This is a genomic window from Pseudofrankia sp. DC12 (assembly GCF_000966285.1).
GTDB lineage: Bacteria > Actinomycetota > Actinomycetes > Frankiales > Frankiaceae > Pseudofrankia.
Genome location: NZ_KQ031391.1, coordinates 2,212,582 through 2,270,252, shown reverse-complemented (window position 1 = coordinate 2,270,252; position 57,671 = coordinate 2,212,582). Strand labels below are relative to the sequence as shown.

Sequence of the window (57,671 nt, the reverse complement as noted above, 5' to 3'; positions counted from 1 at the left end):
ACGACGGTTCGCGTCAAGGACATTGGGCGGCCGTCACAAGTGTGGGCCGAGAACGGACCGGACCACTACGCTTCTGCCGTGGCACATGAGAGCGCGGCCGTCCCCGAACCGCTTGCCGTCCAGGGCCAGGCGCCCGACCGCAACCTGGCGCTCGAGCTGGTCCGCGTCACCGAGGCCGCCGCGCTCGCGGCCGCCCGCTGGGTGGGCCGCGGCGACAAGAACGGGGCGGACGGTGCCGCCGTCGACGCGATGCGCCGGCTGGTCGGCACCGTGTCGATGCGCGGCGTCGTCGTCATCGGCGAGGGCGAGAAGGACGAAGCCCCGATGCTGTTCAACGGCGAGGAGGTCGGCTCCGGCGAAGGCCCGGAGTGCGACGTCGCCGTCGACCCGGTGGACGGCACCACACTGACGTCCAAGGGCATGAACAACGCCGTCTCGGTGATGGCCGTCAGCGAGCGCGGCACGATGTACGACGCGAGCGTCTGCTTCTACATGGACAAGCTCGTCACCGGCCCCGAGGCAGCCTCCGTCGTGGACATCACGGCCTCCGTCGAGGACAACGTCCGCGCGGTCGCGAAGGCCAAGGGCATCCACCCGCGCGACGTCACCGTCGTCGTGCTCGACCGTCCGCGCCATGCCGGCCTGGTCGACGAGATCCGGGCCACCGGCGCCCGCGTCAAGCTGATCTCCGACGGAGACGTCGCCGGCGCCGTCATGGCCGCCTCCGACGACACCGGTGTCGATCTGCTGCTCGGGGTCGGCGGCACCCCGGAGGGCATCATCACGGCCTGTGCCGTCACCTGCCTCGGGGGTGTCATCCAGGGCCGGCTGTGGCCCCGGGACGACGTCGAGCGGGCGAAGGTCATCGCCGCCGGCCTCGACGTCAACCGGGTGCTGTCCACCCGGGACCTCGTCAACAGCGACAACGTCTTCTTCGTCGCGACGGGCATCACCGACGGTGAGCTGCTCGCGGGCGTCCGCTACCGCCCCGGCGGCGCGAGCACATCCTCGCTGGTGATGCGCTCACGGAGCGGAACCATCCGCCGCGTCGACAGCCAGCACCAGCTCACCAAGCTGCAGGCCTACTCGACCGTCCCGTTCTAGGAGACGCTCCCGGGCACGCCGGCTTCGGCCGGCCTGCCGGGTCTCTCCCGCCGGCAGGCCGGATTCGCCTGCCGCGTGGCCGCGGTCAGGCCGGACGACGGTAGGACTCGGTGGCCGGCTGCTGCTCCTCGGCGGCGAGCCGGCGGCGCAGCTGAGCGCGCCCGTACGCGGCTTCCAGGAGCACCCCTCTGGGCAGCGGACGGAACGCCTCGACGAAAATAGTCCGTAGTACGCGCATGCCGTCCGAGAATGCATTGAGGTTGGTAACGCCCATCAACCGCGGGTGTTCGTAGCTGGGCACCTCGATGATGTTCAGCCCGCCGCGGGCCGCCCGGATGTTGATAAGGGTCTCGACCTCGAAGCCGTCACCCCACTGCGGTTCCCCGCCCTCCTCACCGGGGCGGAGGTCCAGCACGGGCAGGCAGTACGACCAGAACGCGTTGTAGCCGTAGCAGAGATCGGTGAACCGGTGCCGCAGCAGGAAGTTGACCAGGGCGCTCAGCCCGAGGTTGCCCCTGGACCGCAGCCGGGTGATGTCGCTGCTGCCGCCACCCTTGATGAACCTGGACCCCTTCGCGAAGTCGGCGCCGTCGACGAGGACCTGGACGAAGTCCTTGATCTCGGCCGGATCCGCCGAGCCGTCGGCGTCGAGCATCACGATGATGTCGCCGGTCGCGGCGGCGAACCCGGCCGCCAGCGCGTTGCCCTTGCCCTTCCTGGTCTGGTGCACGATGACGCAGTCCGGACGCAGGGCGCGCGCCACGTCCTCCGTGCCGTCGGTGGAGCGGCCGTCGACCAGGACGATCTCCGCATCGCGCGGCAGGATGCGGAAGATGTGTGGCACGTTTCGAGCCTCGTTCAGCGTCGGAATGACGATGCTGATCGCCGGCCCTTGGCCTGTCGCGGTCAAGTTTCCCCCTGGATTCGCGCGCGACGCCTCGTCGGGTGAGCCTCGGGCGTCCCCGCCCTGCGCCGGATGTCGGCATTCCACGGTCCAGCGTGTCCGGCGGCCTGACGAGCGCTTACGCCGCAAGTGTGCGTGGCAGTGCGACGTTGTCGTGGTCCCTGAACGAGGTGGCAGTTTACCGACGTTCTGGTGACAATTCTGGGCCCGAGACCGGCCCCCGCCCCCGGTGTTTCCCGTGCTCGCCATTTTTGTGGTGCCGTTCTGCGTACCAGGCCTGAGTTGCCAGGTCTGACCCCCATCGCGCAGTAACGGTAGCATCCGGGCGCTCTGGGTCCTCGGTCGCTATGAGGCGTGCGATACAGGCCTTGACCCGTCGGTGCCGGTTCATTCCGGAGCGCGGTCGGCCGGACGCGGGTCGCGACGGCGGCCGGGGCGGCTGGCCGTGGCCACGGGTGGAGACGGGCTCGTCGGCCCTGCTCTCAGCGGTCTCGGGCCAGCTGGCTGTGGTCCCCCCGAGGCGGGTCGGCCACCCCGGCGCAGTAGCCGCGCGGCGGGACGCGATGACAGCCGGGCTGCGTCTCGACCGGGGCCAGCCCGTCGACGGGAGCCGGCTCGCGCGGACCTTGGGGGGCCCGGCGCCGGGCTCGTCCGGCCCGCCGCGGCGATCAGTGCCGCTGACCTTTCCGATCGACGCCTCGGAGGCGGCTCTTCTGCCCCGCCGGATGCGTGGTTATGGGAAGTTTCGTCGGAAACGCGAGAATCGGGCGCACTCGCACAATCCGCAATCGGTGCCAGCCCGATAGTGCTGGTGTACCAGGAAAGCATGGCCACAGGTGCAGGTATGCAGCCAGGCGGCGAACGCGCCGCGCTTCCCGGACCACTTGCACATAACACGTTGATAACACGGCACGCGGTCGTGCATCGCCAGGATCGATCCCTGGCCCGGACGTGCCGGCCGCGTCAGTGTTCCGGCCGTGTGGTCAAGCGGCGTGCGCTTGATGAATTACCTCGTCGCGGTGCCGCCGGGCCAGCCGTTCCGGATCGGCCGGCGGTCTGGGCCAGCCGGCGGCCGGCACCCAGGTCAGCGCGGGGTGAAGTCGTCGCGGTCGCGGCGGCCCCGGCTGGCCAGGGCGCGAGCGCGTTCCCGCCGGGCAACCGTCGCCCGGCGGGCGCGGACGAGAGTGACGAGTACGACCAGAACCTCGGCGATCAACAGGCTCGGGGCGCGCAGGATCAGTTCGGAACCGATGTCGATGGCCTCGGACCGCAGCCCGCCGCCGCTCCCAGAGGCCGGATGCAGGATTCCGACCGCGATGGTGATCACCGCGTAGATCAACGGCGGCATGATCGCCACTCCGACCAGGTCGTCGACGTGGGTGCGCAGCGCACTGGCCACACAGGCCAGCACGAACAGGACGCCGAAGATCCAGCTGAGGCTGCCGAACACGGCGACGTCCGCGGCCGCGCCCACCGCACTGATGATCAGTACGGTCAGCGACGCACCGAAGGCGGTGAGCCCACGGCGGTTCTGGCTGATGACCGTCGTTGGCTGCAGGGTGGGACGCCGTCGGCCGACGGAGGCTCGGTCGACTGACCCACGCGGGCGCTCGGCGCGCCCGCGCGAGCCCGCGGGTTCCCGGTCGGGGAGGCTCACGGGGGCAACGTACCGCCCCAGCTTTAAGAAAACGTCAGAGCGATACGTCGCGGCCGTACCATCCGCCGATCTCGCTGGCGGTCCGTGTGACTTCAAGCACTCCGCGAAGCGCCGTCGACACCAACGGTGTTCGGGCCGGCCGCTGCCGCCGCGGTGGGAACCGACGATACGAGCTCCACCACGGTGGGCTCCGAGGCGCTGATGGCTCCCGGAGCGTCGGCCGAATCCGACCCGACGGCGGCCGGCGGCCGGGCATCGGTGTCGATCCGTAGCTCGGGAGCGGTGAGCGGGCGGACCCCGAGCTCGACTGGCCGTGGACCGGTGAGCTCGTCCTCGACGAACTCCATCGCGGCGAGCCGGCGTGCCTGCACCAGCACTCGGCTCTCCAGCGAGCCGACCGTCGCGTTGTAGCTCTCGACCGCCCGGCCGAGCGACGTGCCGAGCCGATCTACGTGTTCGCCGAGGGTCCCAAGGCGGCTGTAGAGCTCCTTGCCAAGGTCATAGACCTCTTTTGCCCGGGTGGTCAGCACGTCCTGCGTCCAGGCGTGGGCGACGGTGCGAAGCAGCGCGATCAGGGTGGTGGGGGTGGCGATCACCACGTTACGGCCGGCTGCGTATTCGAGCAGGCCCGTGTCGTGGTCGAGCGCGGGCGCGAGGAAGGCCTCGGCCGGGATGAAAAGGACCACGAACTCGGGCGAGTCGAGCCGGCGCCAGTAGGCCTTCGAGCTCAGCTGGTCGACATGGGTGCGCACGTGCCGGGCGTGCGCGGCGAGCCGCTCGGCGCGGACGGCCTCGTCGGCGGCCTCGGCCGCCTCCAGGAACGCGGCCAGCGGGACCTTCGAGTCGACGACGATGCTGCGCCCGCCGACCAGGTGGACGACCAGGTCCGGCCGCTGGGCCGCCTCGCCGCCGTCGCCGGTGATCGTCTGCTGCTCGGTGAAGTCGCAGCGGTTCAGCATGCCGGCGACCTCGACGACCCGGCGCAGCTGCAGCTCGCCCCAGGCGCCGCGGGCCTGTGGCTTGCGCAGCACCGTCACGAGCTGCGCCGTCTGTGTGCGCAGCCCGTCGGACGCCTCGCGCACCGAGCGGACCTGCTCGACGAGCGTCGCGTAGGCCTCGGTGCGTGCCGTCTCCAGCTCGCGCAGCCGGTCCTCCATCCTGGTCAGCGTCTCCCGCAGCGGCGCGACGAGGCTTTCGACGGCGGCGCGGCGCGCTTCCAGATCCCCGCTGGCGCGGGTGCCCGCCTCGTCGAACCGGGCCGCGGCGAGCTGCAGGAACTGCCGGCTCGCGCCTTCGAGCGCCCGCGCCGACAACGCCTCGAACGTCTCGGCGAGCCGCCGCTGGCTGTGCTCGACAAGCTCGGCCCGCTCCGTGGCCGAACGCCGCTCGTACTCCAGCGCGGTGCGCATCCCCGCCACATCCGCCACGGCCCGCTGCCGAGCCCCCTGCCGACCCACGACGTACCCACCCACCCCACCGACCGCGAGGCAGAGCAAGGCCAGCAGCACCCCGGTGGCGTCCATGCCCCCAGGCAATCACGCGCCACCGACAAAACTCCCCGAGCCCTAGACTCAGGGCCATGGGTCTGTCGATCGGCATCGTCGGGCTGCCCAACGTCGGTAAGTCGACGCTGTTCAATGCGTTGACCAGGAACGACGTGGTGGCGGCCAACTATCCCTTCGCGACGATCGAGCCCAATGTCGGCGTCGTCGGAGTGCCGGACTCGCGCCTTGCCGCGCTGGCCAAGCTGTACGGCGACCCGCGGGTGGTGCCGGCGACGGTGAGCTTCGTCGACATCGCGGGCCTGGTGCGCGGCGCGGCCGAGGGGCAGGGGCTGGGCAACAAGTTCCTGGCCAACATCCGCGAGTCGGACGCGGTGTGCCAGGTGGTCCGGGTGTTCTCCGACCCGGACGTCGTGCACGTCGAGGGCCGGGTCGACCCTGCCGACGACATCGCCACGATCAACACGGAGCTGATCCTCGCCGACCTGCAGACCGTCGACAACCGGCTGCCCCGCCTGGCCAAGGAGGCCAGGATGGACAAGTCCAAGCAGGCATTGCTGAGCGCCGTCGAGGCCGCGCGCGAGGTCCTCGATGCGGGCCGGCCGCTGTCGTCCGAGCCGAAGATCGACCTGGTGGCGCTGCGTGAGCTGTTCCTGCTGACGGCCAAGCCCTTCCTCTACGTGTTCAACGTCGATGAGGACGTCCTGTCCGACGACGCGCGGTGCAAGGAGCTGACCGGGCTCGTCGCCCCGGCCGACGCGGTCGTGCTGTGCGCCAAGGTCGAGGCCGAGCTGGCGGAGCTGCCCGAGGAGGACGCCGCGGAGCTGCTCGCCTCGCTCGGCCAGACCGAGAGCGGCCTCGCGGCGTTGGCCAGGATCGGCTTCCACACCCTTGGCCTGCAGACCTACCTCACCGCCGGCCCGAAGGAAGCGCGTGCCTGGACCATCCGGAAGGGCGACACGGCGCCCGAGGCTGCCGGAGTGATCCACACCGACTTCCAGCGCGGCTTCATCAAGGCGGAGATCGTCTCGTTCGACGACCTGATCGCCGCGGGCTCCATCGCCTCCGCCCGCGCCGCGGGCAAGGTCCGGATGGAGGGCAAGGACTACGTCATGGCCGATGGCGACGTCGTCGACTTCAGGTTCAACGTCTGACCCTCCCCGGCAGCGGGCGGCCCGGGCGGCGACAAGCGGCCCGGCCGGGCCACGGGGGCGTGGCGTAATCTTCCGCTACTGCCGGGTTGCCTGGTTCGCCGCGCGTCACGGACGTCGGCGTCCTCAGGCCGGGCTCCCCTCGGGTGGGCCTGCGAGCATCGCCGCGGTGTCGGCCACAGGGCCGCACCCGGGCGGCGGGTTGCATCTCGCGGCTGGTCCGGACCGAGTCGGCGCGCAGCGAGCGGAGGAGGCCGTGTGAGCACGGTGAGTGTTGTCGTCTGTAGTCACCTGGTCTCGCGTTTCCCGCTGCTGGTGGCGGCGCTGGCGTCGCTGCGGGTGCAGACCTACAAGCCCGCCCAGGTGGTTGTGGTTGTCGACGGCGACGACGATCTGCTGAAGAAGCTCTATGACCGCGACGGTGACGAGCTGATCCTGTCGACCGGTGGTCGCACGGGTCTGTCGAATGCCCGGAACACGGGGCTGAAGGCGGTCACGACGGATCTCGTGGCCTTTCTGGATGATGACGCGACGGCGGAGCCCACCTGGCTGGAGTCCCTGGTAGCAGCGGTGGAGGACTCCCCGGATGTGCTGGGGGTCGGCGGCCGGACGCTGCCGGCCTGGGAGTATCGGCAGCCGGCGTGGTTCCCGGATGAGCTGCTGTGGACCGTCGGGTGTAGCCACCGGGGCCTGCCGCGGTCTCGGCAGCCGGTCCGCAACGTGTTCGGCGGGTGCGCGTTGTTCCGGCGCGGGCTTTTCGACGAGGTCGGCGGTTTTGACGACCGCCTGGGGCGTAAGGCGAAGGGCGCTGCCGGGTGCGAGGAGACGGAGTTCTGCATTCGGGCGCAGCGGCTGCATCGAGGCGGCCGGTTTCTGTATGAGCCGGCGGCCGTGATCCATCATCGAGTGCCGCGGGAGCGGAGCTCGGTGATGTACGTCGTGCGTCGGTGCTGGGAGGAGGGGCGCTCGAAGGCGGTTCTCCGGATGATCACCCGTGATGGCGGCGGGCCGGTACGGGCGGGACGTCGGCGGTCGCCGCTGGGCCCCGAGCAGGACTTCCTGCTGCGCGTTCTCCCGGCTGGGGTGTTCGACGGGCTGCGGCTGGCGTTGCGCGGCCGGCCCGCGGCCGCTGGTCGGGCACTGCTGCTGGTCGTGGGCTCGGTCGCCACCGTTGTGAGCTTCGCCGCGGCGGCGCTCCCGCCGGCCGTCCGTGGCTCGGCCCTGGCAGCGCGGGGCCGGTAGCCGCGCACCATCGCGACCTGTCGGTCCGCGGACGGCCCGCCCAGACAGGTTGTCCGCGCGTGGTTACCCGGCCGTGTTGGCCACGCCGGGACTGGCCCCTCGTCCGGCGGCGGGGCGCGTGGCGACCCGGACGGCCGCGGCGACGGCGGCCTCGAGCGGGCCACGGCGGCGGGTCGCCCGCCAGGCGCTCGCGACGACGAGGGCCACCACGACCTGCAGGACGTAGGACCGGTTCGGGTCGGCCGGCAGCACGTCGGTGGCCAGCAGCGCCGCGTGCAGGGAGTACCAGGTCAGCGTCATCGAGCCGACCGCGGCGAGCGGCCAGAGCAGGATCCGGCCAGGCCGGCCGTCGGCGCCGAGCCGGGCGGCCAGCAGCGCCAGGCCCAGCAGCGCGATCGCCGTCCCGGTGGTGTGGGCCAGATCCAGCGGCGTCGTCGCGTGCGGCGACGAGACGGCGAGCCACCACCAGCTCTGGGTCGGTGTGCTCCCGTAGAGCCCGGCGGCGAGCAGCCGCACGGCCCCCGCTGGCGGCACCGGCCCGACCCCCGGAAGCACCGTGTCCGTGGCGAGAATCGCCGCCCGGCCGCCGAGCGGCCCGAGAAGGAGCCAGGACAGCGCCTTCGCCGTCAGCGCGGCCGCGGTGCCCCCCGCGATCAGCCACCCGGCGGTCCGGGCGGACCGCAGGTCGAGCCGGCCGACGAGCATCCCGACCGCCAGGTACCCGACCCACGCGAGCGCTGGGTAGTAGCCGGTCAGCAGCAGTGTCAGCGCGAGCCGCCCCGGCGTGGTCACGAGCGCGCCGAACGTGGGATTCGCCGTGATCGGCGCTGCCAGGTGCGGGCGGAGGAGCTGGCTCAGCCAGGGCTCGCCGGCCAGCGCGGCCACGGCGACGACGGCCAGGACCCAGTGGGGCGCCCGCAGCAGCGGCAGCGTGAGCAGGAAGAACACCGCGTAGTACACGAGGATCAGCGCGAGCGGCGTGCCGGTCTCACCCAGGACGAGCCCGATCAGCCCGATGCACAGCGCCCGCACCAGCGTCGCCAGGCGGGGCTGGGCGGCCCGAGCCGTCACGAGGGCGAGCGCCACTCCGGCGAGCACGGCGAACGCCGCTGCCGACCGTCCAGCCGCGATCCGGAACGCCCAGGTCAGGTGGCCGCCGGCGTCGAAGTCGGGCAGCACGTGCGTGGCGGCCATCCCGAGCAGTGCCGCGCCCCGCGCCGCGTCGACGCCGAAGATCCGGCCGGGCCGCGGCTGGGTTATCCAGACGACGGCCGGCGAGCCCGGCGTGGGAGCCGGCGCCGGCCGGGTGGTGCGCACGGGTGGCTCCCGTACCCCGGCGGCCGGAGGGAAGCCCTGCGCCGAGACCGCTGAGAGTGATGACCCGGGGAAGGACGGCTCGTCGGCCGCCGGTGCCGGCGGCTCCGGCACGTCGGGCATGGCCCCACCTTCTCACCGTCTGACCGCCCGCGACCAGCGTGGGCGCCGTCAGGTGAAAGGTCCCAGTTGAGACTGGGTGGCTATACCCAAGGCGGCCGCCTTCTGGGAAAGTCAAGAGTCATGGATCCCGAGCTGGGCGTGGGCGGCGCCGTCGGCGCCGACCGGGCGCTCGGTGGCACGCTCGGGTCCGGCGGTGCCGGCCGGCCCACCGCGGCCGGCGGTCGTTCGGGTGGACACCCAGGCGTCGCCCGTGCCGCGGGCTCGCGGGACACCGCCGGCGGCCGGGCGGCGGTCAGCTCGGCGTCGGGCCGGGGCCGGCTGGTGGTGGCGGTCGCGCTCGTCGACGAGGCCCGGCGCGTGCTGGCCGCCCGGCGTACGTCGCCACCCGCCTACGCCGGGATGTGGGAGTTCCCAGGCGGCAAGGTGGAGCCCGGCGAGGGCGAGCTGGACGCGCTGGCGCGGGAGTGCCGCGAGGAACTCGACGTCGAGATCGAGATCGGCTCGTTCCTCGGCCAGGCCGACCTGGCCAGTCCCGGCTGGCGGCTGCGCGTCTGGTTCGGCCGGGTCCAGGCCGGGACGCCCCGCGCGGTCGAGGGCGGTGAGCTGCGCTGGCTGTCCGTCGCGGAGCTGGACGACGTCTCCTGGCTGCCGGCGGATCTGCCGCTGGTCGAGGCGATGCGCGCCAGGCTGCTCGACCCTGCACCCCTGACGGCGGGCGACTGACGCCTACGGCGCGACACCGCCGGCGGAGGGCCTGTTGTTGAAATCTCGCTGGCGGACGGATGTCCAGGCTCTCGCGTCAGGTGAGCCCGCCGGGCGAGTCCGTACCATGGAACGAAAGCCCGAGTCGGTTCATGATCGTATGCGGTCGTCGATGCCGATGATCGAATGTCGATGATCGAATGTGGACGTCGCAGTTCCAGGCGTCCGGATTCTCATCGGTCGAGCCGCCCGGGCTGTCGGCACGCCTGGCTTGGCGCGTAACCGCGTCCCGTCACGTTGGACCCGGGCGTTCCAGCAGTCAAGCCCATCTCGGGGTCGAGCGCCCCCTGTCCGCCCCGGAGTCCGCCACCGTGCCCACCAGCACCGAGTCAACCACCACTGCCATCGAGACCGTGCCCACCACCGGCGAGGTTCGCAGCCGCGCCGACCGCCGCAACATCGCGATTATCGCGCACGTCGACCATGGGAAGACAACCCTCGTCGACGCGATGCTGCGCCAGTCCGGTGCCTTCAGTGCGCACGCGAGCGAGGACCTCACCGACCGGGTGATGGACTCGATGGACCTGGAGCGCGAGAAGGGCATCACCATTCTCGCGAAGAACACCGCGGTGCGCTTCGGCGACACGACCGTCAACATCATCGACACTCCCGGCCACGCCGACTTCGGCGGCGAGGTCGAGCGGGGCCTCGCGATGGTCGACGGCGTGCTGCTCCTGGTCGACGCGAGCGAGGGCCCGCTGCCGCAGACCCGGTTCGTGCTGCGCAAGGCGCTCGCCGCCCGGCTGCCGGTGATCCTCGTCATCAACAAGGTCGACCGGTCCGACGCCCGGATCGCCGAGGTCGTCGACGAGACCTACGAGCTCTTCCTGGACCTCGACGCGGACGAGGACCAGATCGACTTCCCGATCGCGTACTGCAACGCCAAGCTCGGCCGCGCGTCGATGACCCGTCCGAACGACGGCGACAGCCCGGACTCGCCGGGCCTCAAGCCGCTGTTCGACCTGCTGATGGAGACGATCCCGGCGCCGACGTACACCGAGGGCGCGCCGCTGCAGGCCCTGGTCACCAACCTCGACGCGTCGCCCTACCTGGGCCGGCTCGCGCTGTGCCGGGTACACAACGGCACGATCCGCCGTGGCCAGCAGGTCATGCTCTGCCGCGCCGACGGCACCCAGGAGCGGGTGAAGGTCAGCGAGCTGCTGGTCACCCAGGCACTCGACCGGGCCCCCGCCGAGTCAGCCGGCCCCGGCGACATCATCGCCATCGCCGGCATCCCGGACATCACCATCGGCGAGACGCTCGCCGACCCGGAGGACCCGCGCCCGCTGCCGGTCATCACCGTCGACGAGCCCTCGATCAGCATGACCATCGGTGTCAACACCTCGCCGCTGGCCGGCAAGTCGGGCAAGAAGCTCACGGCTCGCCTGGTGAAGGCCCGCCTGGAGGCGGAGCTGGTCGGCAACGTGTCGATCCGGGTGCTGCCGACCGAGCGGCCGGACACCTGGGAGGTCCAGGGCCGTGGCGAGCTGCAGCTGGCCGTCCTGGTCGAGCTGATGCGCCGGGAGGACTTCGAGCTCACCGTCGGCAAGCCGCAGGTCGTCACCCGGGAGATCGACGGCAGGCTGCACGAGCCGGTCGAGCGCCTCACGATCGACGCGCCCGAGGAGTTCCTCGGCACGCTGACCCAGCTGCTCGCGGTCCGCAAGGGCCGGGTCGAGCAGATGATCAACCATGGCACCGGCTGGATCCGGCTGGAGTACCTGGTGCCGGCGCGTGGCCTGATCGGCTTCCGGACCGAGTTCCTCACCGAGACCCGCGGCACCGGCCTGCTGCACCACGTCTTCGAGGGCTACGAGCCCTGGTTCGGCGAGCTGCGCACCCGGGCCACCGGCTCGATGGTGGCCGACCGGTCCGGGCCGACGACCGCCTACGCCCTGTTCAACCTGCAGGAGCGCGGCACGATGTTCGTCCCGCCGATGATCGACGTCTACGAGGGCATGATCGTCGGTGAGAACTCCCGGGCGGACGACATGGACGTCAACCCGACCAAGGAGAAGAAGCTCACCAACATGCGCTCCTCGACCGGCGACGAACTGGTCCGGCTGACCCCGCACCGCCAGCTCACGCTGGAGCAGGCGCTGGAGTTCTGCCGCGAGGACGAGTGTGTCGAGGTGACCCCGGCCACGGTCCGGATCCGCAAGGTCGCGCTCCTGGCGGCCGACCGCGAGAAGCTGCGCGCCCGCCGCCGCTTCAGCTGAGTTTCTGGTTCGCTCCGTATTGCTGGTTCGCTCCGTCCGGGCGCGGCGCTGCGGCCCCTCACTCGCTTCGCTCCCGAGGGACCTCCGTGCCGCGTCCTCCTCCGCTCACGGGCGCTGCGGCGACCTGCGCTGCGGCCCAACCCCTTTCGCTTCGCTCGGGGGACGGGCCTCCGCGCAGGCGCGCCTCTGCGTCGTTGTGGGCGCGGCTCGCCTTTGCGGCCCACGCCGACGCAGGCGCGCCTGCGCGCCGTTGTGGGCGGGGGGCGGCCTCAAGCATTTCTGCGGGCCCGCCGTACCCGGGGCCGTGACTGGGCCGGGCGGGTCGGTACCGTCAGGGCCGGGCAGAAGCGCGCATCCGGGGCGCGGAGGCGCCGCCGGACCGACGAGACGGGTGGGCTGTGTCAGCTGCGGACACGACGGTGCTGGTGACGGGGGCGGCGGGGTTCATCGGCTCGCACACCTGCGTCGAGTTGCTGGCGGCCGGCCACCGGGTCGTCGGCGTGGACAACTTCTCGAACAGCTCTCCGCGTGCGGTCGAGCGAATCCGGGCGGTCGCCGGCGAGGCCGGCGCGAACCTGGAGTTCGTCGAGCTCGACCTCCTCGACGTCGCCGCGCTCGGCAAACTGCTCGCGGCGACGCCGTTCGACTCGGTCATCCACTTCGCGGCCCGCAAGGCCGTCGGCGAGTCCGTGGCGATGCCGGTCGAGTACTACGACACCAACCTCAACGCGACGCTGCGTCTCGTCGAGGCGCTGCGCGAGCACGGCCCACGCAAGCTGATCTTCTCCTCGTCCTGCTCGATCCACGGTGACGTCGACGTCCTGCCGATCCGGGAGGACGCGCCGGCCCGCCCGACGAACCCCTACTCGCGCACCAAGTGGATGTGCGAGCAGATCCTCGCGGACGTCTGCGCCGCCCAGCCCGGCTGGCACGTCATCGCGCTGCGCTACTTCAACCCGGTCGGCGCCCACCCGTCGGGCCTGCTCGGTGAGGACCCGCGCGGCATCCCGAACAACCTGATGCCCTACCTGCAGCAGGTCGCGGTCGGGCGCCGTGAGTACCTGTCGGTCTTCGGCGACGACTACCCGACCGCCGACGGCACCGGCGTCCGTGACTACATCCACGTCGTCGACCTCGCCGAGGGCCACCGGGCCGCGCTGGAGCACCTCGACGACGAGGCCGGCTACCGCGTCGTCAACCTGGGCACCGGGGTGGGCACGTCGGTCCGCGAGCTGCTGACCGCGTTCGGCGCCGCCTGCGGCCGTGAGCTGCCCTACCGGGTGGTCGCGCGGCGCGATGGCGACGTCGCGGCGCTCTACGCCGATCCGGCGTACGCGGCCGAGACGCTCGGCTGGCGGGCCAGCAGGGGCCTGACCGAGATGTGCCGCGACGCCTGGGAGTTCCAGCGGCGCAACCCGGGCGGCTACGACGGGGCGGCCGCGTGAGCGCGAGCGGGGTACCCGGGCACGCGGAGCGTGTCCGGGGAGCGATGAGCTCGCGGAGTGGACGTCCGAGGCGGACCTTCCAGATCGCGGACCTGCCGGATCGACACCGCCGATCCGGCAGGCACCCTGTCGTCGATCCGGCAGGAACCCCGGAGGACGACCGCGAGCCGGGGTCCCCGTCCGGCGCGGATGCGGAGGAGGGGGAGCGATGAGTGAAGCGACGGAGCGAACCCGGGATGCAGTGAGCGCAGCCGGCGAGCCCGGCCCCACCGACCTCGCCCGGGCCGCGTCGCGCCGGGTGATGTTCGTGCATGCCCACCCGGACGACGAGATCATCGCCACCGGGATCTCCATCGCCCACTACGCGGCCACCCCGGACACCCGCGTCACGCTGGTCACCTGCACGCTCGGTGAGCTGGGCGAGGTGCTCGTCCCGGAGCTGGAGCACCTGCGCAGCGACCTCGGCGACCAGCTCGGCGGCTACCGGATGTCCGAGCTGGCCGCGGCCTGCGCGGCCCTGGGCCTCGAAGACCAGCGGTACCTCGGCGGCCCCGCCCGGTTCCGGGACAGCGGCATGATGGGCACCGCCGGCAACGACGACCCGCGTTCCTTCTGGCAGGCCGACCTCACCGAGGCCACCGCCGAGCTCGTCCGAATCGTCCGCGACGTCCGGCCGCAGGTGCTGGTCAGCTACGACTCCAATGGCGCCTACGGCCACCCGGACCACATCCGTGCGCACCAGATCACCGTCGGGGCGTTCACCGCGGCCGCGGACCCGGACTTCGCACCGGAGGCCGGCGCGCCCTGGGCGCCGTCGAAGCTGTACGAGACGGCGCTGCCGAAGTCGTTCGTCCAGCGCGCCGTGGAGCGGTTCTCGGACGTCGAGGGAACCCCGTTCCACGGCGCGACCAGCGCCGACGACGTCCCGATGGGCGTGCCCGACGAGACCATCACGACCCGGATCGAGGCGCCCGAGTACCTGGACGCGAAGCTCGCCGCGTTGCGGGCCCATCGCACCCAGATCGCCGTCGACGGGTTCTTCTTCGCCCTCGCCGACGGGGTCGGCCAGCCGGCGTTCACCGTCGACCACTATGTCCTGACCCGGGGCGAGGCCGTACCCACGACCGGGCCGGACGGCACCGCGCACGAGACGGACCTCTTCGCCGGCCTCGATCTCTGACACCCCGGCGGGGGCCCGATGGTGGTGATCTCATCGCGGCCCCCGAGCCGGCTGCCCAGGGGCCGGGACCCCGTGCGGTGCCTGGGCTGCCGCCCGGGCAACCGCTGTGCCACCGTCCCTGGCGGGCCGGTCCGGCGGCTGGCTACTGTCGAGGTATGCCTCGCCCCAGCACAGGTCCGCGCTCGCCCGCACCCGGCGGGCCGGACGCGGGCGCCGCCGGCGCGCGGCCGCGGGACTCGATCGCGGCCCGGGTGACGGGGCTGGGCTCGACCGACCGGTGGCCGGCCAACCCGCCGCGGCTCTTTCTCGTCGCCGCCTACGCGCTGGGGCTCGTCCTCGGCTTCGTCCTCGGCCTCTACGGCGTCGTCTGGGTGCCGGAGGGGCCGCGGCTGGGGGGCGTCTTCCTGTCGGCTGGCCTGCTGCTCGCGCTGGTGGGCAACACGGCCGTCCCACTGATGGTGCGCTGGCTGACCGGGACCCGCCTGGGCGCGCTCGTGGTGCTGGTCGGCTGGGCCCCGGTCGTCCTCGCCCTCGGCTCGTCCCGTCCGGAGGGTGACCTGATGTTGCGGGCCACCACCACCGGCTACCTGTTCCTCGCCCTCGGCGCCCTCGCGCCCGTCACCGTGGCCGTGGTCGGCCCCGCCAGGCGCGGCATGACGGCCTTCACGCTGCCGCCCCCCGGCTCGCACCGGTAGCGTCGCCCAGCGCCGGCGTCGGCTGGCCGTGGACGCGAGCAAGGCGGCGGCCCTGGAACGGGGCTGGCCCGTATTTGGCTGCCGCGATACGTCGTGCGGGAGGGCGCTCTGGCGCCCGAACCGAGCGTCTGAAACACCTCCGTGCTCCACCCACCCCCCGAACCAGGCGGGGCGGTCGCAGGGCGCTCAGCGCCCGGTTCCGGCCGACCGCCTCAATTGAGCCGGGAGCGGGCCGAGCGGGCGGCGGCGCGGGCCGCCGCGGCCGCCGTCGGCTCGGCGGCGTCCACCGCCTCGGCGAAGGTGGCCAGGTCGCGGGCGCCGCCGAGGTAGTCACCCCGACGGATGCGCAGCTCGCCGCGCTCGCGGCGCAGGCTCGCGGGATGGTGTGGCAGCAGCAGGGACAGCTCGACTGCCCACAGCCGGGTCGACGTCGAGTCCGCGCGGGCCGCCAGGACGCGGATGTTGCCCAACACCCGGGCGAGCAGGTCTTCCCGGTTCATCGGGGCGAGCTGGGCGCGGCTGAACGGCACGCCGGCGGCCCGTACCCGGGCGGCCGCGTCGTGGACCGTGATCCGCCGGCCCCCGGCGAACGGGTCGACCAGCACGTTGTCGCGCGGCGTTCCGATCGCCACGACCATGTGGCCCGGCAGCCCGACCGGGTAGGCCGGCACTCCGAGCCTGGCGGCCACCTCCAGCCAGATGACCGACAGGATGATCGGCAGGCCGTGCCGGCGGCGCAGCACCTCCGGCAGCAGCGACGAGCGCAGGTCGTCGTAGTCGCCCTGAAGGCCCGAGTACCCGCCGCGCAGCCCGAGCGACTCGTGCAGCGCCTCGGCGGCGTCCAGCGGCTCCGACGTGGCCTTCGTGTCCCCGGCCTGGCTGCCGGCCGCGCGGGCCCGGGAGACCTTGGCCGCGAGCACCGGGCGGGCCTCGTCGGTGAGCCGGTCGAGGGCACCGAGGACGTCGGCGGTCTCGGCCTCCGGGTCGGCCTCGGTGGCGATCAGCTGGCAGGCGAGGGCGAGGTCGATGGGAGTCCTTCTGACGACATCGGTGAAGCGGGCTCGGCTGCGGGCGCTCATCAATGGACCTCCAGACCGGTGTCCTCCGGGTCCGGCGGGCCGGGCACCGGCCGGCGCCGGTCAGGCCGCGGTGGGACGACCTTGGCCGCGACGAGATCGCCCTCGGTGACGCTGGTGACCTCGCCATTCGCGTCGACGACCGTGAGCACCCCGGCTGTCCATGACTGGAGGGTTCCGATAACGTCCGTCAGCGGCACCGGTCCCGCGATGCGGCGCCGGATCACGACCCGCGCGCCGACGTCGGCCAGAGTGATGCGGACGACATACACGACCAGCGAACGCCCTTGCTGTCGACACGGAACGGTCGAGGTCGATACTAAGGAATCAGTCGCCCGTGAGCCGAGGAGGAACATCCGGTGACCTACGTCATCGCCGAGCCCTGTGTCGATGTTAAGGACAGGGCTTGCATCGAGGAGTGCCCGGTCGACTGCATCTACGAAGGCGGACGGATGCTCTACATCCAGCCTGACGAGTGCGTCGACTGCGGTGCGTGTGAGCCGGTCTGCCCGGTTGAGGCCATCTACTACGAAGACGATGTGCCCGAGCAGTGGAAGCCGTACACCGACACGAACGCGAGCTTCTTCGAGGAGCTCGGGTCGCCCGGTGGCGCTTCGAAGGTCGGCGCGCTTGACTACGACCCGCCGACGGTTGCGGCGCTGGCCCCCCAGGGCGAGCACTGAGCGCAGGAGGCAGCGAGCGTAGGTCCCGTCGGCGGGGTCCCTGCCGGATCGGCGAAGCCGATCTGGGAGGTCCGGAAGCGAGGACGGGGCCGCTGCTCGTTGCCGACGCAGCGAAGGCGCGGCATTGAGCGGCCCCACCGGCGTACCGCGTCCGACCCGAACGGGCGGCCGGGCCAAGGTCCGGCTGCCTGACTTTCCCTGGGACACGCTGGCCCAGTACAGGCAGAAGGCCAGCCAGCACCCGTACGGCCTGGTGGACCTGTCCGTCGGTACCCCGGTAGACCCGGTGCCGGCTGTCATCCAGCGTGCCCTGGCCGCCGCCGCGGACTCGCCCGGCTACCCCCAGGTCTGGGGCACGCCGCAGCTACGGGACGCGGCGGCCGGATGGATGGCCCGGCGGCTCGGCGTCCGCGTCGACCCGTCAGCGGTGCTGCCCGTGGTCGGGACCAAGGAGCTCGTCGCTCAGCTGCCGACCCAGCTTGGCCTCGGCCCGGGCGACCGGGTCTGGGTGCCGACCCCGGCGTACCCGACGTATGAGGTCGGCGCGTTGCTCGCCCACTGCGAGCCGGTCTACGGGCCGGCGGACGGGGTCGCGCTGGTCTGGTTGAACTCCCCGTCCAACCCGACCGGCCGCTGCATGAGCGTCGAGGAGATGCGGGCGGTCGTCCGCTGGGCCAGGGACCGCGGGGTGATCGTCGCGAGCGACGAGTGCTACATCGAGCTCGGCTGGGAGAACCGGGCCGTCTCGGTGCTGCACCCGGACGTCTGCGGCGGCTCGCACGAGGGCCTGCTGGCGGTGCACTCGCTGTCGAAGCGGTCGAACCTGGCCGGCTACCGCGCCGGGTTCGTCGCCGGCGACCCGGTGCTGGCCCGGGAGCTGCTCGAGCTGCGCAAGCACGCGGGCTTCATGCTGCCCGGCCCGGTCCAGGCCGCCATGACGGCTGGTCTCGCCGACGACATGCACGTCGCCGACCAGCGGGCCAGGTACGTCAACCGCCGCACGGTGCTGGCGGCGGCGCTGACCGTCGCCGGGTTCACGATCGAGCACAGCGAGGCCGGCCTGTACCTGTGGGCCACTCGCGGCGAGGACGCGTGGGCGACGGTGGACGCGCTGGCGAGCGTCGGCGTGCTGGTCGCGCCGGGCACGTTCTACGGCGAGGCCGGCCGGCTGCATGTGCGGGTCGCGCTGACGGCTCCGGACGCCCACGTGGCCACGGTGCCGGAACGCATGGCCATGCTGCCGCCGCCACGATCGGCCGCGCCGGCCACCGGCCCGCGCACCGGTGGGTACGCCTATCCGCCAGCCGGGCAGGCACCGCCGACCGGGCCTGTGCGTATCACCGGCCCGGGAGGCGGCGCACCGGGCGGCCACCAGCCGCCAGCACCCGGCCGCGGGGCCGCCGGCCAGGGGCGACCCGGGTACGGGCAGCCACGGCCAGGTGCCGGACCGCCAGGCTACGGCCAGCCCGACCACGGTCAGGCTGGCTACGGCCAGCCCGACCATGGACAGCTCGGCCACGGTGAAGGTGGCTATGGCCAGCCGGACCATGGACAGCCCGGCTACGGCCAGCGGGCGCCCGGCCAGCCCGGCCCTGCCCGCCTGGGCGCGGACCGGCAGGGGGTCTTCGACACCTTCGCAGGTCTCGCGGACACCTACGGCGGCCCGGACGAGCAGGACGGGCCAGCCGACCTGAGGTGATCATCCGGCCCAGGGCCAGGAGGACTGGACCTGGGCCGGCCGGGGTCTAGGCCTGTTCTCCGCACGTGCACCCTATGGTCAGGGCGAGTGATCTCTTGTCGGCCCACCGTCCGACTGTCGGGCTTCCGGAGGGTGAAATCTGACGGGATTCAACTCGTTCGATCACAGCGGGTGCGGGTTGTCGATGCGAGCCCCACTTCATGATTGAAAATGGCCTCGGTCGGGGCATCGAAACCCCATGTGCGGAAGACAGGTCTAGTTAGCAATCGCCCGTCTCGGGGTACCGGCCGCCTGGCCAGCGTGTCAATCCTGCGGGGGCCGGTGGTCCGCGCACCGCGCCCCCGTTTCCCCTGCGCAATTGGCGATCATCGCGCTCTGGCGCCGCCGGGATTCTTCATGATCGCCAGTTGGGTCTGGGAAATTGACGTTCCATGCCCAGTTTGTCGTATTTGTCCCAGCGCAATTGGCGATCACCGGCCGTCGCCCACAGCTGGACTGACCGAAGATCGCCAGATGGGTCGGCGGGTCGGCGTCTTTGACCGTCGGGCGCCCGACTGACTGCCCGCCCACCGCGGGAGCGGCCGCCAGGGCGCCCCAGCGGCCGAGGCGTTCCGTAGTGCGGGTGATCTCTGCGTTCCGTGGTGCGGGTGATCTCCGAGCCCCGATTGGCCTCGGTTTTCCGGGGTGGTGGCGGGCTCGGCTAGGGTCGGGCTGGTGAGCACTTCATCCTTCGTCTCTCCGCTGGACTCGGGTATCGACGAGCTCTGGGCGCGCCGGGCGGACATCACCCCGGCCGACGCGGATGCCCGCAAGGCCGTCGTCGCGGCTGTCGACGCCATTGACGCCGGCGAGGCCAGGGTCGCGTTCGTCGCCGCCGACGGCCCGGTCGTCGTCGACGAGCGGGCCAAGCACGCGATCCTGCTGTCCTTCAAGGTTCTGCCCATGGGCGAGTCCAACGCCGGCGACTTTCACTACAACGACCGGATGCCACTGAAGACCCGGTTCGACGGCGTCCGCGTCGTCCCCGGCGCGATCGTCCGCTGGGGCGCCCACATCGCCCCCGGCGCCGTGCTCATGCCGAGCTACACCAACATCGGCGGCTTCGTGGACTCCGGCACGCTGGTCGACACCTGGGCCACGGTTGGCTCGTGCGCCCAGGTCGGCAAGAACGTCCACCTGTCCGGTGGCGTCGGCCTCGGCGGCGTTCTGGAGCCGCCGAACGCGGTCCCGGTCATCGTCGAGGACGACGCCTTCATCGGCAGCCGGTGCATGGTCGTCGAGGGCGCCCGGGTCCGCCGCGGTGCCAAGCTCGGCGCGGGCGCGATCGTGACCGCCTCGACCCATGTGTTCGACGCGACCACCGGCGAGGAGTACCCACGCGGCGAGATCCCGGAGCGGGCCGTCGCCGTCGGGTCGAGCCGGGTGAAGCGCTTCCCCGGTGGTGAGTTCTCGATGCCGTGCATCCTCGTGCTGCGCACCCTGGCCGAAGGCGAGGTCCACGACAAGCTGGCCCTGAACGACGTCCTGCGCGAACACGGCGTCGCCACCTGAGCCTGCGGCCAGGCTCGTAGGGTGCTGGCATGGGACTTGATGTCGCGGCGCCGGCGGGGGAGCTGACCGCGGCGCTGGTGGACTTCGCGTCGGTCAGTGGCTCCGAGGGGCCGCTGGCCGACGCGGTCGAGAAGGCGCTCCAGGCGCTGCCGCGGCTGGTGGTGGACCGGGACGGCGACGCGGTGGTCGCGCGCACGAGCCTCGGCCGTCCCACCCGGGTCGTGCTCGCCGGCCATCTCGACACCGTGCCGATCGCGGACAACGTGCCGTCCCGCCGCGATGGCGACCGGCTCTACGGCTGCGGCACGTCCGACATGAAGTCCGGCGTCGCCGTCATGCTGCGCCTCGCCGCCACGGTGCCAGCCGAGGCGCTCGCGCATGACCTGACCTGGGTGTTCTACGACAACGAGGAGGTCGACGCCGCTCGCAACGGGCTGCGTCGGCTCGCCGAGCGGCACCGGGACTGGCTGGACGGCGACCTCGCTGTCCTGATGGAGCCGACCGGCGGCGAGATCGAGGCCGGCTGCCAGGGAACGTTGCGGGTGATCGCCACACTGCCCGGCCAGCGCGCCCATTCGGCCCGCTCCTGGCTCGGGGACAACGCCATCCACCGGGCCGGCGAGCTGCTCACCCGGCTCGCGGCCTACCAGCCGCGCACGGTCGAGATCGACGGCTGCGCGTACCGCGAGGGCCTCTCCGCCGTGCGGGTCGCCGGGGGCGTCGCGGGCAACGTGATCCCGGACCGGTGCGAGGTGACGATCAACTTCCGGTTCGCCCCGGACCGGGACGTGCCGGGCGCCCTAGCCCATGTCCAGGAGGTGCTCGCGGGCTACGAGCTGGAGCTCACCGACAACTCGGGCGGCGCCCTGCCCGGCCTGTCGGCCCCGGCCGCCGCGGCGTTCGTCGCGGCCACCGGACGCCGGCCGCGGGCCAAGTACGGCTGGACCGACGTCGCCCGGTTCGCGGCCCTCGGCATCCCGGCGCTCAACTACGGCCCGGGCGACCCGAACCTCGCCCACACCCGGGACGAGTACGTCGAGCTGCCTCTGGTCGAAGAGGCCGAGCGCGTTCTGCGGGCATATCTCACTGTCGGGTAATGGCAGCGTACCTCTAGTAATCATGGATGGGATTCGTCACAGCGCGTCGGCGCCGTCCGCTTCTGCTGACGGACGCAACAGCGCGAAACCGGCGCTCGGCGCCGGCCGTGGTCACCACGCGGATCCTGCCGGCGCCGGATGGTCGGCAGTGGCCATCGCCCGGCCTGGCCGGCGGTCCAGCCGGGCGTCCGGGTGGCCTATGGTGCCGAGGTGACACCCATCAAGCCTGGTGAACCGGACCCGACGCCGGCCGACAGCCTCGCGCTCGCAGCGGCCGAGGCGGCTGCCGTGCTCGACGAGACCACGGCCCTGGGGGCTCCGGTGCCGCCGAACGACGGCCCGCGCCGGTACGAGCCGGGCGTGTTCCCGACCCCGCCGCCGGAGCAGCGACGCGGCCCGCAGCTGGCCCGTCGCGCCCAGATCCGGCACTCCACCGCCGACGAGCGGCTGCTGGCCAACCATGGCTCGGGGGACTTCACCCACGCGGACCCCTGGCGGGTGCTGCGGATCCAGAGCGAGTTCGTCGAGGGCTTCGACCTGCTCGCCGACCTGCCACGCGCGGTGACGGTCTTCGGCTCGGCCCGGGTGCCGCGCGACCACCCGGACTACGAGGTCGGCCGCCGGCTCGGCGCCGCGCTCGTCGAGGCGGGCTTCGCTGTGATCACCGGCGGTGGGCCGGGCGCGATGGAGGCGGCCAACCGCGGCGCGCTCGAGGCCGGCGGGCTCTCGGTCGGCCTCGGCATCGAGCTGCCGTTCGAGCAGAAGCTCAACGACTGGGTCGACCTCGGCGTCAGCTTCCGGTACTTCTTCGTCCGTAAGACCATGTTCGTGAAGTACGCCGAGGCGTTCGTGATCCTGCCGGGTGGGCTCGGCACCCTCGACGAGCTGTTCGAGGCGCTGACCCTGGTGCAGACCGGCAAGGTCCGCAAGTTCCCGGTCGTGCTGCTGGGCACCGACTACTGGCGCGGCCTGCTCGACTGGCTGCGCGGCACCGTCGTCGGTACCGCCCGGATGAAGGACACCGACCTCGACCTGTTCGCGCTCACCGACGACGTCGACGAGGCCGTCCGGCTGGTTGTGGACGGCATCGCCTCCAGCGCGCCGCCCCAGCCGCGGGGCCGGTAGAAAGCCGGGTTCATGAGGATCTGCGTCTACTGTTCGTCGTCGGAGCGGATCGACCCGGGGTACGTCCTGCTCGCCGGCCAGGTCGGCACGGAGCTCGCGGCGCGTGGCCACTCGCTCGTCTCCGGTGGCGGATCGATCTCCTGCATGGGCGCGGTCGCCCGGTCGGCGCGGGCCGGCGGGGCGAGCACCCTCGGGGTGATCCCGCGCAAGCTGCTCGACCTGGAGGTCAGCGACACCGACGCCGACGAGCTGATCGTGACCGAGACCATGCGGGAACGTAAGGCGATCATGGACGAGCGGGCGGACGCGTTCCTGGCGCTGCCCGGCGGCCTCGGCACCCTCGAGGAGCTGTTCGAGATCTGGGTGGCGGCCATGCTGGGCATGCACGCCAAGCCGATCGTCGTCCTCGACCCGGACGGCGTCTTCGCCCACCTGCACACGCTCGTCGACGGCCTGGTCGACCGGGGCTTCGTGCGTCCCGAGGCCCGTGCGCTGCTGCGCTGGTCGACCACGCCCACCGAGGCGCTGGACTTCCTCGAAGCGGCCGCCGGCGTCGGCCCGGCCGCGAGTCCCACCGTCGGCGAGGCGATCGAGGCTTCGGCACCCCCGATCGACTGAGCCGAGGCTTACGCGAGCCCGCGGCGCGCCACGGCCAGGTCGGCGTCGCCGCGGATCGCCGCGACCATCCGCAGGGCCCGGCAGGTAGCCGCGACCTGGTGGGCGCGGAAGATCCGGGCGCCGAGCCAGGCACTGACCGCGGTAGCCGCCAGCGTGCCCTCCAGGCGCTCCTCGACGGGTGTGTCGAGGGCCTCGCCGACGAAGTCCTTGTTGGACATGGCCATCAGCACCGGCCAGCCGGTGGCCACCAGCTCGTCCGTCCGCCGGGTCGCCTCCAGCGAGTGGCGGCTGTTCTTGCCGAAGTCGTGTCCCGGGTCGATCAACACCGCGTCCGGGCGCACCCCGAGTGAGACGGCCCGCTCGGCGAGCCCGCAGGTGGTCGCGACGATGTCGGCCAGGACATCCGGGTAGGCCATCCGGTGCGGCCGGGTGCGCGGCGGCAGGTGCCCGGCGTGCGTGCAGACCAGGCCGACGCCCCCCGCGGCCGCCACCTCGGCCAGCTCCGGCTCGACGCCGCCCCAGGCGTCGTTGAGCAGGTCGGCCCCCTCGGTGACGACGACGCGGCCCACCTCGGCCCGGTAGGTGTCGACGCTGATCACCACGCCCGGGTGGGCGGCGCGCACCCGGGCGACGAACCCGCCGATCCGGCGCAGTTCCTCGGTGGCGCTGATCTCTGCGCCCGGCGCCGCCTTCACCCCGCCGATGTCGATGATCCCGGCGCCCTCGGCGATCGCGCGCTCGACGGCGGCGAGTGCCTCGGCCTCGCCGTAGGTCGCGCCCTTGTCGAAGAAGGAGTCCGGCGTCCGGTTCACGATCGCCATCACGACCAGCTCGGTCGGCCCGAACTCCCGGCGCCCCAGCCGCAGCGGCCCAGGGCGCCGGCCCTGGCCGGATGACCCACGGCCCTCGGCGTCGGGGCGGCGGTCACCGAGGTCTCCAGGCGGACCGAGGTTCCCAGGCGGACCGAGGTTCCCAGGCGGACGGAGATTCCCAGGCAGGGCGACGTCGTGCGGCACGCCCCCGAGCCTGCCAGACGGCGGCGGCACGGGCGGGTGGCCAGGCCTTGAGGCGGGTTCGGATTGGGGGCCGGTACCGGGGCTCCAGCCTCGGAGGGCCGCGGGCCCGGTTCGCGTTGTCCTGCCGGTGCCGGTGCCGGTGCCGGTGCCCGTCGGGCCGGGCACACAGGGCTCGACCGTACGATCAGGGAGTGGTGCTCGCTATCGAGATCCTCGTCGTTGCCGCGCTCGTGTTCGTCGTCGCGGCACTGGCTGTCGGCTGGTTCGACCGGATGGCCCCGGCCTCGCCCGACGCGGCGCCAACCGGTCTGCCCGGCGACGGCCCGGTCAGCGCGCGGGAGGTCGGCGGTATCCGGCTCAACCTCGCCTTCCGCGGCTATCGGATGGCCGAGGTGGACGCGGTGCTCGCCCGGTTGGCCGGCGAGCTTGCCTGGCGGGACGAGGAGTTGGCCCGCCGCGACGACGAGCTGGTCCGTCTCGCCACCTTTGCCCACGCCGACGCCGCGCAGAGGCCGGCCGGGGGCCCCGAAGGCGCGTCACCCGGCACGCCCGCCGACGGCCAGTCACCGTGGCCCGGCATCGACGGATAGCCCCGTTCCCGGCCCGGCCAGGCGGATCGGGCCGTGAACACGGCCGCTGCCGGGCTCGAGCCGCCGATTTCTGCTCCGTGGTGCGGTGAGCGTGGGGAGGGCGCCCAGCGCCCGACATGTCGGGCGCTCTAGGGCCCGACAACATCGGCCGCCGACCGTTGTGGTTCTGCGGAGGGCCGTGTTTCGGTTTGCTGCCCTGACTACGGGATAATCGTCGGCAGACGTAGGTCCGACGGCAGGAAGAGGTGCACCGATGGCGGCCATGAAGCCGCGGACGGGTGACGGTCCGCTCGAGGTCACCAAGGAAGGGCGGGGGATCGTGATGCGCGTCCCGCTCGAGGGCGGCGGCCGGCTCGTCGTCGAGCTCACCGCCGATGAGGCGAGCGCGCTGGGCGACGCCCTCAAGACCGCGGTCGGCTAGCGCGGGTCGGCCCGGTCGCCGCCGGTGGGCGGCTGGCCGGGTGCCCGCCACGTGCCCCCGGGGAAAGCCCAGGACGCCCGGCGTCGAGTGAGCCTCGGCCTGGGCGCTTTGGTGTTGATGCCGCCGGTGTCATGGCTGCCCGTGCGAGTGAGCACGCCGTCGTGCTCCTCGGTCGCCCGCTGGCTCGCTCTGGGTCTGGGAAGGTGTGGCTATCTCCATCCGTAGTGAGTCCGAGCGTGGGCGGGTCCCGGTGGTCACCCTACGGCCCGGCGGGCCGACCGCGCCGGAATCGTCCGTGCTCGCAGTGGTCGTCCTGTCGTCTGCCCAGGGCGACACGGCCGACAAAGTCGGCGCGAGCACCGGTGCGCCCGCCGACGGGCCGACGGGTGACCAGGGTGACTCCCCGGCCGTCAGCGCCGTGGGTCTCGTCAGCCCCGCGGCGGCCGGAGCCTGCGCCGATCTCGGCCTTGATCTCGACGCGCTGCTGACCGCGCACAAGGTCGGTGGTGGTGCCGGCTCGGTGCTGGTGGTCCCGCTGGCCAGAGCCGAGGCGCCGACGAAGCTGCTGCTGGTGGGCGCGGGCGGCGGCAGCGTCGGGGAGTGGCGGACCGCCGGGGCGGCACTCGCCCGCAGGGCGGGCGGCGGCGACAAGGTCGCGCTGGTCGCCGACCCCGAGCCGGGCCAGCTCGCCGCGCTCACCGAGGGCGTCGCGCTTGCCTCGTACAAGCAGCCCAAGGGCCCAGGCGAGCCCATAGCGGCGGACGAACTGGACACCGAGGGTGACCAGGCGGCCGGGGCCGAGCGCGGCGCGGCGGATGTCGAGACGGGTGACCTCTCGGCTGGCGCGACCGACCTGACCGGGGCCGGACGGGAGGTCGAAGGCGTCGGCGAGACCGACGGGGCGACCGACGAGCTCGCGCCCGCGGCGGACGAGAGCGCTCCGGCCGCGGCGGGCGGACCAGGCCTGGACGAGATCGTCGTCTGGACCTCGCGCGCGCTGACGCCGACCGAGCTGGCCGATTCCACCGAGGCAGTCCGCCGCGCGTCGGTGGTCGCCCGCGCCGTGCTGACGGCCCGGGACCTGATCAACACTCCCAGCCTGGTCAAGTCCCCGGAGTGGCTCGCGGGGCGGGCGATGGCGGCGGCCCGCGCCGCCGGGCTCGACGCCGCTTTGCTGGACGCGAAGGAGCTGGCCGCCGGCGGGTTCGGTGGGCTGACGCATGTCGGTGCCGGCTCCTCCCGGCCGCCCTGCCTGGTCGAGCTGCGCTACCAGGGCCCACCGGCCGAGGACGGCCCGGCCGCCCGGCACCGCGTGCTCGTCGGCAAGGGGATCACCTTCGACTCCGGCGGCCTCTCGCTCAAGCCGCCCGGGTCGATGACCAGCATGAAGACCGACATGTCCGGTGCCGCGGCGGTGCTCGCGACCATGGCCGCGCTGCCCGAGCTGGGCGCCCCCGGCAAGGTCACCGGCCTGCTCTGCATCGCCGAGAACATGATCGGCGGTGCCGCCCTGCGCCCGGGCGACGTCATCAGCTGCTGGGGTGGGACGACCGTCGAGGTGCTCAACACCGACGCCGAGGGCCGGCTGGTGCTCGCCGACGGGCTGGCCTACGCCGCGGGAGCGCTCGGCGCCGAGGTGCTCGTCGACCTCGCGACCCTGACCGGCGCGGTCTCGATCGCGCTCGGCCGGCGGACGGCCGGGCTGTTCGCGAGCGACGACACGCTCGCTGGTCAGCTGACGGCCGCGGCGGAGCTGGCCGGCGAGCGGGTCTGGCGGCTGCCGCTGGTCGAGGAGTACCGGCCGGCGCTCGATTCAACCGTCGCCGACCTGGCGAACATGGGCACGGCACTCAACGTCGGCGGCGGGTCGATCTCGGCCGCCCTCTTCCTGCGTGAGTTCACCGCCGGCCTGCCGTGGGCCCATCTGGACATCGCCGGGACCGCTCGGTCCGACGCCGACGACGCCGAGATCACCCGCGGCGGCACCGGCTGGGGTGTCCGCACCCTGCTGCGCTGGCTGACCGCCGACGCCGAGGGCACCCTCGGTTCCTGACGGCTGGGCGGCGGACGTTCCACCGGCCGGGCCTGGTTCGGCCGCGGGCCGGGTGGGAACGTCTGGTTCGTGAACATCCGTGACTTCTACGCGGCGGACCCACAGCGTCAGGAGTCGGAGGAGGTCTCCTTCGGTGCCGGCTGGACCGACCACACCGATGCGGCGTCGACCTTCCGGCTGAGCTGGGTGGCGCGGACCCGGGAGTTGTACGCGGTCCGGGAGCCCCATCCCGGCGGCGGGCTGCTGGCACCCATCTTCGACCACTACAACCTCCACCAGGCGGCGGTCGACGAGCTACGGGTCGAGATTCTGGCCGTCGCGGACCTACCGGCGGTGGAGGAGGCGCTGGCGGGCTGGCGGCAGGTCATCACTGACCACGACAGCCTGCGGTGGGCCCGCCGGCACGTCGCCGCGCTGGCGCTACCGGCGCCCGCGTCGGTGCCCGGAGAGCAGGACTACCAGCCGCCGCGGCTGCGGCCCGAGCGTGACGGGATCTTCCACCGGCCGCGGCATGGCCGTGACTAGCCGCCCGGCACGGGGGAGCGGTCAGCCGGCCGGCGTGGCCAGGGCGGTGAGCGCCGTGCTGTAGGCCTGCGCCTGCGCCTGCGCCAGATATCGGGAGATCCGCAGGACCACGGCGTCCCGCTGGAAGTCGAACTCCTGGGTCAGCTGCCCGCCGGCCGCGGTGATCTGCCGCAGCTGCTGGAGGCGGCCGCCGGCGCCGGCGGCAGTGGCGAAGACCTCAATGCTGCCGCCGATCTCGACTGGGTCCTGGCTGGTGACCCCGGCCGGGTTGACGCCGGTCCGCGCATCGGTGAACTCGATTTTGCTGGTGTAGCCGCCGGGCTTGCCCAACAGCTGGTTCGGGTCGCTGTCGGCGGTGTACACCGCGACGGTCCTCAGCGGCAGGCCGGCGCCGGCCAGCTTGATCGCGACGGCTTCCGCTGTGAGGCCGGTCAACGCGCTGGGGGCAGTGGCGGCTGGCGGGGTCGCGGTGGCGGCGGCCGTGGGCGCTGGCGTGCCCGAGCCGCCGTTGTGCAGCGTGGCCTTGCGAACGGCGTAGCCGGCCAGGCAGGCAATGACGGCGACGGCTACGAGGAATGCCGCCATCGAGGCGTTTGCGCTGCCCCGGTCGAGCGCCGGCCGCCGGCTGCCAGACATGATCGTCCCCTTGGAATTGCCCGTACTGTCTCGTGACGCGCCGGCCGGCCGGGTAACGAGAGGTGTCTTCTCGGCTGGGCGACTTGCTTCGGTTCCACCCCGCGGGCCGCGCCGCGCCAGCCGCGCCAGGGCACCGGGCGGCCGGGTCGCCGCCTGCGCGAACGGGCCATTCGGATCGTATGTCGGAAATCCGACAGCCTTACCCGTACTTCAGGTGACCATAAGGCACCGGGGGTGAGGTGAACTCATGACCGCGCCGCCGTGGGCCCGCCCGGGCAAGCTATCCGACCGGATAGGACTTCGCGACGGCGGCGACCAGCAGCCCGTCGCCGGAGTTCAGCAGCATCGGCGTCAGGCGGGCATCGTCGCGCACGGCGGTCGCCAGCTCGCGGATGGCCATGATCTCCGGGTTGCGCACCGCAGGGTCGGCGGCCAGGCCGTCGATCAGGATGCCGGCGAACGCCACGACCCCGCCCGGGCGCAGCAGGCGCAGCGCCTGGATGAGGTACTCGGTGCCCTCGCGCCGGTCGGCGTCACAGAACACCAGGTCATAGGCCCCGTCGGTGAGGCGGGGCAGCACATCCAGGCCGCGGCCGGTGATCAGCCGGCTCCGGTTGGGCGCCATTCCGGCGTCCGCGTACGTGCGCCGGGCCAGCCGAAGATGCTCGGCCTCGACGTCGATCGTGGTCAGTGTGCCGTCCGGCCGCATGCCTCGCAGCAGCCAGGTGCCCGAGACTCCGGTCCCGGTACCGATCTCGACGACGGCACGCGCGCCCACGGACGCGGCCAGGAAACGCAGCACCGCTCCGGCTCCGGGGCTGATCGGGAGAATCCCGACCTCCTCGGCGCGGGCGCGGGCAGCGCGAAGAATCGGGTCTTCCAACAGGAAGCCCTCGGCGAAGGCGGCGGCTCGATCTTGCGCGCCGATGTCGGTGTCCGGCATGACAGGCGAAGCCTACGGGAACGGCGTCGTACGAAGGTGCGTTGCTCCCGTCATCAGATGTCGTGTCGAGTTAGGCCGAGCTCCGCCAACGCGTCGTTCTAGCTGGACGAGGGGAGAAGAACTCGTGTCCGCAGCGGGGATTGCCGCGCCGTGGCCGGCCCGTCGAGTACGGTCATCGTCCCGGACTGATCGAGAGGCCACCGTGACTGGACAGGACGCACCATCGTCCGTCCAGGCGGCGCAGCCGGCGCAGGAGGCAGCGGCCTGGGTGCCGCCGTCGTGGGATGACGTCGTGCGCGAGCACGGCAACCGGGTCTACCGGCTGGCCTACCGGCTCACCGGCAACGCGCACGATGCCGAGGACCTCACCCAGGACGTCTTCGTCCGGGTCTTCCGCTCGCTCGCCGACTACACCCCCGGCACCTTCGAGGGCTGGCTGCACCGGATCACCACGAACCTGTTCCTGGACCGGATGCGCCGCCAGCAGAAGATCCGGTTCGACGCCCTCCCGGAGGACACCGAGCGGCTGGCCGGCCGCGAGGCGAGCCCGGAGGCCGTCTACGTCGAGGCACACCTCGACGCGGACATCGAGGCGGCGCTGGCCGCACTGCCGCCTGACTTCCGGGCCGCCGTCGTGCTGTGCGACATCGAGCAGCTGTCCTACGAGGAGATCGCGCAGACGTTGGGCGTGAAGCTCGGCACCGTGCGCAGCCGGATCTCCCGTGGCCGGGCGATGCTGCGGGCGGCGCTGGCGGACCGCGCCCCACGCGACTTCCGGACCGTCGACGAGCAGGTCATCGCGGCCGTACCGGACCAGCTGCCGGACGCGGTCGCGCTGGTGGCCGCGGCCGAGCCGAGCCCTGAGCCGTCCCCGGTGCCCACCAGTCGGGAAGGGGAATCGCGCCCCCGCGGCCGTAGGCGCCGCGCGGCGGCCAGCCCCAGCGTCGAGGTCGGCGCGGAGAGCCGGGCGTGACGGGACATCTTGGCGGGCGGCTCTGCCCGCTCGTGGACGGCCAGCTGCGGCACGACGACCGGGACCGGGCGCTGGCCCACCTGGCCCACTGCTCGAGCTGCCGACGGCAGGTGGCCGAGTACCGCCGGATGAAGCAGCGGCTGGCCGGGCTGTGGGAACCGGCCCTGCCGGACCAGCTGGCCGACCGGCTGCGTGGGCTCGGGGTCGGCCTGACCGATGCGGGCCCGGCCGAGGGTCGCGCTCCCGACGATCTCGGGGTGGTCGCCGGCCGGCGTGCCGCCGTGCTCACGCAACCTCGGATGCCGATGGTGGGCGCGGCACGCGCGGTCGCGTTCGGGCCGCCGGCTCGTCAGCGGCTGGTGCTGGTCGGTCCGCCGGGGCGGGCCGACCGGGCGGCCCCGGCCGGGGGGATCGCGCGGCCTGGGCGGGTGCCGCTGCTCGCTGGCGGCCTGGTCCGGCCGGCCCGGCGATCCCGGGTCCGCCGGACGCTGATCAGCTCGGCGGCGTTGATGGTGCTCACCGTCACCGGGGCGGCCGCGTCGGACCACGCGAGCGTGGCCGGCGGCAGCTCGCCGACCGTCCGACCGTCCGCCCCAGCCAGCCAGCTACCGGTGGCCAACGGCGGTCGGCCGACGCCGCAGATCGCGCCTGTCTCCTATGCGCAGCGACCCTGACGTCCCGCCGGGAGCTGCCGGCAGATGACGGTAGGGGCGCGCCTTGTCAAGGTGTGCCCTACGCCGGACGAATCGGCCTCCCGGTGTGGGTCGGCTGTCCGGGTGCTGTGGGGGAGTTCACGAACAGGCCTTACCGTGTATTTCGCACACGCTGTCCTGGGCGGGCCGGCCTAGGGAACCGGGAGTTCTCCGAGCGGCGCGGGCGTGATCGGAGGGCGCGTGGGCGTGACCGACGGCGAGCCTCTGGGCCTTGACGCCGCCGCGACGAGCGCGCTGGGCCGGGTCGCCGCGCAACGTGCCCAGACGCTTGCGGGCGCGGTACGGGCGGCCGACCTGGCTGGCCGGCCCGATTCCCTTGGCTCCGGTGCCCGCCCCTGGCCGCGGACGCCAGCCGTCACCTCGACGGCCAGCTCGGCCGCGGCTGGTGCGGCGGCGTCCGGCGAGCCTGGGCTCGACCCGGCTGACCCGCTCGGCCTCAGCGCGAAGCAGGCCCCCAAGGCCGAGACTCCCAAGACCGCGAACCCGCCCGGGGCCGCCAAACCGGGGACGCCCAAACCCGGGACGCCCAAGCCTGCCGCACCGGCCCGCCCGCGCCGGTTGGAGGCGGCTGCCGTGCCGGCCTCGGCCGAACCCGCCGCGCCCGCTTCGACCGCGCGGGCCACGCCGGCGGCGGAGCGCCCCGCCCATCGGGATGAGCCGGCCGAGGCGGCCGCCGCGGGCCCGACCACACCGGACCAGCCGTCGATCGACGAGCCGTCGGCTCGGCCACGCCCGCCGCAGCGACCCACCTGGTATCGCCAGACGCCCGCAGAGCCGCCGGCCCGCGCCGAGCCGGACCCGCCGGACGGCGACGCGTCCGCGGCACGTTCCGGCTCGGCTGACCCCGCCAGTCCGGCCGGGCAGGCTGGGCAGTCGGGCTCGACGACGCAGGCCGCCCCGCCCGCTGACGCGAAGGCCGAGCCGGCCGCCCGGGACACGACCGGCCAGGTGACCGACGGTCACCAGCAGCCTTCGGCGAAGCCCGCCCCGCCGAAGAGCCCGGAGCCCGGTGCCGCCACCTCCAGGTCGCGGGCGCAACCGATCCGGCCTCAGCCGGGGGAGGCGACGCCGTGGACGCCGGCCGTGGCGGGCGGAGGCTCGGCTGGTCGCGACCAGCCAGCGGCGCGGGCGCAGCCACCTCGACCACCGGTCGCGCCGCCCACCGAGCGTGCCCAGCCGCACTCCCACCAGCACCGACGGCCGGCGTCGGAACCAGCCGCCGCGGCCCGGCCGGCGCAGCCACGGGTCGAGCGCACCGAGCCAGCTGATCGGGAGGACACACCGCTCGCGGTCGTGAGCGACGGGCGCCGCCGGCGGTTCAGTGGCCGGGCGCTCGCCGCGGTCGCCGTCACCGCCGGGGTGCTGGGCGGCCTGGTCGGTAGTGGTTTCGCCACCTGGCTCGCGCCCAGGGACTCCGGTTCCGGCGCCGGCGGCCTGGTCGTCAGCGCGACGGTGCCCGTCACCGGTGCCGGGTCGGTGGCCGATGCGGCGGCGAAGGCGCTGCCGTCCGTGGTCACCGTCCAGGTGCAGGGTCACGACGGCAGCACCGGCGCCGGAGTGATCATCCGGGCGGACGGCTACATCCTCACCAACGCGCACGTCATCGCGGCCGCGGCCGGGGACGGCAAGATCGTCGTCAGCCGCTACCAGGACGTGACCCAGCTTCCGGCGCACCTCGTCGGTGAGGACTCGAAGACCGACCTGGCCGTCATCAAGATCGACGATGGCGGCTCGTTGCCGGCCGCGACGCTGGGGCAGTCGGGGCCGCTGCGGGTCGGTGACCCGGTGATCGCGATTGGCGCGCCACTCGGCCTTTCCGGCACGGTCACCACCGGCATCGTCAGCGCGCTGGACCGCAGCCCGACGGAGCCGGTCGCGGGTGGGGCCACGACGGTGCTCTCCGGCGCGATCCAGACCGACGCGGCGATCAACCCGGGTAGCTCTGGCGGGCCGTTGCTGGACGCGCTCGGCCAGGTGGTCGGCATCAACACCGCGATCGGGGCGGTTCCGGGCGCTCCCGGCGGTCAGGACGGCCAGACCGGCAGCATCGGTGTGGGCTTCGCGATCCCGATCGACTACGCCCGCTCGATCGCTCAGGAGATCATCCAGACCGGGCACGCGACCCACCCGTACCTCGGCGTGTCGGCCGACACCGTCACGGCGGCGGCCGCGGCCAGCAGCGGCCGGGTGCCGGGCGCGCTGATCCGTGATCTCGACCAGGGCGGGCCGGCCGCGTCGGCCGGCCTGCGGGTGGGCGACGTGGTGACGAAGATCGACGGCAAGGCGGTCGCGACCGCGGACCAGCTGCTGGAGACGGCCCGCCTGCACCACGTCGGCGACCGGTTGCTCGTCAGCTACGTCCGAGCCGGCCATACCGCGACCACCCAGGTGACCTTGGCCGAACAGCAGTCCTGAGCCCTGACTGGCCCGCCGGCACCGTTGCTCGGCGCCGGCCGGCCCCGGCCGGACGCGTGAACGAAGCAAGACCCTTACCAGAGCGTCATGCGCGGGCACTTCGCGGGCGCGGGTGGCGGAGGTACGCTCAGCCGGTGTTCAACGGGCTCGGATGGGGAGAAATCGCTGTCCTGCTGCTGATCGGACTGTTCGTCTTCGGTCCGGACAAGCTTCCCAGGGTGGCCCGCGATGCCGGCAGGCTCATCCGGCAGCTGCGGCAGATGGCGAGCGGGGTGACCGAGGACCTGCGGGCCGAGCTGGGCCCGGAGTACGCCGACCTGGACATCCGGGACCTGCACCCGAAGACGTTCGTCCGCAAGGCGCTGCTGGAGGACGACGACGAGGCGCTCTTCCCGTCCATCCTGGACAAGCACGGGAAGCTTGACCTTTTCGGCGACGAGACCCCGTCGGGCCCGCTGCTGACGAAGGACCGCAGCCCCGGCGGCGCCCCGTCGCTGTCGAAGAACAACGGCGCCAAGGCCAGCACGAAGGCGAGCATCAGCCTGCCCGCGGCCCAGCCGGAGTCCGCCGACCTCCCCTGGGACACCGAGGCGACCTGAGCCGGGCGCGTCCTACTCGGTCTGGCCGCAGCCCGCGGCGGAGGCCGGCTGACCGCAGCCGCCCGGTTCGTCGCTGGTCACCAGCCGTCCCAGCAGGTCGCCGAGCAGCTCCAGCTCGGCGGGGGAGTAGTGGGCCAGCACGTGGCGGGCGACGCCGCGAAGGTGGGTCCCGGACGCCGCACGCAGCCTGTCCAGACCGGCGGGCGTGAGCACGGCCAGTGTGCCGCGCAGGTCGGACGGGCAGGACCGGCGCTCGACCAGGCCCTCCCTGACGAGCCGGTCGACCAGCCTGGTCAGCCCGCTGCGCGACAGCAGCACCGCGTCGGCGAGCTCGCTCATCCGCAGCGCGCCGTCCGGGGCCTCGGACAGCTGGACCAGCACGTCGTAGGAGGCCAGCGGCAGGCCGTGCGCCTCCTCCAGCTCCGCCTCCAGGACCCGGGTGACCTGGGCGTGCGCGTGCAGCAGGTTCCGCCACGCGTGCATTCCTCTGGCGTCGACCCGGTCGCTCGCCGGGGCCTCGTCCGCGCCTGTCTCGGCCCGCGTGATCTCGGTCTCGGCGGGCGTGGCGTCGGGCGAGGACGTTGGTTGGGTGAGCATGGGGCTAGCTCGAACCTTCTGGCCGCGGGTAGCTCGACCTCGGGGTGCCGGGCCAGGCGGCCCGAGGTGTCGTGACGGGTGTGAGCCGGGCCGTGACGGACCGGCGGCGGCGCTGGGCCGCGCGCGGGAGCGTCGTCATCGACCCGGGCAGGCTCACTCGATCAGCGTACGTCCGGCGCGGCCACGCATGCTGGCCGCTGCGAGCTGGTGGCATCACAGTCCCCGAACCAGGTCGCACCGCCCGGCAGGGGAACCCCTGGCCGAGTGAGGCGGGAGCGTCTGGGCCCCCGCTCTCCGCGGCGGCCCGCGCGGCCGCCGCGGCGGGCTATGGTGGAACTCCGAGACGCCGTTGTCGGCGTGCCGCCCGGGACTACGCCCCGGCACCGCTACCCGGCAGCGTCCTGATGTCCGCTCGATCGGGTCTCCAGTTCGATCGAGAACCGCCGCTACCGCCGGCCGGCGGCAGCCAGACGGCCGAGGTTTCGTTGTCAGCTCCCACTTCCTCATCCGACGCCGGGGCCCTTCCGGGATCGGCTCAGCCGACCCAGGAAGCAGTCCAGGCGGCGCTCGCGACCGTTCTCGACCCCGAGATCGGCCGGCCGATCACCGAGCTGGACATGGTCGAGGCCATCCAGGTCCGCGGTGACGGTTCGGTCGACGTCGTGGTCCTGCTCACGGTGTCCGGCTGCCCGATGCGGGACGAGATCACCAATCGGGTCAGCCGTGCCGTCCGCGGCGTCGCGGGGGTCACCGACGCCCGCGTCGTGCTGTCCGTGATGAACGACGCACAACGGACGGCCCTGCACGAGAAGGTGCGCGGCGGCGCCGCGACGCGGGTGATCCCGTTCGCGCAGCCCGGTTCGCTCACCCGGGTCTACGGGGTGGCCAGCGGCAAGGGCGGCGTCGGCAAGTCGTCGGTGACCGTCAACCTGGCCGCCGCGATGGCCGGCTCGGGCCTGAAGGTCGGCGTGCTGGACGCGGACATCTACGGGCACTCGGTGCCCCGGATGTTCGGCATCGACCGTGGCCCGACCCAGGTCGACAAGATGATCATGCCGCCGCAGGCGTTCGGCGTGAAGGTGATCTCCACTGGGATGTTCACGCGGGGCAACGCCCCGGTGACCTGGCGTGGGCCGATGCTGCATCGCGCACTGGAGCAGTTCCTCTCGGACGTGTTCTGGGGTGACCTCGACGTCCTGCTGCTCGACCTGCCGCCCGGCACGGGTGACATCGCGATCTCGCTCGCGCAGCTGGTTCCGTCGTCCGAGCTGCTGATTGTCACCACCCCGCAGGTCGCGGCCACCGAGGTCGCCGAGCGGGCCGGCACGATCGCCACGCAGACCCGGCAGAACGTGGTCGGGGTCATCGAGAACATGGCCTACCTGTCCTGCCCGCACTGTGACGAGCGGATCGACCTGTTCGGGGCCGGCGGCGGGGCCGCGGTCGCCGAGCGGCTGACCACGGTGCTCGGCCACGACGTCCCGCTGCTGGCGCAGATCCCGTTGGACGTTCGGCTGCGCGAGGGGGGCGACGCCGGCGAACCGCTGGTCGTCGCCGACCCGGACTGCGAGGCCAGCAAGCAGCTGCGGACTGTGGCCGACCGGCTCGGTCACCGTTCCCGTGGGCTCGCCGGCCGGTCGCTGAATCTGTCGCCATCCCGGGGGCTGGCCGCGACGCCGCCGCACGCCCACTAGGACGGCCTTCCCTGGTCCGAACGGGCCGTCGGTACGGGGAGGCGCCTCGTGCCGACGGCCCTTGTTCGTGGCGCGAGGCACGCGTGCCCAGGTACCGGGGCCCTGTCGGGCGGATGCGTGACAGTTCGAGAGCCGCGCGGTAGTGATGTTGCCCGCGAACGCCTGCGCGCCGTCCGGGTCGGCGCCTACGCTCCCTCGGTACGAGCGGTCGCCGGCCCGTGGCCGGGCCGGCTCGGCCCGCAATGTCTGGTCAAGGGAGGGCGCATGCAGTTCGGCCGGTACTACGAGGAGTTCGAGGTCGGTGCCGTCTACAAGCACTGGCCAGGCAAGACGATCACGGAGTACGACGACCATCTGTTCTGCCTGCTCACCATGAACCACCACCCGCTGCACCTCGACGCGCACTACGCCGAGGAGACCACCCAGTTCAAGCGCAACGTCGTCGTCGGCAACTACGTCTACTCGCTGCTGCTGGGCATGTCGGTGGCCGACGTGTCAGGCAGGGCGATCGCCAACCTTGAGGTCGAGTCGCTGCGCCACGTCAAGCCGGTCTTCCACGGCGACACGATCTACGGCGAGTCGGCCGTCCTGGACAAGGTCGAGTCGAAGAGCAAGGACGACCGGGGCGTCGTGACCGTCGAGACCCGTGGCTACAACCAGGATGGCGTCGTCGTCTGCATCTACCGGCGCAAGGTGATGGTCCCGAAACGGTCCTACGGCGAGGCGCGCGGCGGCGAGCAGCCAGGCCGCCCGGTCCCGGCCGAAGCCTGAGCCTCGCACCCACCCGCTACTCCAAACCGTGGTCGCCGGTTTGTCGAGGCTGGGTGGTGGCAACACCTTGAGGGCGGGACGTAACCCACTGTAGGTGGTCCCGGGATACTTGAGGAGAAATTCGGGAGGAGCCAGGTGACAAGCGCACCCGCCTGTCCCCGCTGCCTCGGCCAGCTAAGGCCGCCCGACCTGCGGAGCGACCAGTGGCGGTGCGACGTGCATGCGGCCGTCGCGCCCTGGCGTGAGGGGACGGCGGCACCGGAGGAGGCACTGCGCCAGCTCGCCGGCTCGGCCGCCGTGCCCGTCTGGGTGCCGACGCCGATGCCGGTGCACTGGTACGTCGGCGGGGTCGGCTGGGCCGGGGATGACCGGACCGGAGCGCGGGCGACCGCGCTGGCCACGGCCGGGCCGTCGCCGGTCGGCGGCCCGGCCGACATGCTGCTGGTGGCCGAGTCGCCGGGCACCGGCCTCGGCGCCCGGCTCGCCGGGATCGCCGGGCCCGACCCGAACGAGCTCGACACGCTGCCCGAGGCGAAGGTCGAGGCGGCCGGACATCCGACCGCGCTATGGCCGGTGCGGTCGCCGCCCGACCGGGCCGCCTTCGTCGGCGAGGCCGGTGGCGTCTGGCTGTGGGTGCTGCTCTGGCCGGCCGACGCGGCGCTGCTGCTGCTGGAGCACCTCGTGCTGGCGGACTTGGGCGACCAGCAGACGCTGACCGACCGCCTGGTCTTCGGCGCCCCCACCGACCGGCTGGGAACGCGGATGGCCTCGTCGGCGGCCTGAGCCCTCCGCGGGCAGGGCGGCGCGGTCCCACGAGTTCCCGAGCGGTCTGAGCCGTCGGAATGGGCGGCGCGGGCCCACGGCTCACCGTGCGGCCTCGGCTGCTCGTAGGCTCTGCACACTCGGGCGTCCCCCGAGGTGAACCCGAGCGAGAGGCGACCGGCCGCCATGACCGAAACCGCGGGCCCCGCACCAGCGGTCCCGGCCGCACCGGAGTCCGCTGTACCGGGCTCCGCCACACCGGGCTCCGCCGCGCAGGAGGCGGCCGCGCAGGAGGCGGCCGCACCGCAGGCCCGCGAGGGCTGGCGGCAGCCACCGGCGGCACCGGTCCAGCTGGACCGGCTGCGGGTGATCGTGAACCCGAGTGCCGGGCACGGCCGGGCCGGGAAGGTGCTGCCCGCGGTGGAGGCCGCGCTGCGCGGCTGGGCCAGTGAGGTCGAGGTGTCTCCTACCAGGGACATCGCGCACGCCGACGAGCTGGCCGCCGCGGCGGCGGCGGCCGGGCAGGTCGCGGTAGCACTCGGCGGGGACGGGCTCGTCGGCCGGGTCGCGGGGGCCACCGCGGCCGGGGGCGGCGTCCTGGCCGTGTTGCCCGGCGGCCGCGGCAACGACTTCGCCCGCGGCCTCGGCATCGGCCGCGACCCGGCGGCGGCCGCGACGGCGCTCGCCACGGCGGTCGAGCGTCGCGTCGACCTGCCGGAGGCGGGCGGGACCGCGTTCATCGGCATCGCCAGTCTGGGTTTCGACTCCCAGGTGAACGCGCTGGCGAACCGGACCCGCTGGCTGCGTGGGCAGAGCGTCTACACCTACGCGGTGCTGCGCTCGATGGTGTCCTGGCGCCCGGCGACGTTCACCGTCAGCGTCGACGGCGGTGAGCCCGAACAGGTCGTCGGCTGGACCGTCGGCGCCGCCAACGCCGCCTACTACGGCGGTGGGATGCGGATGGCCCCGAACGCGGACATCGCCGACGGGAAGCTTGAAGTGATCTTCATTCGCCGGTGCGGCCGGCTCACCCTGCTGGCCCTCTTCCCCCGGGTCTTCTCGGGGCGGCACGTCGACACGAAGCACGTCACCGTGCGCCGGGCGGCCCGGCTGAGCGTGACCGCCGACCGGCCGTTCCAGGTCTACGCGGACGGCGACCCCGTGGCCGACCTGCCAGCCGAGATCCTCGTCCGCCCCGGCGCCCTGCGCCTCCTGGCGCCCCCGGCCAGCTGACCTCCTGGCGAGCCGGGCTGTGACCGGCGAGTCATGCAGGGAGGCGGCGCGGTGGCCAGGTCCCGTGACCACTGAGGATGACACGATGGACGGCGTCCGGTCGTTCAGGTCAGGCGGGCCTCTCGGCGGGTGGGGTCACGCAGGTCGAGCTCGTCGGCCAGCCAGCGCTCCCGCAGGGCGCCGGCGCCGTGGACGCGCTTGAACGCGGACTCGTTCGGCGTCATCGGGAACAGCGGCAGGAAGCGAACCGGCGCCGGCTGCCCAGCCGCGGTCTCGGGGCCGGCGAGGTCGGCGGCCGGCAGGTCCGGCACCAGGCCGCCTGGCTCGCCGACGAGCACCGCCTGGAAACGAGCGTCGTCCCAGAGCGGCTCGCCCAGGTCGAGCCCGGAGCCGGCGACGACCGGGACGCCGTCGATCGCGGGGATCGCGGCCAGCACCGCCAGCCGGCGCACCACGCTGTCGCGGGGCGTCCGCAGCGAGAGGACCAGCTCGGCGCGCGGGCCGGCCGGATCGCGCACGCCGGCCGTCGGGTCGCTCATCGGCTCCGTGGACATGCCGACCGTCGCGTACCGGAAGAAGCCGTCCGGGTGAGGGCCGAACCGCAGCACGTCGATCGGCTCGGCGCCGAGGAAGGTCACACCCGCGCGGCCGGTGACCGGCCCGAACGTCGACACCAGGTGACGTTCGACAGCGGCGCGGACCTCCACGGACCTGATCCTACGGTCGGGTGTCGAGCGCGCCAGAAGCCTTCCCGCGTCCGCCGGCGCAGCGTGTGGTTGCGGATGTGCCGGGTACGGCGTGGTCGGTCCACCCGGCCGTGGGCCAGCTGCCGGGGACCGGGCGAAGTTCGTCCGGTCCGGCCGTCAACGGTCTGTCTGGCGACATTCGTTGAGGCCGGACGGGGATCTGCGGCACGCTGAGGCCCGACTGAGCGGTAGGCGCTGTCGCGGCGTGGGCGGCGTCTGGAACGATCGAGGCCGCTGGCCGCGTTGGCCGGGGGAGTACTGGCGATACGGAGGCAACCATGGCTGGGGTGTTGACCAAGGGGGCGAACGCGCCGCTGCCGACGCCGGACGTGCGGGTGGAGATCTCCTCGTCGACGCCGCTGGACATCGCCGCGCTGTTGGTCACCGCGTCCGGCCGGGTCCGGTCCGACGCCGACTTCGTCTTCTACAACCAGCCCACCGGCCCCGGTGTACGGCTACGGCCGCCGTCCACGCTGGAGTTCTCGCTGCAGGCGGTGCCCCCGGACGTCGACAAGGTGGTCGTGACGGGAAGCCTGGACGGCTCCGGTCCGGCGACGTTCGCGGCGGTCAACGGGCTGCGCGTCGCGGTGCACGCCAGCCAGGGCGGCGCCGAGATCGCCCGCTTCGACCCGTCCGGCCTGCGGACCGAGACCGCCCTCATCATGGTCGAGCTCTACCGGCGCGCGGGCAGCTGGAAGGTCCGCGCGGTCGGCCAGGGCTATGCCTCGGGCCTGGCGGGTATCGCCACGGACTTCGGCATCAGCGTCGACGGCGACGCCGCAGCCGCGCCGCCGGCTCCGCCCATCCCGACCCGCACGCCTGCGCCGCAGCCCCTGGCGCCCCCGAGCGCTTCGCCCGCGGCCAGCGGACCGCCCGCGGGCGGTCCGGGCCGGTGGGACGATGGCGACTACGAGGCTCCGACCCAGCTGGTCCGGCCGGACCAGACGCCCACCCCTGCCTCCCCGTCGTCGCGAGGCGCCGCCGCCGGGCCACCGCCTGGCGCCCCGGCGCAGGGCCAGCCACCCGCGTCGCCGCAGTGGGGTCCTCCGCCGGCGGGCCAGCCACAGTACGGGCAACAGCCGCCGCGAGCACCGCAGCCGCCGCCGTCGGGTCCTGCGCAGCCGCAGGGCCAGCCGCAGTGGGGCCCGCCGCCCGGCCAGCAGGGGCAGTGGGCCGCCCCGCCGCCCCCGCCCGGGGCGCAGCCGGGCCAGTGGGCGGGCCAGTCCGGGCAGCAGTGGGCGCCGCCGGCCGGGCCGCCGGTCAATCCGGGCTGGGGTGCGCCGCCCGCAGCGCAGCCCGGGGGACCGCCTCCTGGCGGCCAGTGGGGCCCGCCGCCTGGCTCCCCGGCCATGAACAAGAACTGGGGGCCGCCGGCCGCCGGTGGCGTCAACCTCGACAAGGGGCGGGTGTCGCTGCGCAAGGGCGAGGCCGTCTCGCTGGTGAAGACGGGCGCCCCGCCGTTGACCCGGGTCCGGATGGCGCTCGGCTGGGATCCGGCCGCGCAGGGCAAGGACATCGACCTGGACGCGTCCTGCATCCTCTACGACGCGCACGGCAAGGACGTCGACCGGGTCTGGTTCATGTCCAAGAAGGGCGCGAAGGGCGCCGTGCGGCACTCCGGGGACAACCTCACCGGGGCCGGCGACGGCGACGACGAGACGATCTTCGTCGACCTCGGGGCGCTGCCGCCCACGGTGATCGCGCTGGTCTTCACCGTGAACAGCTTCCAGGGCCAGCCTTTCACCGACGTGCGCCGGGCGTACTGCCGGTTGATCGACGACCTGACCAGCCAGGAGCTGGTCCGGTTCGACCTGTCGGACTCCAAGCGGTCGACCGGCCTGGTGATGTGCAAGGTTCAGCGGGTGCCGAACACGCCGGTGTGGTCGATGACAGCGATCGGCGAGTTCCATGACGGCAAGACGGTCCGCGCCATGATCGAACCGGCTCGCCAGTACCTCTGAGCCGGGAGGCCGCGTTGGCGGGCATCGACCTGCACACCCACTCGACCGCGTCCGACGGGCTGCTGGCCCCCGCGGCGCTGGTGGCCGCCGCGGCGGCCGCGGGTGTCCGGGTGCTCGCGCTGACCGACCACGACACGACCGGCGGAATCGCCGAGGCGGCGGCCGCGCTGCCGGCCGGGATGACGCTGGTGCCGGGCGCCGAGATCTCCTGTGAGGTGCGGGTCGCCGACGGACGGGTGATCAGCCTGCATGTCCTCGCGTACCTGTTCGACCCGGCGGAGCCGGAGTTCCTGGCGATGCGACGGCGGGTGCGGGAGAGCCGGGACTCCCGGGCCCGCCGGATGGTGGAGCTGATGGTGGCGGACGGACTACCGGTCAGCTGGGAACAGGTTCAGGCCCGGGCGCTGGGAACGGTCGGCCGGCCGCACGTCGCCGGCGCGCTGCTCGACGCCGGGCTGATCTCCGACCTCGACGAGGCGTTCGGGCCGAAGTGGATCGGCAGCCGGGGTCCCTACCATGCGCGCAAGGAGCAGCCAGACGTCGCCGACGCGCTCCGGCTGATCCAGGGCGCCGGCGGGGTGAGCGTCTTCGCGCACCCCTACGCGGCTGCCCGAGGCCCCATCGTCGGGCCGGACACGATCGAGTACATGGCCTCGCTGGGCCTCGACGGCATCGAGGTCGACCACCCCGACCAGGAACCGGCCGCCCGGGACCGGTTGCGGGGCCTCGCGGCCAGCCTCGGTCTGCTGATGACCGGTTCGAGCGACTTCCACGGCACCCGCGAGGGCCCGGGCCATGGACTCGGCACGCACAGCACCGACCCCGACGCGCTGGCCGAGATCATCGACCGTGGGTCCGGTGACACCCCGCGCTCGGCCTGACCGGGGAGACTGGCCCGTGAGCCATACCTGGTGGTCGGCGACCGGCCGGGCTCACTGCCGCCAGGCATGACTCAGGAGGACCCGTTTGGGCCGGGCTGAGCGCGACTACTGGGCGAGTCTGTAGTCGCGCAGCAGGGCGCGGCTGATGATGCGCTTCTGGACCTCGGAGGTGCCTTCGCCGATCAGCATGAACGGCGCCTCCCGGAACAGCCGCTCGATCTCGTACTCCTTCGAGTAGCCGTAGCCGCCGTGGATCCGGAAGGCCTCGGTGGTGACCTCGTAGCAGTACTCGCTGGCGAGGAACTTCGCCATGCCGGCCTCGACGTCGTTGCGTTCGCCGCGGTCCTTCTTGCGGGCGGCGTTCACCATCATCAGGTGGCCGGCCTCGATCTTCGTGGCCATCTCGGCGAGCTTGAAGGCGATGGCCTGGTGGTCGGCGATCGGGTGGCCGAAGGTCTTGCGCTGCTGGGCGTAGGCGATGGCGAGCTCGAAGGCGCGGATCATGATCCCGCAGGCCCGGGCGGCGACGTTGACCCGGCCGACCTCGACGCCGTCCATCATCTGGTAGAAGCCCTTGCCGGTCTTGTCCGGGCCGCCCAGGACCGAGGTGGCGGGCACCCGGTGGCTGTCGAGGACCATCTCGGTGGTCTCGACGCCCTTGTAGCCCATCTTGTCGAGTTTGCCGGGAATGGTGAGGCCGCCGGTGGTGCCGAAGCCGGGCTCTTTCTCCAGCAGGAACGTCGTCATGTTCCGGTAGACCGAGTCGGCGCCCTCGTCGGTCTTCACCAGGGTGGCGACGACGCCGGCGCGGGCGCCGTTCGTCAGCCACATCTTCTGGCCGTTGATCACGTAGTCGTTGCCGTCGCGGGTGGCTCGGGTCGTGATCGCGGAGACGTCCGAGCCGCAGCCGGGCTCGCTCATCGAGAACGCGCCGCGGACCTCGCCGGTGGCCATCTTCGGGAGCAGCCGGGCCTTCTGCTCCTCGGAGCCGTGCTGGAGCAGGAGGTAGGCGACGATGAAGTGGGTGTTGATGACGCCGGAGACGCTCATCCAGCCGCGGGCGATCTCCTCGACGACCAGCGCATAGGTGAGCAGGGACTCACCGAGGCCGCCGTACTGTTCCGGGATCGTGATCCCGAAGAGGCCCATCTCCTTCATCTGGTCGACGATCTCGGCCGGGAACTCGTCCTTGTGCTCGAGTTCCGTGGCGTACGGCAGAATCTCCTTGTCCACAAAGGTGCGGACCGCCGACAGAATGTCGGCCTGAATCTCCGTGAGACCGTCGGTCTGCGCGATCCTGCCCATTTCCTGTGAATCCTTTCGGCGTTTTGCGGCGAGGGCTCGGCGTGGTCCGGGCGCGCTCGCCACAGGTGGCGGCCGGGCGCGCGACCGACTACTGGGCCGGCGGCTCGAACTTCTTCGTGCGCTGCATGCCGGCGGCCCGGCCCTTGCCGGCGATGACCTGGGCCATCTTCGCGCTGGCCTCGTCGATCATCTCGTCGCCGAGCATGACCGCGCCGCGCAGGCCACCGGCCTCCGAGGTGTGCCAGGCGTACGCGTCGAGGATCAGCTCGGCATGGTCGTAGTCCTCCTGGCGGGGCCGGTAGACCTCGTTCGCCGCGTCGATCTGGCCCGGGTGCAGCACCCACTTGCCGTCGTACCCGAGCGCGGCGGACTTCTTCGCGACCGACCGGAACGCGTCGACGTCGCGGATCTGCAGGAACGGGCCGTCGATGGCCTGCACGCCGCGGGCGCGGGCCGCCTCGACAATCTTGAAGAGCGGGTAGTGGAACGGGTCACCCGGATAGTCGGGGTTCAGCGCGCCGACGACGAGAGACGGCATGTTCATCGACGCCATGAAGTCGGCCGGACCGAAGATGATGGTCTCGATGCGGGGGCTCGCGAAGGCGATGTCCTTGACGTTGGACAGGCCGAGCGCGTTCTCGATCTGCGCCTCAATGCCGATACGGCCGACCTCCAGGCCCATCACCTGTTCGATCTGGGTGAGCAGCAGGTCCAGCCACTGCACCTGGGCCGCGGTCTGCACCTTCGGCAGCATGATGCAGTCGAGGTTCGCCCCGGCGCCCTCGACGACGGTGATGACGTCGCGGTAGGTCCACTTCGTGGTCAGGTCGTTGACCCGGACAACTCGGGTCTTGCCGGTCCAGTCGCCCTCGTTCAGCACAGCGACGACATTGTCGCGGGCCGATTCCTTCGCGCCGGGCGCGACGGAGTCCTCCAGATCACAGAAGATCTGGTCCGCGGGCAGGCCCTGAGCCTTGCCGAGCATCTTGGTCGACGAGCCGGGAACCGCTAGGCAGGAGCGGCGGGGACGGAGCGACATGATCGAGATAGTAGCCGCAGCCCGCTGCTGGCGCCCGAGAACGAAGCCATTGCGGATCATGTTCGAGTGTGGGTTGCCTCACCGCGTTAATCCGCCCACGAATCAGCCCGCGTATTCCGGCAATTGGACTGGGCGGTCCGTCCAAAGACGTTGTCGGGTGACGCGTGGTCGCCTGGTCAGGCGCCGGGTGCGTCGACCCGCCGGCGCGGGAGCCGGGCTCGGCCGCGTGCTCGGTCCCGCCTTGGCGCCGCGAGACGGCCGCGCGGTAGCTTTGCGCTGTGGGCAGCGAGACACCGTGACGGCGACCGGGGCACAGCGTACGCCGGCGCCGGTCCGGGTCTACTGCCGGCGGCTGCACGGGCTGCTGGTGCTCGACCCCAACGGCGACCAGGTCGGCCGGGTCCGAGATGTGGTCGTCACGCTGCGCCCTGGCCACGCACCCCCCCGCGTGCTCGGCCTGGCCGTGGACGTGCAGCATCGGCCGATCTTCGTGGCGATGGGCCGGGTCACGGGTGTCGAGTCCGGCGCCGTGATCCTGTCGTCGGCGCGGCTGAACTGGCGGCGGTTCGCCCAGCGCGTCGGCGAGACCCTCGTTCTCGGCGAGCTGCTCGACCGCCGGGTCACCGAGGTCGCCGGCGGCAAGGAGGTCACGGTCGTCGACGCCGCGATCGCGCCGATCCGAAGCGGTGAGTGGATCCTCGACCAGGTGGCCGTCCGGGTCGGCCGCGGCCGGCGCGGCGACATGCGCACCGTCGGCTGGGACGAGGTCAGCGGGTTCTCGCTGCCGGAGGACGGCCAGGGCGCGGCGAACCTGCTCGCCGCGTTCGAGAAGCTGCGCCCGGCCGATCTCGCGTCGATGCTGCACGACCTGTCCTACAAGCGGCGGGCCGAGGTCGCGGCGGCGCTGGACGACGAGCGGCTCGCCGACGTGCTGGAGGAGCTGCCCGAGGACGAGCAGGTGGAGCTGCTCGGCGGGCTGGCCGAGGACCGGGCGGCCGACGTGCTGGAGGCCATGGGCCCGGACGACGCGGCCGACCTGCTCGGCGAGCTGCCGGCCGAGGACGCCGAGCGGCTGCTGCGCCTGATGGAGCCGGAGGAGGCCGCGCCCGTCCGCCAGCTCCTGCGCTACGCCGACGACACGGCCGGCGGCCTGATGACCAGCGAGCCGGTGATCCTGGCGCCGAACGCGACGGTGGCCGAGGCGCTCGCCCGGGTGCGCGCGCCCGAACTCTCGCCGGCGCTGGCTGCCCAGGTCTACGTGGTCCGCCCGCCGTATGAGACGCCGACGGGGCGCTACCTGGGTCTGGCACACTTCCAGCGCCTGCTGCGGGAGCCACCTGCGACGCTGATCGGAGCGGTGATCGACGCGGACGTCCGGCCGCTGCGGCCGGACACCCATCTCGCCGAGGTGACCCGTCATCTGGCGTCCTACAACCTGGTCGCCGCGCCGGTCCTCGACGACGGCGGCCGGCTGGTCGGCGTCGTCACGGTCGACGACGTTCTCGATCATCTGCTCCCGGCGGACTGGCGGGAACGGCAGCTCGACGACGACGTCGAGCACCACGCGGCCGAGGAGTACCCGACCCTCGACGACGACTTCGACGACTTCGGCCGGGGCGACGACCCGGAGCGGGACCGGGTGAAGCTCGCCCAGGAGGCGCCGCCGACCGAGCCGGGCCCGGACGGGCCCGGCGTCGACCAGGCGGACGAGGAGCCGGGCCGGTAGCGGGCGCGGCTCCCGAGATGGGCGCCGCCTGTCAGACGGCGCGGGCCGTCAGGTCAGCGAGCCGCGGCACAGGGTGAGGACCGCCAGCGCGATCTCGACGCCGCGTGGGCCGAGCTCGTCCGCCCAGGCGGCGATGATCTCGTTTTCCCTGGAGTGCTGGACGCGCGGGCCGCCGTCAGTGGTCCGCTGGGTCTGGATCTGCCGGGAGATGTCCCGGCGGACCGCGACAAGGTCGCGCAGCTGGACATCGATGCCGTCGATCAGGCGCCGGCCCTCGTCGATCGAGGCGATCGTCGGCGCGACCGGTGCCGGTGACCCGTCCGTGACGGCGTCGTCGAGGCCTGCGTCCATCGTGTTGCTCACGGGAGCACCTTTCGGGTGGGGGGCTCGGCGCTGCCCAGGCGCGGTGAGGCCCGGGCGTTCCGGGCCTTCGGTCTGGGGCGTTGTGCGGCGCGCGATCAGCGGCACAGTGGGGACCGAGCCCGGCCCCCATAAAAGGAATGCAGCGGCACGTGTACGACCACGGCTTCACTGCGCTCCATGGGTCGCAGCATGCCAGGCTGCGACGGGATCGTCCAGTTGCGCTCCGTGGCGATGGTCCGGCGCAGCGGGCGCCCGGCTGGCGGACCGGCCTGGTTCGCGCTGCGGGGCCAGCGGTCCGATGACGCCGGACCAGGCACCTGTGACGCGTGACGTCCGTCGTGGTCGGAACTGTCGGTGGCGGGTGCGAGGATCTTCGTGTGCCCCGGCCGCGGCCGGGCGCCCCGCCCCACCCGCCCCACCCGCCCCGCCCCTGAGCCGGAGGAGTCGACCATGGCGCAGCTCGTTCTCGACGAGATGCCACGCCGGCTGTTCAGCTGTACCCCGACCCGGCTGGCCTCGTTCGAGGACTGCCCGCGCCGTTACCGGATGACCTACCTCGACCGGCCGGCGCCGCCGAAGGGCCCGCCCTGGGCGCACACCTCGCTCGGGACCAGCGCGCACAACGCGCTGCGGCTCTGGTGGGACGAGCCCGCACAGCGCCGCACGCCGGAGCGCGCCGCGGCGCTGGTGCGCTCCTGCTGGGTCGCGGAGGGCTGGCGGGACGGCGAGCAGTCCGCCGACGCCCGCGAACGGGTCGCCGCGATGTGCGAGCGCTACACCGGCGGTCTCGACCCGGCCGGCGAGCCGCGGGCGGTCGAGCGCCAGGTGGCGACCCGTACCGACCTGCTGGCGCTGCACGGCCGGGTCGACCGGCTGGACGAGCGGGACGGTGAGCTGGTCGTCGTCGACTACAAGACCGGCCGGCGCGCGCCGCAGGACGACGACGCCCGCACGTCGTCGGCGCTGGCGCTCTACGCGTTCGCGGCCGAGCGGATGTTGCGGCAGCGCTGCCGGCGAGTCGAGCTGCACCATCTGCCGACCGGCCGGGTGGTCGAGGCCGAGCACACCGACGAGAGCCTGGCTCGCCACATCCGCCGGGCCGAGTCGATCGCGACCGACGCCGTCGCGGCGACCGAGCGGCTGGCCGCGGGGCAGCCGGCCGACGTCGCGTTCCCGCCGCGCCCCGGCCCGCTCTGCTCCTGGTGCGACTTCCGCCGCCACTGCCCGGAGGGCCGGTCGGCCGGTCCCGAACTCGCTCCGTGGGCCGGCGTCGAGTACCTGTCCGAGCAGGAGCCGGCGGCGAGCCAGGGGACATGACCACCGCGCCGGTGGGAAACGCTGCATGATGGAGCCGTGGCCTCGCAGATGCTGCCCTCGCGGCCCGGCTCCACGCCCGGGGCCGGTCAGGTTCCCGGCGCCGCCCGGTTGTCGGCCAAGGCGTCGACGTTCACCGAGTCGGTCATCCGGGACATGACCCGGCTGGCGGCCGCGCACGGCGCCGTCAACCTGGCTCAGGGCTTCCCGGACTTCTCCTGCCCGGCCGAGCTCAAGGACGCCGCCAAGGCCGCGATCGACGCGGACGTGAACCAGTACGCGATCACCTGGGGCGCTCCGGCGTTCCGCGCGGCCATCACGGCGAAGGTGGCCCGCGCCTACCCGGGCTGGACGGTCGACCCGGACACCGAGATCTGCGTGACCTGCGGCGCCACCGAAGCCATGATCGCGACCATGCTCGGCCTGGTCGACCCGGGCGAGGAGGTGATCTTCTTCGAGCCGTTCTACGAGAACTACGGCCCGGACGCGATCCTCTCCGGCGCGACGCCCCGGCTGGTGAAGCTGCGCGCTCCCGACTGGAGCTTCGACGAGGCCGAGCTGCGCGCCGCCTTCACCGACCGGACCCGCGCGATCGTGGTCAACACCCCGCACAACCCGACCGGCAAGATGTTCAGCCGCGCCGAGCTCGACCTCATCGCCGAGCTCTGCCAGCGGTACGACGCCCTCGTCGTCACCGACGAGATCTACGAGCACATCCAGTACCTCGGCCCCGGCGGGCACATCCCGCCGGCCACGGTCCCCGGCCTGGAAGACCGCACGATCACCGTCAACGCGCTGTCCAAGACCTACGCCGTCACCGGCTGGCGGGTCGGCTGGACGATCGCACCGGCGGTGCTGACGGAAGGCATCCGCAAGACGCACGACTTCCTGACGGTCGGTGCCGCGGCACCGCTCCAGGCAGCCGGCGTCGCCGCGATGGGCCTGCCGGAGCAGTACTACGCCGACCTCGCCGCGGCCTACCAGGTGCGCCGGGACCTGCTCTGCGGGACGCTCGCCGACGTCGGCTTCGGGGTCAGCCGGCCTGACGGCGCCTACTACGTCATGTGCGACACCCGGGCGCTCGACCCGGCCGGCGACGACGTCGCCTTCGCCCGCCACCTGGTCGCCGACGTCGGCGTCGCCTGCGTCCCGGGCTCCTCGTTCTTCGCCGACCCGGCCGACGGCCGGCACATCATCCGCTTCGCCTTCCCCAAGCGCGAGGAGACCCTGCGAGAGGCCGCCGCCCGGCTGGGCAAGCTGTCCTGACGTAGGCCGCGCGAATCCGGGTCATACCTGGCGGTCGGAAGCGGACGGAACCCGCGACCATCAGGTATGACTGAACATCGGGGACTCGCGGACGATATAGACCGCGGTGGGAATCCGGCTGTTCGGCGATGTGAACTGGGTCCTTGTTCCGCCGCTATCCGCATGACGCTCCGTTGTCACCGGGCAATGTCGTCGGGAATCTGTTCGATGCTATCTTTGCGGTCTCGGCGAGCTTGAAAACCAAGGAAATACCGGCCGTGGTGTTCACGTCAAAGGAAATATCCCATCCGACAGACGAGGAGCGCGCTGGCGCGGCCAGGTCATCTCTGGCGGCCGCGTCGGCCCCTCGCGGCAGCTGACTTTGGATCTCAAGAATGCGTCTTCCGAATTTCACATCGGCCTTCTTCGGTGCCGCCCCGGGGGCCTTCCCTCCGCGGGGCCCGGCGTCTCACGTCATTCTGGCGCCAGCCTTGGGCGGCCCGCCGCGGTCACGGCTGCGGGGACGGCTGGTGCTCGCGCTGTCCGGCGTCGCGCTGACCACGGCGATGCTTCCGGCCGCCGGTGCCGGCGCCAGCACACCGGCGCACCACTCGGGGGTGCTGCGCGGCGGCACGACGAACCTGAACAACACCCGTGCCTACCCGAACACACCGATCATTCCGGGCCCGGTGAAGATTCCGGCCGGCGGCGTGCCCATCCCGGCGGGCGCCGCCATCCAGCCCTATATCGACAGCAGCCCGGCCGGGACGCAGTTCAACCTGGCCGCCGGCACCTACAAGGGCTCCGGCGTACTGCTGCCCAAGGCCGGGGACAAGTTCTACGGCGTCAAGGCGGGTCCCGGGGGGACGCTGCTGTCCGGCATCGGCATCCACCGGCCGAACGGCAGCGCGACCAACGTCGAGATCCACAACATCTCGGTCACCGGCTACTCCGACGGCGGGAAGAACGGCGCGATCGACTCGAACATCCATGAGTCCGACGCCGCCGCGGGCTGGAAGATCACCAACTCGGAGATCTACGGCAACTATCTCGGCGCCTCGGTGGGGCCGAACTCGCTGGTCGAGAACAACACCTTCCACGACAACTCCTGCAAGGGCGCCGCCGGCGGCATGACCGGCACCATCTGGCGCTACAACCAGTTCATCCACAACAACCTGCCGGGGGTGAGTGACCCGAGCGGCGACTGTGCCGGTGTCAAGGTGACCGTCGAGACGAACAACCAGTTCATCGGGAACCTGATCTCGGACAGCGGCCATCCGGCCGGAGGCTGGATGGACGTCTCGTGCCACGGCAACACCTTCACCGACAACATCTCGTACAACAACGACGGCTCCGGCTTCACCGACGAGACCGGTTACAACAACACGTTCACCAACAACATCGCCGCCGGTAACGGACTCGACACGCCCGACCCCTGGCGGCGCACCGGCATCGTCTTCCAGTCCGCGGCCGGCGACACTGCCACCGGAAACTACGCGTGGCGGAACAACGGCCCCGGCATCACCATCTTCGAGCAGGACCGCCATGACGCCCAGGGCCAGGCTCGCAACTCCAACAACACCGTCCAGGGCAACTATCTCGACGTCGCGCCGTCCGTCATCAAGGTGAACATCGACGCCCCGCAGCACGTCGGGACCAACACGCTCAGCCGCGGTAACGGTATTCAGGTCCCGCAGATCCTCGCCGGGCCCCAGATGTGACCGGGTGACCGGCGCCGGCGCCTCCGCGGTCCCGGCGCCGGCCACCCAGCGGTAGGTCTCGTCAGCGAGCCGCTGGCGAGGCGGGCGCGGCGGCCGGTAGCGGCAGGGGGTAGCCGGCCGCCGCGGCCCGGGCCCGGCCGGCGCGCAGCTCGCGGTCCAGCGCCCGCAGATACCCCGCGGCGCCGCGGCGCACGCCGGTCCGCCGCAGGCTGGGACGGTCGAGCATCGCCTCCCCGGTGGGCAGCCGATACCGGCCGCGGAGGTACTCACCGACCCAGCCGGCCTGCGCCCTGGTCAGCGCCAGGTCGCGCTCGCCGTCCGGCCGGACGACCTGCCCGCTGTCGGGGACGCCGAGCAGGAACACGCCGCCGGCGACCGGGTGGAAGACGCCGCCGTACCAGGGGGCGGCGGTGAGCACCCCGGCGGCCGCGGCGAGGTCGCGCGCGGTGACCACGAGGGCGTCCCAGCGCCCGGCCGGCTGCCCGTCGATGCTGACCTCGAAGCCGCCGCGCGCCCCGCTCGCGTCGCCGACCCGGGCCACGGTGAGCGCGGGAGCCCCGCCGGCCGCCGGGCCGCCGGCGGTGTCGGTCGCGTCGCGAACGGCCGGAGGGATCCAGCGCTCCATGAGCGCGTGCGCGGCGAGGAGCTCGGCGGCGGCCGGGGTCGGGCGGCCACCGACGCCGGTCGCGTCCAGCCCGGCGTCGACGAGCGCGACGAGCGCCGTCGCACCGGCCAGGCCGGGCCCGAGCACGGCTACATGGGGAAGCTGAGCCACGCCGCAGAACTGTAGGCGCTCACCGGGCTGGCCCAGCGAGCGGGACGTCCCGGCAGCCAGTCGCCAGTCGCCAGCCGATCGGCGACTGCCTCCGTCCCGCGGGCCCCCGCTTCCATGACACCGGTCCCGTGCTGTCTGGCTCCGTGATGCCAGGGCCGCCCCGCCGGGCTCTGTCACGCCGGCTTCTGTGGCACCGCCCCGTCGCACCGGTCCTCTCCGTCACGCCGGCCTCCGCGTCGCCGATCGCTCGCGCCGAGGTCCCTGAAGCCGCCCGGTCGCCGCCTCGACGAGCGAACCGGGTGGGTGCGGGCGGGACCTAAGTAGGCTGCGCGACACTCGCGGGCCCGGAAAGGTTGTGACCACACGGTTACAGTTGACACACTCTCCGTTGTGGCCCGGGTTCTCGCTGTCGCGAATCAGAAAGGTGGCGTCGCCAAGACGACCTCCGTGTCGAGTCTCGGCGCCGCCCTGACCGAGCTCGGCCAGCGGGTGCTGCTGGTCGACCTGGACCCGCAGGCCTGCCTGACGTTCTCGCTCGGTCTCGATCCGGACGCGCTGGAGCTGTCCGTGCATGACGTGCTGCTCGGGCGGCTGTCCGCCGGGCTCGTCCTGCTACGCACGGCCGACGGGTCCGACCTGCTGCCGGCGACGATCGAGCTGGCCGGCTGTGAGGCGGTGCTGCTGTCGCGGACCGGCCGGGAGCACGTGCTGCGGCTCGCGTTGGCGGAGATCATCGATGACTACGACTTCGTCCTGGTGGACTGCCCGCCGTCACTCGGCGTGCTCACCATCAACGGCCTGACGGCCGCCGACGAGGTCGTCATCCCGCTGCAGTGTGAGACGCTGTCGCATCGGGGCGTCGGCCAGCTCCTGGACACCGTGCACGACGTCCGCCGGCTGACCAATCCCCGGCTGCGGGTGCGCGGGGTGCTGCCGACCCTGTTCGACGGGCGGACGGCGCACAGCCGCGCGGTCCTGGCCGACGTGGCCGCCCGCTACCAGATCCGGGTGCTGGAGCCGCCGGTAGCCCGCTCCGTGCGGTTCGCTGAGGCTCCGGGCATCGGCCGCTCGATCCTGACGACCGCCGGCCGTTCGAAGGGCGCGCACGCCTACCGGGAGCATGCCCGCGCGATCGCGGGTCTCGGCCCGGTGCCACTGTCCGGGCCCGGCGCGCCCGCGCTGCTGGCGGCCCGGCGGTCCCGGGTGCGGCTGATAGGCGAGGAGGATCTCGATGAGCCGAGCCGCACGGGCGAGCGTCTCGTCGTGGCCGACCTTGATGACGTCCCGCTTGACGACGTCGGCCTCGACGATGTCGGCCTCGACAGCGTCGCGTTCGACGGCGTTGACCTGGGTGGCGGCCTGGTCGACGACGGCCTCGCGGACGACGGGCTGGCGGGCAACCGTGGCGGTGGCGCCGTGGTCGGCACCGGATCGGCGAAGGCGATCCGTCAGGTCCGGGCCGCGCTCTCGCGTTCCGGCCGATGAGCGCCCGCGTGCCCGGCCCACCGGCGGCGCGAGCCCGGCCAGCCAGGGCGACGCCGGTATGACGAAGCCGAAGACCGTGAAACCGGGCGCGCAGCCGAGGGCCGCGAAGGCGGCGGTCGCGCAGCCGAAGACCGTGAGACAACCGGTCTCGCAGCCCAAGGCGGCAGGAGCGGCGGCCGTGCGGCCGAAGACCGTGAGACAACCGGTCTCGCAGCCCAAGGCGGCAGGAGCGGCGGCCGTGCGGCCGAGGGCCGCGATAGCCGCCGCCGTGCGGCCCGCGGCGGTGAACGCGGCGGCCGTGCAGCCGAAGGCCGATCCGACGACGGCGAAGCCGAGGGCCGTCATGGCGGCGGTTGTGGCGACGGAGACCACCGCGACGGCAGTTGGGCAGCCCGGGACCGTGAAGGTGGCCGGTGTGCGGCCTACGGCCGTTTCAGCGCGGGCGACGGCCGCGCCGCGGGAGGGCGCCGCAAGCCGCCGGGAGCTGGCCGCGGCGGCCGGCTTTGACCGGCTGCGGCCCCGGGCCGGCCGCCCGGCCGGGCCGGGTACCGGCTCGACGGCCCACCGGCCCGGCTCGATCGGCCGGGACACTCATGGCAAACGTGCCCTCTACAGCGGCGAACGGCCGCCCGACCCGCGTACGAACGGCGTGATGGTGCACTGCTCGCGCTGCGCCCAGGCGACGACCGTCGGCGCGAAGCGTGCCCTGCTGCTGCTCGCGCCGAGCCTGCACCTGCCGGTGATCCGGCCGCGCTATCCGTCCCTGCTGCGCTGCCCGGCCTGCCACCGGATCTCCTGGGTCCGTCTCGCGCTCACCGGCGCGGGCGGCTGAACGCACAAACGCCGCCGCCCGGCGGTCCCCGGTCGCGAGACGGGGGAGCCTGGCGGCGGCGTTGGGCTGGGTCAGGCCGACTCGGCGTGCTCCGCGTCGTCTTCCGCTTCGACCAGGTCGAGCCCCTCGACGGCGGCCCCGCCGCGGGAACGGCCCCGGCCACCGCGCCGGCGCCGGCGGCGGCGAGCGGGTGTGCCGTCCGCGTCCGGCTCCTGGTCGGGCAGATCGGTGATCTCGGTACCGTCCACGGCCGCGGTGGCCGTCGAGTCGGTCGCACTGGCGAGCGCCGTGACGTCGCCGGCCTCGAGCCCGAGCTCTTCGGGGGCGCCCTCGACTGCCTCCTCGGCGAGCCCGGCGGCCGCCGCGGCGGCCCCGGCCCCCCGAGTACGGCGGCGGCTCCTGGTCCGGGCGGCCGTGGCGTGCGCCGCCGGGCGGTCGGTATCCCGGTCGGGAGCGGCGGCGGCTCCGCGGCCGCGGCGGCCCCGCGCGCCGCCGCCCAGGTCCTCGATCTCCTCGGCCGCGAGCCCGGCCCGGGTGCGCGCGGCGCGGGGCAGGACACCGGTCGACCCGTCCGGGATACCCAGCGCCTCGAACAGGTGCGGGGAGGTGGAGTACGTCTCCAGCGGCTCGTCGAACGGCAGCGCGAGCGCGCGGTTCACCAACTGCCAGCGGGCCAGGTCGTCCCAGTCGACGAAGGTGACGGCGACGCCGCTGCCACCGGCCCGGCCGGTCCGGCCGATCCGGTGCAGGTAGACGCTCTCGTCCTCCGGGCACTGGTAGTTGATGACGTGCGTGACGCCGCCCACGTCGATGCCGCGGGCCGCGACGTCGGTCGCGACCAGCACGTCGACCTTGCCGGAGCGGAAGGCGCGCAACGCCTGCTCGCGCTGGCCCTGGCCGAGGTCGCCGTGCACCGGCGCGGCCGCGAAGCCACGGCGGGCCAGGTCCTCGGCCACCTTGTCGGCGGTGCGGCGGGTCCGGACGAAGACGATCGAGAGGCTGCGCCCGTCGGCCTGCAGGACCCGGGACAGCACCTCCATCTTGTCCATCGCGTGCGCGCGGAAGACGTGCTGGCTGGTGGTCGGGACGGTGCGGCCCTCGTCGGGCTGCTCGGCGGTCACGTGCACCGGCCGGATCATGAACCGGCGGGCGAGCGCGATGACCGGCCCGGGCATCGTCGCGGAGAACAACATGGTCTGGCGGGTGGGCGGCAGGAAGGCGACGATGCGCTCCACGTCCGGCAGGAAGCCGAGGTCGAGCATCTCGTCGGCCTCGTCGAGGACCAGGGTCGCCACGTTGCCCAGGTTCAGCGTGCGCTGGCGGGCGAGGTCCAGCAGCCGGCCGGGGGTGCCGACGACGACGTCGACGCCGGCCTTCAGCGCGCTGGTCTGCGGCTCGTAGGCCCGGCCGCCGTAGACGGAGAGGACCCGGATGCGCCGGCCCTTGCCAGCCCGGTCGAGGTCGGCGGTGACCTGGACGCAGAGCTCGCGGGTGGGGACGACGATGAGGGCCTGCGGCCGGCCGTCGGCGCCCTCGTCAGGGCCGAGGACCTTCTGGATGACGGGGATGCCGAAGCCCAGGGTCTTGCCGGTGCCGGTGCGGGCCTGGCCGATGATGTCGGTGCCGGCCAGCGCCAGCGGGAGCGTTAGCTCCTGGATGGCGAAAGGGTGGACGATGCCCGCCGCGGCGAGTGTCTCCACGGTCTCCTTGCGGACCCCGAGGTCGGCGAAGGTGACCTTGGGCTCGGCCGGCCCGGCCTGCTGGGGCGGGGCCGGCGAAGCGGTGGCGTCGGTGGCGTCGGTGTCGCCGGTGGTCAGGGATGTGGCTGTGACGGACAGCGGATCGCTCCTGGTCTGCTCCTGAGCGGTGTCCGACGTTGAGGCGCCGCTCGCTATGTGCCAGACAGCGCCAGCGACCCAGTCGGTGACGGGGGACCAGCGGCTCGAACCCGGCAGCTTGGCCCAGCGGCCCTCCGAACGGGGCGACGCGAGTGCCTTAGGCGGCCAGCTGGCCTGTGATGACCAGCGGCTACGACAAGGATAACCTGTGTGACCGCTTGGTGGGCGCGCTCGGTGACGATCGTGGCCTGTCGGACGTTGGCCAGGCAGGAGCCCGATCCGTCGGCCGGCCCGAGCGGGCCGCCGGAGTTCGTGGGGGCCAGCGGGTCGAGCCCGACCACGCTTACACCCGACCCACCACCTGGGAGATGAAACACGTGACGGACAGCACAGTGCTTCCGGGAGCCCAGGTCGCAGGCGGTGCCGACTCCACGGCGGAGGCCGTCGGTGTCGGTTCCGCGCAGCCGCGGGAGGGTCGCCCGGGTGCCGACCAGGCCGTCGTCGACCTGCTGGGGCTCATCGCTTATGGCGAGCTGACCGCGTTCGAGCGACTCGCGACCGACGCCAGGATGGCGCCGACGCTCACGGACAAGATCGCGCTGGCCGCGATGGCCGCCGCCGAGTTCGCGCACTTCGAGGCGATCAGCCGGGCGCTGGCCGGCCGCGGCGTCGACCCGGAGGCCGCGATGGGGCCGTTCATCGGCCCGCTGACCGCCTTCCACGGGGGCACCGCGCCGGCGGACTGGCTGGAAAGCCTGGTCAAGGCCTACGTCGGGGACAGCATCGCCGCCGACTTCTACCGCGCGATCGCCCACCGGCTCGACGACGACGCCCGCGCGCTCGTCCTCGACGTGCTGGCCGACACCGGGCACGCGGCGTTCGTCGTCGACCGGGTCCGTGCGGCGATCGCCGCGAATCCCGTGGTGGCCGGGCGGCTCGCGCTGTGGGCCCGCCGGCTCGTGGGCGAGGCGCTCAACCAGGCAAAGCAGGTCGCGGTCGAGCGGGACGCGCTCACCGGCCTGCTGGTGGGCGTCGGCGACCTGGAAGCCGTCGCCACGATCTTCGACAGCATCATGAAGGCCCACACTGACCGCATGTCAGCCCTGGGCCTGTCTGCTTGAGGCGATCGGCCGGAACCGGGCGCGGAGCGCCCTGCGGCCGCTCCGCCCAATAGGAGCCGACGGAGAAGTATGGGCTAGGCGCTTGTCCAGGGCCGGGATCCGGGGTGCGTTCCGCTCGAAGGGCGCCAGCGCGAGTTGATCGCCGGTTCGGCCCTCCGGCGGTCGTTGTCCGGGCGTGCTGCCAACCACTGGGACCCTGCTGGCCAATTACACGCAGCTACGACTCGGCCG

General features: G+C 73.0%; 51 protein-coding genes. 35 read left to right on the top strand and 16 right to left on the bottom strand.

The window, feature by feature from the left end; translation table 11 throughout:
* Positions 1 to 78: 78 nt before the first annotated feature.
* Entirely contained in the window at positions 79 to 1,104 is a 1,026-nt protein-coding gene (gene glpX, locus FRADC12_RS09170; protein WP_198152836.1) for a class II fructose-bisphosphatase, read from the top strand.
* Between the two features lie 85 nt (positions 1,105 to 1,189).
* Here the strand turns inward: glpX and FRADC12_RS09165 are convergent, their stop codons facing one another.
* From FRADC12_RS09165 to FRADC12_RS09155, 3 genes are all read right to left on the bottom strand, one after another.
* Positions 1,190 to 2,014 (bottom strand): glycosyltransferase family 2 protein, encoded by an 825-nt coding sequence (locus FRADC12_RS09165; RefSeq protein ID WP_045876346.1) that lies wholly within the window; start codon positions 2,012 to 2,014, stop codon positions 1,190 to 1,192.
* A gap of 1,078 nt (positions 2,015 to 3,092) precedes the next feature.
* Positions 3,093 to 3,665: a DUF6542 domain-containing protein gene (locus tag FRADC12_RS09160; protein WP_084010535.1), complete on the bottom strand. Its 573-nt coding sequence runs from the start codon at positions 3,663 to 3,665 to the stop codon at positions 3,093 to 3,095.
* Between the two features lie 92 nt (positions 3,666 to 3,757).
* A complete protein-coding gene (locus FRADC12_RS09155; RefSeq protein WP_045876345.1) occupies positions 3,758 to 5,188 on the bottom strand; it encodes a DNA recombination protein RmuC in 1,431 nt (476 codons plus the stop codon).
* Between the two features lie 56 nt (positions 5,189 to 5,244).
* On the opposite strand from FRADC12_RS09155, the gene ychF reads away from it, so the two are divergent.
* Entirely contained in the window at positions 5,245 to 6,321 is a 1,077-nt protein-coding gene (gene ychF, locus FRADC12_RS09150) for a redox-regulated ATPase YchF (protein WP_045876344.1), read from the top strand.
* A gap of 255 nt (positions 6,322 to 6,576) precedes the next feature.
* On the top strand, positions 6,577 to 7,560 hold the full coding sequence (locus FRADC12_RS09145) for a glycosyltransferase family 2 protein (RefSeq protein ID WP_045876343.1): 984 nt from the start codon (positions 6,577 to 6,579) through the stop codon (positions 7,558 to 7,560).
* A 63-nt stretch (positions 7,561 to 7,623) separates the two neighbouring features.
* Here the strand turns inward: FRADC12_RS09145 and FRADC12_RS09140 are convergent, their stop codons facing one another.
* Positions 7,624 to 8,997, bottom strand: coding sequence for a heparan-alpha-glucosaminide N-acetyltransferase domain-containing protein (locus tag FRADC12_RS09140; protein ID WP_084010534.1), 1,374 nt, complete (start codon positions 8,995 to 8,997; stop codon positions 7,624 to 7,626).
* A 318-nt stretch (positions 8,998 to 9,315) separates the two neighbouring features.
* Here FRADC12_RS09140 and FRADC12_RS09135 point away from each other — a divergent pair, with 318 nt between their 5' ends.
* The 5 genes from FRADC12_RS09135 to FRADC12_RS09115 all read left to right on the top strand — a co-directional run bounded on the left by FRADC12_RS09135 (position 9,316) and on the right by FRADC12_RS09115 (position 15,298).
* Entirely contained in the window at positions 9,316 to 9,720 is a 405-nt protein-coding gene (locus tag FRADC12_RS09135; protein ID WP_045879301.1) for a (deoxy)nucleoside triphosphate pyrophosphohydrolase, read from the top strand.
* A gap of 392 nt (positions 9,721 to 10,112) precedes the next feature.
* Positions 10,113 to 11,978, top strand: a complete 1,866-nt coding sequence (typA, locus tag FRADC12_RS09130) for a translational GTPase TypA (protein ID WP_045879300.1) — start codon at positions 10,113 to 10,115, stop codon at positions 11,976 to 11,978.
* Positions 11,979 to 12,376: 398 nt separating this feature from the next.
* A complete protein-coding gene (gene galE / locus FRADC12_RS09125) occupies positions 12,377 to 13,423 on the top strand; it encodes a UDP-glucose 4-epimerase GalE (protein ID WP_198152835.1) in 1,047 nt (348 codons plus the stop codon).
* Between the two features lie 301 nt (positions 13,424 to 13,724).
* A complete protein-coding gene (gene mshB / locus FRADC12_RS09120; RefSeq protein ID WP_045879299.1) occupies positions 13,725 to 14,603 on the top strand; it encodes an N-acetyl-1-D-myo-inositol-2-amino-2-deoxy-alpha-D-glucopyranoside deacetylase in 879 nt (292 codons plus the stop codon).
* A gap of 155 nt (positions 14,604 to 14,758) precedes the next feature.
* Positions 14,759 to 15,298, top strand: a complete 540-nt coding sequence (locus tag FRADC12_RS09115) for a DUF6113 family protein (RefSeq protein ID WP_045876341.1) — start codon at positions 14,759 to 14,761, stop codon at positions 15,296 to 15,298.
* A gap of 212 nt (positions 15,299 to 15,510) precedes the next feature.
* On the opposite strand, the gene FRADC12_RS09110 is transcribed toward FRADC12_RS09115, so the two are convergent.
* Both FRADC12_RS09110 and FRADC12_RS09105 read right to left on the bottom strand, forming a co-directional pair.
* On the bottom strand, positions 15,511 to 16,377 hold the full coding sequence (locus FRADC12_RS09110) for a transglutaminase family protein (RefSeq protein WP_045876340.1): 867 nt from the start codon (positions 16,375 to 16,377) through the stop codon (positions 15,511 to 15,513).
* The gene (locus FRADC12_RS09105) at positions 16,377 to 16,646 is read right to left on the bottom strand and encodes a putative acetyltransferase (protein ID WP_052710775.1); all 270 of its coding nucleotides are present in this window, start codon (positions 16,644 to 16,646) and stop codon (positions 16,377 to 16,379) included. Before FRADC12_RS09105 ends, FRADC12_RS09110 begins: the two co-directional genes overlap by 1 nt.
* A gap of 87 nt (positions 16,647 to 16,733) precedes the next feature.
* Here FRADC12_RS09105 and fdxA point away from each other — a divergent pair, with 87 nt between their 5' ends.
* The 6 genes from fdxA to FRADC12_RS09075 all read left to right on the top strand — a co-directional run bounded on the left by fdxA (position 16,734) and on the right by FRADC12_RS09075 (position 23,147).
* A complete protein-coding gene (gene fdxA / locus FRADC12_RS09100; protein WP_045876339.1) occupies positions 16,734 to 17,057 on the top strand; it encodes a ferredoxin in 324 nt (107 codons plus the stop codon).
* A gap of 124 nt (positions 17,058 to 17,181) precedes the next feature.
* A complete protein-coding gene (gene dapC, locus FRADC12_RS09095) occupies positions 17,182 to 18,756 on the top strand; it encodes a succinyldiaminopimelate transaminase (RefSeq protein ID WP_045876338.1) in 1,575 nt (524 codons plus the stop codon).
* Between the two features lie 714 nt (positions 18,757 to 19,470).
* The gene (locus FRADC12_RS09090; protein ID WP_045876337.1) at positions 19,471 to 20,307 is read left to right on the top strand and encodes a 2,3,4,5-tetrahydropyridine-2,6-dicarboxylate N-succinyltransferase; all 837 of its coding nucleotides are present in this window, start codon (positions 19,471 to 19,473) and stop codon (positions 20,305 to 20,307) included.
* Between the two features lie 29 nt (positions 20,308 to 20,336).
* Positions 20,337 to 21,404, top strand: a complete 1,068-nt coding sequence (gene dapE, locus FRADC12_RS09085) for a succinyl-diaminopimelate desuccinylase (RefSeq protein ID WP_045876336.1) — start codon at positions 20,337 to 20,339, stop codon at positions 21,402 to 21,404.
* A gap of 210 nt (positions 21,405 to 21,614) precedes the next feature.
* Positions 21,615 to 22,529, top strand: coding sequence for an LOG family protein (locus FRADC12_RS09080; protein ID WP_232303687.1), 915 nt, complete (start codon positions 21,615 to 21,617; stop codon positions 22,527 to 22,529).
* 12 nt (positions 22,530 to 22,541) lie between these two features.
* Positions 22,542 to 23,147 carry an LOG family protein gene (locus FRADC12_RS09075; RefSeq protein ID WP_045876335.1) on the top strand — a complete coding sequence of 202 codons (606 nt, stop codon included), beginning with the start codon at positions 22,542 to 22,544 and terminating at the stop codon, positions 23,145 to 23,147.
* 8 nt (positions 23,148 to 23,155) lie between these two features.
* Here FRADC12_RS09075 and folP read toward each other — a convergent pair whose 3' ends face one another.
* On the bottom strand, positions 23,156 to 24,013 hold the full coding sequence (gene folP, locus FRADC12_RS09070) for a dihydropteroate synthase (RefSeq protein ID WP_198153113.1): 858 nt from the start codon (positions 24,011 to 24,013) through the stop codon (positions 23,156 to 23,158).
* A 341-nt stretch (positions 24,014 to 24,354) separates the two neighbouring features.
* On the opposite strand from folP, the gene FRADC12_RS09065 reads away from it, so the two are divergent.
* From FRADC12_RS09065 to FRADC12_RS09055, 4 genes are all read left to right on the top strand, one after another.
* The gene (locus FRADC12_RS09065; protein ID WP_045876334.1) at positions 24,355 to 24,753 is read left to right on the top strand and encodes a DivIVA domain-containing protein; all 399 of its coding nucleotides are present in this window, start codon (positions 24,355 to 24,357) and stop codon (positions 24,751 to 24,753) included.
* Between the two features lie 253 nt (positions 24,754 to 25,006).
* Positions 25,007 to 25,174 (top strand): DUF3117 domain-containing protein, encoded by a 168-nt coding sequence (locus FRADC12_RS29405; protein ID WP_007511639.1) that lies wholly within the window; start codon positions 25,007 to 25,009, stop codon positions 25,172 to 25,174.
* A 295-nt stretch (positions 25,175 to 25,469) separates the two neighbouring features.
* Positions 25,470 to 27,227: a leucyl aminopeptidase family protein gene (locus FRADC12_RS09060; RefSeq protein WP_045876333.1), complete on the top strand. Its 1,758-nt coding sequence runs from the start codon at positions 25,470 to 25,472 to the stop codon at positions 27,225 to 27,227.
* A gap of 69 nt (positions 27,228 to 27,296) precedes the next feature.
* Positions 27,297 to 27,752 (top strand): hypothetical protein, encoded by a 456-nt coding sequence (locus tag FRADC12_RS09055; protein ID WP_045876332.1) that lies wholly within the window; start codon positions 27,297 to 27,299, stop codon positions 27,750 to 27,752.
* A gap of 21 nt (positions 27,753 to 27,773) precedes the next feature.
* On the opposite strand, the gene FRADC12_RS09050 is transcribed toward FRADC12_RS09055, so the two are convergent.
* Positions 27,774 to 28,388: a hypothetical protein gene (locus FRADC12_RS09050; RefSeq protein ID WP_045876331.1), complete on the bottom strand. Its 615-nt coding sequence runs from the start codon at positions 28,386 to 28,388 to the stop codon at positions 27,774 to 27,776.
* A 280-nt stretch (positions 28,389 to 28,668) separates the two neighbouring features.
* Positions 28,669 to 29,331: an O-methyltransferase gene (locus FRADC12_RS09045; protein ID WP_013421922.1), complete on the bottom strand. Its 663-nt coding sequence runs from the start codon at positions 29,329 to 29,331 to the stop codon at positions 28,669 to 28,671.
* A 202-nt stretch (positions 29,332 to 29,533) separates the two neighbouring features.
* Here FRADC12_RS09045 and sigE point away from each other — a divergent pair, with 202 nt between their 5' ends.
* The 4 genes from sigE to tatB all read left to right on the top strand — a co-directional run bounded on the left by sigE (position 29,534) and on the right by tatB (position 34,031).
* Positions 29,534 to 30,304 (top strand): RNA polymerase sigma factor SigE, encoded by a 771-nt coding sequence (sigE, locus tag FRADC12_RS09040; protein WP_045876330.1) that lies wholly within the window; start codon positions 29,534 to 29,536, stop codon positions 30,302 to 30,304.
* Positions 30,301 to 30,978 (top strand): anti-sigma factor family protein, encoded by a 678-nt coding sequence (locus FRADC12_RS09035; RefSeq protein WP_157488748.1) that lies wholly within the window; start codon positions 30,301 to 30,303, stop codon positions 30,976 to 30,978. The genes sigE and FRADC12_RS09035 overlap by 4 nt, the downstream gene beginning before the upstream one ends.
* Positions 30,979 to 31,197: 219 nt before the next feature.
* The gene (locus FRADC12_RS32960; RefSeq protein WP_232303686.1) at positions 31,198 to 33,432 is read left to right on the top strand and encodes a S1C family serine protease; all 2,235 of its coding nucleotides are present in this window, start codon (positions 31,198 to 31,200) and stop codon (positions 33,430 to 33,432) included.
* Positions 33,433 to 33,566: 134 nt separating this feature from the next.
* Positions 33,567 to 34,031, top strand: coding sequence for a Sec-independent protein translocase protein TatB (tatB, locus tag FRADC12_RS09025; protein WP_045876329.1), 465 nt, complete (start codon positions 33,567 to 33,569; stop codon positions 34,029 to 34,031).
* Positions 34,032 to 34,043: 12 nt separating this feature from the next.
* On the opposite strand, the gene FRADC12_RS09020 is transcribed toward tatB, so the two are convergent.
* Positions 34,044 to 34,514 carry a MarR family winged helix-turn-helix transcriptional regulator gene (locus FRADC12_RS09020; protein WP_232304134.1) on the bottom strand — a complete coding sequence of 157 codons (471 nt, stop codon included), beginning with the start codon at positions 34,512 to 34,514 and terminating at the stop codon, positions 34,044 to 34,046.
* Between the two features lie 599 nt (positions 34,515 to 35,113).
* On the opposite strand from FRADC12_RS09020, the gene FRADC12_RS09015 reads away from it, so the two are divergent.
* From FRADC12_RS09015 to FRADC12_RS09000, 4 genes are all read left to right on the top strand, one after another.
* Positions 35,114 to 36,322 carry an Mrp/NBP35 family ATP-binding protein gene (locus FRADC12_RS09015; protein WP_045876328.1) on the top strand — a complete coding sequence of 403 codons (1,209 nt, stop codon included), beginning with the start codon at positions 35,114 to 35,116 and terminating at the stop codon, positions 36,320 to 36,322.
* A 264-nt stretch (positions 36,323 to 36,586) separates the two neighbouring features.
* On the top strand, positions 36,587 to 37,093 hold the full coding sequence (locus FRADC12_RS09010; RefSeq protein ID WP_045876327.1) for a MaoC family dehydratase: 507 nt from the start codon (positions 36,587 to 36,589) through the stop codon (positions 37,091 to 37,093).
* A gap of 135 nt (positions 37,094 to 37,228) precedes the next feature.
* Positions 37,229 to 37,876 carry a DUF6758 family protein gene (locus FRADC12_RS09005; RefSeq protein WP_045876326.1) on the top strand — a complete coding sequence of 216 codons (648 nt, stop codon included), beginning with the start codon at positions 37,229 to 37,231 and terminating at the stop codon, positions 37,874 to 37,876.
* Between the two features lie 165 nt (positions 37,877 to 38,041).
* Entirely contained in the window at positions 38,042 to 39,088 is a 1,047-nt protein-coding gene (locus FRADC12_RS09000; RefSeq protein WP_052710773.1) for a diacylglycerol/lipid kinase family protein, read from the top strand.
* A 104-nt stretch (positions 39,089 to 39,192) separates the two neighbouring features.
* Here FRADC12_RS09000 and FRADC12_RS08995 read toward each other — a convergent pair whose 3' ends face one another.
* Positions 39,193 to 39,795 (bottom strand): suppressor of fused domain protein, encoded by a 603-nt coding sequence (locus FRADC12_RS08995; protein ID WP_052710772.1) that lies wholly within the window; start codon positions 39,793 to 39,795, stop codon positions 39,193 to 39,195.
* Between the two features lie 317 nt (positions 39,796 to 40,112).
* Here FRADC12_RS08995 and FRADC12_RS08990 point away from each other — a divergent pair, with 317 nt between their 5' ends.
* A complete protein-coding gene (locus FRADC12_RS08990) occupies positions 40,113 to 41,795 on the top strand; it encodes a TerD family protein (RefSeq protein WP_045876324.1) in 1,683 nt (560 codons plus the stop codon).
* A 14-nt stretch (positions 41,796 to 41,809) separates the two neighbouring features.
* The gene (locus FRADC12_RS08985; RefSeq protein ID WP_045876323.1) at positions 41,810 to 42,676 is read left to right on the top strand and encodes a PHP domain-containing protein; all 867 of its coding nucleotides are present in this window, start codon (positions 41,810 to 41,812) and stop codon (positions 42,674 to 42,676) included.
* 105 nt (positions 42,677 to 42,781) lie between these two features.
* Here the strand turns inward: FRADC12_RS08985 and FRADC12_RS08980 are convergent, their stop codons facing one another.
* On the bottom strand, positions 42,782 to 43,981 hold the full coding sequence (locus FRADC12_RS08980) for an acyl-CoA dehydrogenase family protein (RefSeq protein ID WP_045876322.1): 1,200 nt from the start codon (positions 43,979 to 43,981) through the stop codon (positions 42,782 to 42,784).
* Positions 43,982 to 44,069: 88 nt separating this feature from the next.
* A complete protein-coding gene (locus tag FRADC12_RS08975; RefSeq protein ID WP_045879291.1) occupies positions 44,070 to 45,020 on the bottom strand; it encodes an HpcH/HpaI aldolase/citrate lyase family protein in 951 nt (316 codons plus the stop codon).
* 295 nt (positions 45,021 to 45,315) lie between these two features.
* On the opposite strand from FRADC12_RS08975, the gene FRADC12_RS08970 reads away from it, so the two are divergent.
* Positions 45,316 to 46,746, top strand: coding sequence for a magnesium transporter MgtE N-terminal domain-containing protein (locus FRADC12_RS08970; protein ID WP_045876321.1), 1,431 nt, complete (start codon positions 45,316 to 45,318; stop codon positions 46,744 to 46,746).
* A 48-nt stretch (positions 46,747 to 46,794) separates the two neighbouring features.
* Here the strand turns inward: FRADC12_RS08970 and FRADC12_RS08965 are convergent, their stop codons facing one another.
* Positions 46,795 to 47,097 (bottom strand): chorismate mutase, encoded by a 303-nt coding sequence (locus FRADC12_RS08965; protein ID WP_045879290.1) that lies wholly within the window; start codon positions 47,095 to 47,097, stop codon positions 46,795 to 46,797.
* A gap of 462 nt (positions 47,098 to 47,559) precedes the next feature.
* On the opposite strand from FRADC12_RS08965, the gene FRADC12_RS08960 reads away from it, so the two are divergent.
* The 3 genes from FRADC12_RS08960 (at position 47,560) to FRADC12_RS08950 (ending at position 51,389) form a co-directional block, all read left to right on the top strand.
* On the top strand, positions 47,560 to 48,426 hold the full coding sequence (locus FRADC12_RS08960) for a RecB family exonuclease (protein WP_045876320.1): 867 nt from the start codon (positions 47,560 to 47,562) through the stop codon (positions 48,424 to 48,426).
* A 48-nt stretch (positions 48,427 to 48,474) separates the two neighbouring features.
* On the top strand, positions 48,475 to 49,689 hold the full coding sequence (locus FRADC12_RS08955; protein WP_045879289.1) for an aminotransferase class I/II-fold pyridoxal phosphate-dependent enzyme: 1,215 nt from the start codon (positions 48,475 to 48,477) through the stop codon (positions 49,687 to 49,689).
* Between the two features lie 470 nt (positions 49,690 to 50,159).
* Complete coding sequence (locus FRADC12_RS08950) at positions 50,160 to 51,389, top strand: right-handed parallel beta-helix repeat-containing protein (protein ID WP_232303685.1); 1,230 nt, start codon at positions 50,160 to 50,162, stop codon at positions 51,387 to 51,389.
* Between the two features lie 61 nt (positions 51,390 to 51,450).
* Here FRADC12_RS08950 and FRADC12_RS08945 read toward each other — a convergent pair whose 3' ends face one another.
* A complete protein-coding gene (locus FRADC12_RS08945) occupies positions 51,451 to 52,164 on the bottom strand; it encodes a hypothetical protein (protein WP_045876318.1) in 714 nt (237 codons plus the stop codon).
* A 390-nt stretch (positions 52,165 to 52,554) separates the two neighbouring features.
* Between FRADC12_RS08945 and FRADC12_RS08940 the strand changes: the two genes are divergently transcribed.
* Both FRADC12_RS08940 and FRADC12_RS32955 read left to right on the top strand, forming a co-directional pair.
* Positions 52,555 to 53,649, top strand: a complete 1,095-nt coding sequence (locus tag FRADC12_RS08940) for a ParA family protein (RefSeq protein WP_045876317.1) — start codon at positions 52,555 to 52,557, stop codon at positions 53,647 to 53,649.
* Between the two features lie 238 nt (positions 53,650 to 53,887).
* Positions 53,888 to 54,481 carry a hypothetical protein gene (locus FRADC12_RS32955; RefSeq protein WP_232303684.1) on the top strand — a complete coding sequence of 198 codons (594 nt, stop codon included), beginning with the start codon at positions 53,888 to 53,890 and terminating at the stop codon, positions 54,479 to 54,481.
* Positions 54,482 to 54,552: 71 nt separating this feature from the next.
* Here the strand turns inward: FRADC12_RS32955 and FRADC12_RS08930 are convergent, their stop codons facing one another.
* Positions 54,553 to 56,181: a DEAD/DEAH box helicase gene (locus FRADC12_RS08930; protein ID WP_045876316.1), complete on the bottom strand. Its 1,629-nt coding sequence runs from the start codon at positions 56,179 to 56,181 to the stop codon at positions 54,553 to 54,555.
* Between the two features lie 515 nt (positions 56,182 to 56,696).
* On the opposite strand from FRADC12_RS08930, the gene FRADC12_RS08920 reads away from it, so the two are divergent.
* Positions 56,697 to 57,440, top strand: coding sequence for a ferritin-like fold-containing protein (locus FRADC12_RS08920; protein WP_045879287.1), 744 nt, complete (start codon positions 56,697 to 56,699; stop codon positions 57,438 to 57,440).
* Positions 57,441 to 57,671 lie beyond the last annotated feature (231 nt).

Bases quoted from the DNA above. Each gene is read 5' to 3' on its own strand.
- FRADC12_RS08980 (WP_045876322.1), bottom strand. From the start codon at position 43,981: ATGGGCAGGATCGCGCAGACCGACGGTCTCACGGAGATTCAGGCCGAC.
- FRADC12_RS08960 (WP_045876320.1), top strand. From the start codon at position 47,560: ATGGCGCAGCTCGTTCTCGACGAGATGCCACGCCGGCTGTTCAGCTGT.
- mshB (WP_045879299.1), top strand. From the start codon at position 13,725: ATGTTCGTGCATGCCCACCCGGACGACGAGATCATCGCCACCGGGATC.
- FRADC12_RS09155 (WP_045876345.1), bottom strand. From the start codon at position 5,188: ATGGACGCCACCGGGGTGCTGCTGGCCTTGCTCTGCCTCGCGGTCGGT.
- FRADC12_RS08965 (WP_045879290.1), bottom strand. From the start codon at position 47,097: ATGGACGCAGGCCTCGACGACGCCGTCACGGACGGGTCACCGGCACCG.
- FRADC12_RS09050 (WP_045876331.1), bottom strand. From the start codon at position 28,388: ATGTCTGGCAGCCGGCGGCCGGCGCTCGACCGGGGCAGCGCAAACGCC.
- dapE (WP_045876336.1), top strand. From the start codon at position 20,337: ATGGGACTTGATGTCGCGGCGCCGGCGGGGGAGCTGACCGCGGCGCTG.
- FRADC12_RS09000 (WP_052710773.1), top strand. From the start codon at position 38,042: ATGACCGAAACCGCGGGCCCCGCACCAGCGGTCCCGGCCGCACCGGAG.
- ychF (WP_045876344.1), top strand. From the start codon at position 5,245: ATGGGTCTGTCGATCGGCATCGTCGGGCTGCCCAACGTCGGTAAGTCG.
- FRADC12_RS09075 (WP_045876335.1), top strand. From the start codon at position 22,542: ATGAGGATCTGCGTCTACTGTTCGTCGTCGGAGCGGATCGACCCGGGG.
- FRADC12_RS09020 (WP_232304134.1), bottom strand. From the start codon at position 34,514: ATGCACGCGTGGCGGAACCTGCTGCACGCGCACGCCCAGGTCACCCGG.
- FRADC12_RS08975 (WP_045879291.1), bottom strand. From the start codon at position 45,020: ATGTCGCTCCGTCCCCGCCGCTCCTGCCTAGCGGTTCCCGGCTCGTCG.
- FRADC12_RS09110 (WP_045876340.1), bottom strand. From the start codon at position 16,377: ATGAGCGCCCGCAGCCGAGCCCGCTTCACCGATGTCGTCAGAAGGACT.
- FRADC12_RS09115 (WP_045876341.1), top strand. From the start codon at position 14,759: ATGCCTCGCCCCAGCACAGGTCCGCGCTCGCCCGCACCCGGCGGGCCG.
- FRADC12_RS08955 (WP_045879289.1), top strand. From the start codon at position 48,475: ATGCTGCCCTCGCGGCCCGGCTCCACGCCCGGGGCCGGTCAGGTTCCC.
- FRADC12_RS29405 (WP_007511639.1), top strand. From the start codon at position 25,007: ATGGCGGCCATGAAGCCGCGGACGGGTGACGGTCCGCTCGAGGTCACC.
- FRADC12_RS08990 (WP_045876324.1), top strand. From the start codon at position 40,113: ATGGCTGGGGTGTTGACCAAGGGGGCGAACGCGCCGCTGCCGACGCCG.
- FRADC12_RS09010 (WP_045876327.1), top strand. From the start codon at position 36,587: ATGCAGTTCGGCCGGTACTACGAGGAGTTCGAGGTCGGTGCCGTCTAC.
- FRADC12_RS09140 (WP_084010534.1), bottom strand. From the start codon at position 8,997: ATGCCCGACGTGCCGGAGCCGCCGGCACCGGCGGCCGACGAGCCGTCC.
- FRADC12_RS09045 (WP_013421922.1), bottom strand. From the start codon at position 29,331: ATGCCGGACACCGACATCGGCGCGCAAGATCGAGCCGCCGCCTTCGCC.